The sequence below is a fragment of the Bacillus bingmayongensis genome (assembly GCF_000299035.1).
GTDB lineage: Bacteria > Bacillota > Bacilli > Bacillales > Bacillaceae_G > Bacillus_A > Bacillus_A bingmayongensis.
Genome location: NZ_JH921517.1, coordinates 108,988 through 166,658 on the forward strand (window position 1 = coordinate 108,988; position 57,671 = coordinate 166,658).

Below are 57,671 nucleotides of genomic sequence, written 5' to 3' on the forward strand. Positions count from 1 at the left end.
GTCTTTCAGGACTGAAAATAACATAAATAATAGCAAAAATGATTCCTACGATAGCAGAGCGTAAAACAAGTTTGTAATAAGGAGTTGTTTTCATTCCTTTTTCATTTTCTTCTGCATCAATAGAGATTCCCATTTGTAAATAGGTGAGAAGTATACTTGTTAGCATCAATAATAACCATAATGGAGATTGTGTAATTTGATCTATGCCTTCATTAAAGCCAATATATCCTAAAATACCTATCATACCAAGTGTTTGAAAGAGAAATGCGATTCGAATGTTTTTCAAATTTTGGAGGATTAAACGTTCGTCTTTTATTTTTTTCAATAGACTCACCCCTGTTTACCAGATTTTTCATTATATCCACATTAATTGTAACATATATATTACATTAATCAATTTATAATTTGCTTTTGTGGTGGGGATACATAATAAATAAAAGTCACCTTTCTAGTTTGAATTCAGAAAAGTGGCTGTAGGAATAAATACTGGTGTAAAAAGGTAATAAAATATTTCTATGAGTACCTTGCTTTCTTGTTATATTAATGTTATATTAGCAAAGCGATGAGCTAATTTACGTAAGACGAGAGATATGCTTAAGTGCTAAACACGCGGATGTGGCCGCCTGGTCTCTCGCCGTAAACGCATCAAGACGCCTGCATGACAGGCGTCTTTCTTATTATATAAAGGTTAAGTGAAGTTAGGCATAAGAGAATTGTCGCCCAACTTCACTTTTTTGTGGGTTAAAATATCAGAACATTAGATTAATTTATTTACAAATCCCTTCAATAAGATTAAAATATAAATGGTAATATATTACACAATATAGTGACTATATGAAATGGTAAGGATGAAAAGAATATGGAACATTTTGAATGTAAAAATACAGAGGTTGTTTTGGAGAAATTTAAATTAACAACACCTATATTTCAGGCTTTGGGAGATATAAATCGTCAACAAATTATTATGATGTTACTTGAAAATAAAAGTCTGAATGTAACTCAAATAACAGATAGAATGGGCATTTCAAGGCCTGCTGTTTCTCATCATTTGAAAATTTTAAAACAGGCGGAATTAATTACAGCTGATCGAAATGGAAAAGAGATATTTTATGCTATAAGTGCACGAGAATTTTTAAAGCAAATTAAGGATTTGATTGTAGCAGTAGAATCAAACTACTAATTTTTTTTAGCCTTTAAGTTTACGAGTTTAAACATTTGAACTTGTTTTTGGTGGAAAGGAGCAATAAAGGTGAACAGTAAAAACCGTATGTATGTATTAATGTTACTCGTTCCTTTGTTTTGGGGTGGCTCTTTTGCAACGGCAGAGCATGTTATTACAGAAATTCCTCCGCTCGTTGCAGCGACAATTCGCTTTGCATTAGCTGGAGTTACTTTAGTGGCGATTGTTCTAGTTAAATCTGAGTGGAATATGAGCGTGTTAAGTAGAAACTGGAAAGGTTTATTATTTGTATCCTTAACTGGTATTTTTGGATATAATGCATTTTTCTTTATGGGACTTTATTATACTTCTACGATGAACGGCTCATTAATTATTGCCACAATGCCAGTGTTTGTTACAATGGGAGCGATTTTGTTTTTTAAAGAAACATGGAGTGTGAAAATAGCAATAAGTTTAATCTTATCTCTTATAGGTGTCATTATTGTTATTACGAAAGGCTCATTACATACACTTATATCTTTGTCGTTTAATAAAGGAGATCTATTGTTTATAGCTGCATTAGCTTGTGGCGTGTTATACAGCTTAACTGGAAAGGCAGTGATGAAAGGTGTTTCGCCTTTGTTGACGACTATGAGTATGACTGTAATAGGAGCTGTTTTTCTAGCAGGTCTTTCTGTTTTTGAGGGAGGATGGGAGAAAGTTCCGGCGCTCTCTATACAAGGATGGCTTGAGATGTTGTATATGGTCGTGTGTGGAACGCTAATTGGCTATATAGTATTTAATAAAGGTGTAGAAGAAATTGGAGCAAGTAAAGCAAGTATGTATTTAAATATCACACCTATAGTTGCAACTTTAATTGCAGTTGTTTTATACAAAGCAACAATTACATGGCAACAGTTACTTGGAATGGTAATTGTGCTAGCAGGGGTTTATATTGCGACGGTTCAAACGAGTAAAAATAAAAACATGTCTCTACATGATCAAAGGAATTTGTGATATCAGAAATTTACTCTGATACTATTTGGTGTACAAAATGGCGATTTGTTCGAGAGTTTGCATATTCTATAATTCTCAATAAATGATATCTACTCTTCCTATGGATAAAACTTCTACTTCGGGAAAAACTACAAATAGAAGTTTTATTTTGCTTAGAAGAGGTGAAAATAAATGAAATTCATGATGGTTGCAGTTCAAGTCGTAATCGCTATGTTTTGTTTATATCATGAATCAAGTGTGATTGCTGCGGCTTCTGTACCAGAGGTCACGCAAAAAGAACCTCAAGTTACGATTCTATTAGAGCGTATGTATTTAGATGGAGAAGTAAGTGAGGAAATTTTTACTGAAAAAGTAGCAAACTTAGAACAGTTTCTTCAGCAGTATAAAGAATGGCAACTTGTCGACCGTGATGATACACAAATTGTATTGCAAAAAAAGGTAGATGATATTTCACCACTACTTAAAACGAGTGGGTATTTTGGTGTTTCCGATGAGGGGATACTGCAAATTTTTAATGGTGTGCCAAAAAGTGATAATGCGATTCATTCATTTTTTCAAATTGATATGAAAAAGCTAGAAAGTTATGAACGGGCAGAGCTGAAACGTGGTATTCGTATTAAGTCAAAAGAGCGTTTTTTGAAGACGATTGAGAAAATGAAGCAGTATGCAGTGCAAAATAAGAAAAACAGCAGCAGCTCGGGATGAGCTGCTGCTGTTTTTCTTATTTGTTCTTATCTAAAATTTGTTTTGCAATTTCATCAATTAGCATATCTTTTCCAATTGGGTTGAATGCTTTTGTGTTAAAGACTTCATTGCTTACTTCGTAAACATGATTATTTTTTACAGCTTTGTTATCTTTCCAAACAGTACTGTTTTTGTAGTCATCAAACACTTTATCTGCTTCGCCGCCAAAGTTTACAACAAACATTTGATCAGGCTGGAATGCAACAAGACCTTCTAATGATACTTGTGCCATCGTTTGTTTTAAATCTGTACCTTTCGTTGCAGGAAGTTTTAAGTCGTTAAAGATAATATCACCATATCCGAAGCTGCCGTATACACGGAAGTTTTGCGGTGTTACAGCAAGGAACATGAAGTTTTCATCTTTTGTTTTCTCTTTAATTTTTTTAGATAAGGAAGCTGCTTTTTTATCGTAGTCTGCAATCCATTTATCTGCCTTTTTCTCTTCGTCAAATAGCTTGCCGACTTCTTTAAATTTACCGCGCCAGTTTTCTAAGTTTGTTTCTAAGACAACTGTTGGTGCAACTTTTGCTAATTGATCATAAATTTTCAATTGACGGTTGTTTAAAATGATTAAATCTGGTTTTAAAGCAGTAACCGCTTCTAAATCAACCTTAGGTGCCCAGTACCAACCAACTGCTTTTACACCTTTTAGTTTTTCTTGCAAATGATCTTGAATTTTATCTTTATACGTGTTAGCTGTACCAACAGGTTTATGACCAAGAAGTAATAGTTCTTCAGATGATCCAGATAAATCAACGATTTTCTTTGGATTTGTTGGAATCTCGATTTCTCCTTTAGCGTGTTTTACAACTTTTGTCTTCGGTTGTTCTTTTGCTTGTGTGTCTTCTTTTTTAGCGGAGCAACCAACAATAGCAAGAACAACAAGAATGAGAGTAAATAGAATAGATAAATTGCGTTTCATTTTGATGTAACCCCTTTAATTAATATTGATAATCATTATCGACTTTGTAATATTAATTTGCTTTATATCGTTCTGTCAATATATAAAAAATGGAAAAATGAAACGGAGAACATTTGTTGGGGCAGTCTCGCTTTTCTAACGTTAAGTATGTTAAAATGGAATACATGATTTGAGAGGGAGAGATCGTATTTTGTTTGAATATGTTACAGGTTACGTGGAATATGTAGGACCAGAATATGTCGTTCTTGATCATAATGGAATTGGCTATCAAATTTTTACGCCAAATCCGTATGTATTCCAAAGAAGTAAGCAAGAAATTCGTGTATATACATATCATTATGTGAGAGAAGATATTATGGCGCTTTACGGATTTAAGACACGTGAAGAGCGTTTATTATTTACAAAACTTTTAGGTGTATCAGGCATCGGACCAAAAGGTGCACTTGCCATTTTAGCTTCTGGTCAAACAGGACAGGTTGTTCAAGCGATTGAACATGAGGATGAAAAATTCTTAGTGAAATTCCCAGGTGTCGGCAAGAAAACAGCACGCCAAATGATTTTGGATTTAAAAGGGAAATTAGCTGATGTTGTACCAGATGCATTTGTTGATTTATTCTCAGATGTAGAACGTTTCGACGAGAAGAAAGGTTCATCAGCTGAGCTTGATGAAGCGCTTGAAGCACTTCGTGCACTTGGCTATGCAGAAAGAGAAGTAAATCGCGTTGTACCGGAGTTATTAAAAGAATCACTTACGACGGATCAATATATTAAAAAGGCACTTAGTCTTTTACTAAATGGTAAGAGGTGAGTAGAATGGACGAACGTCTCCTCTCAGGAGAATCGGCACATGAAGATGCGGACTTAGAATATTCGTTACGGCCACAGACGCTCCGTCAGTATATTGGCCAAGATAAGGCAAAGCATAATTTAGAAGTGTTTATTGAAGCGGCGAAAATGCGTGAGGAGACATTGGATCACGTACTATTATATGGGCCGCCAGGACTTGGTAAAACGACGCTTGCAAATATTATCGCTAATGAAATGGGTGTTAATATTCGAACAACGTCAGGTCCAGCAATCGAGCGTCCAGGGGATTTAGCGGCAGTGTTAACAGCGCTTCAACCTGGTGATGTATTATTTATTGATGAAATTCATCGTCTGCACCGATCAATTGAAGAAGTATTATACCCGGCAATGGAGGATTTCTGTCTTGATATCGTCATCGGTAAAGGCCCAACGGCGCGTTCTGTACGTCTTGATTTACCTCCATTTACACTAGTTGGTGCAACAACACGCGCAGGTGCGTTATCAGCGCCGCTTCGTGACCGTTTTGGTGTATTATCACGATTAGAGTATTATACAGTAGACCAACTTTCGGCAATTGTTGAACGTACAGCGGAAGTATTTGAAGTTGAAATAGATTCTTTGGCAGCTTTAGAAATCGCAAGGCGTGCACGCGGTACGCCACGTATCGCAAACCGTTTACTAAGACGTGTACGTGACTTCGCACAAGTTCGAGGCGATGGAACGATTGCGATGGAAATTACACAAATGGCATTAGAGCTCTTACAAGTAGATAAACTAGGTCTTGATCATATTGACCATAAGTTACTGCTTGGAATTATTGAAAAGTTCCGTGGAGGTCCAGTTGGATTAGAAACAGTTTCGGCGACAATTGGAGAAGAGTCTCATACGATTGAAGATGTGTATGAACCATATTTACTCCAAATTGGGTTTTTACAACGAACGCCGAGGGGAAGAATCGTAACGCCACTTGCTTATGAACATTTTGGAATGGAGATGCCACAAATATGACGGATATGCCAAAGCTGCTTATTACAGCTGGTATTCTTCTCATTGTCGTTGGATTAGCTTGGAAGTTCATAGGGAGACTTCCAGGCGATATTTTTGTGAAAAAAGGAAACGTTACCTTTTATTTTCCGATCATTACATGTATTGTGTTAAGTATTGTATTATCTTTTATTATGTATATAATAAATCGATTTAAATAGAAATAGGTGGATACAGTTATGGATATTAATCTGTTTGATTTTCATTTACCAGAAGAACTCATTGCACAAACGCCGCTTGAAGAGCGTGAAACATCAAGATTAATGGTGTTAGACCGTGAAACAGGTGATATCGAGCATAAGCATTTTACTGACATTCTTTCTTATTTACATGAGGGTGATTGTTTAGTTTTAAATGAAACGAAAGTTATGCCTGCTCGTTTGCATGGTGTGAAAGAAGACACAGGTGCACATATTGAAGTGCTTCTTTTAAAACAAGAAGATGGAGATAAGTGGGAAACGCTTGTGAAACCAGCTAAACGTGTAAAAGAAGGAACTGTCATTTCTTTTGGTGAAGGAAAGCTAAAAGCAACTTGCATCGGAACGGCTGATCAAGGTGGTCGTCAGCTTGAGTTTTCGTATGATGGTATCTTTTATGAAATTTTAGATGAACTTGGAGAAATGCCGCTTCCTCCATATATTAAAGAAACGCTAGAAGATCGCGATCGTTATCAAACGGTATATGCGAAGGAAATCGGTTCTGCAGCGGCACCAACAGCGGGGCTGCATTTTACAGAAGAGCTATTAGAAAAATTAAAACAAAAAGGTGTTCAATTAGCGTTTATTACACTTCATGTTGGTCTTGGTACATTTAGACCAGTTTCTGCGGATACAATTGAAGAACATCATATGCATGCGGAGTATTATCATATGTCAGAAGAAACGGCAGAGTTGTTAAATCGTGTGAAAGAGAACGGTGGTCGTATTATTACAGTTGGTACAACGTCAACGCGTACGTTAGAAACGATTGCTACAGATCACGATGGCAAACTATGTGCGGCGTCTGGATGGACGGATATTTTTATGTATCCTGGCTATGAATTTAAAGCAATTGATGGTTTAATTACAAACTTCCATTTGCCAAAGTCAACATTAATTATGCTTGTAAGTGCATTTGCAAATAGAGAAAATGTCCTTCATGCTTATAATGAAGCAGTAAAAGAAAAGTATCGTTTCTTTAGCTTCGGTGATGCGATGTTCGTTGCGTCTCATGCTAAAGTAAGAAACAAATAAAAAGGAGTAAATCTATGACAGCAATTCGTTATGAATTTATTAAAACATGTAAACAAACGGGTGCCCGTTTAGGTCGCGTCCATACACCGCACGGTTCATTTGATACACCGACATTTATGCCAGTTGGTACACTTGCTACAGTTAAAACAATGTCACCAGAAGAGCTAAAAGCAATGGATTCAGGCATTATTTTAAGTAATACGTATCATTTATGGCTTCGTCCAGGTCACGAAATTGTACGTGAAGCAGGCGGTTTACATAAATTTATGAACTGGGATCGCGCAATCTTAACGGATTCCGGTGGTTTCCAAGTATTTAGTTTAAGTGACTTCCGTCGCATTGAGGAAGAGGGCGTTCATTTCCGTAATCACTTAAATGGAGACAAGTTATTTTTATCACCAGAGAAAGCGATGGAAATTCAAAATGCATTAGGTTCAGATATTATGATGGCATTTGATGAGTGTCCTCCTTTCCCAGCTACTTTTGAATATATGAAAAAATCTGTGGAACGTACGAGCCGTTGGGCAGAACGTTGCTTAAAAGCACACGAACGCCCACAAGATCAAGGGTTATTTGGTATTGTACAGGGTGGAGAGTTTGAAGAGCTTCGTCGTCAAAGTGCGAAAGACCTTGTTTCGATGGACTTCCCTGGTTATGCAGTAGGTGGATTATCAGTTGGGGAACCGAAGGATATTATGAACCGTGTGCTTGAATTTACAACACCGCTTCTTCCGGATAATAAACCGCGTTATTTAATGGGAGTAGGATCCCCTGACTCATTAATTGATGGTGCAATTCGTGGTATTGATATGTTTGACTGTGTACTTCCAACTCGTATTGCTCGAAATGGTACATGTATGACAAGTCAAGGTCGCCTCGTTGTGAAAAACGCGAAGTTTGCAAGAGACTTCGGTCCGCTTGATCCAAATTGTGATTGTTACACATGTAAAAACTACTCTCGTGCGTACATTCGTCACTTAATGAAATGTGATGAAACGTTCGGAATTCGTTTAACGTCTTATCACAACCTTCATTTTCTGTTAAACTTAATGGAGCAGGTGAGACAAGCCATTCGTGAAGACCGTCTTGGTGATTTCCGTGAAGAGTTCTTTGAACAATATGGCTTTAATAAACCGAATGCTAAAAACTTCTAATACATAATTTAAAAGGAGGAACAAAAGATGAATCCAGGTATGATGAATATTGTCATGATTGTTGCGATGTTTGCGATTTTCTATTTCTTATTAATTCGCCCACAGCAAAAGCGTCAAAAGGCAGTAGCTCAAATGCAAAGTGAACTACAAAAAGGTGACGCTATCGTAACAATCGGTGGCTTACACGGTACAATTGAATCAGTAGATGACACTACGATTGTAATTAAATCTGGTGGTTCACACTTAACATTCGATCGCAATGCGATTCGTGAAGTTGTGAAGAAGTAATAGTCAAAAGCCCTGCTTAATAGCAGGGCTTTTTTAATTCGAGCGTTTCGTCATGTTAACGCCGAATATACCACCAATTGTACTTGCCCCCATTAACGCAAGTTGATAGAGAAGTTGTGAGTTGGAGAGAGCGTGTGAGAAGCCTAAGTAGCTAACGAGAAAAACAAGAATTGTAAAGGTGAGTCCGGTTGTGAAGCCGACTAACCATCCTCTTCCTTGTGCCTTTTTACCAGCGATAAAACCAGAGATGAGAGCAGAGAGAATCGCAAATATGAAAAGAGTGATTGCTAATGTTCCTTCATTAATGTTTGTGAATTTTAATAAAAGCGCAATCACCATGCTTGTAACAGAGGCAAGTATTAATAAAGTGATAATGCCAAAGCCGATTGCCGTAGATAATTTTTTTGTTCCATCCATGGGACATTCCTCCTTTTTAATACAAACATATTTTCATTTCTTGTAAGTTAGACTAGTTTCTTTTTTGCTGGTTAAACTACACCTTAGAAGAAATGTGTAGAAAGGGGATTAAAGATGGAACTATGGGGAATTGCTCTACGAACAGTGTTACTGTATTTTATTATGCTAATTATTTTTCGTGTTATGGGAAAGCGCGAAATCGGAGAACTAAGTATCTTAGACTTAGTTGTCTTCATTATGTTAGGAGAACTTGCTGTATTAGGGATTATAGATGCTGATCGTCCTATGTGGGATCAAATTGTTCCTATGGTAGTAATTGTAGTGATCCAGATTGTATTAGCATATGCTTCTCTCAAAAGTGGAAGGATACGACATTTAATCGATGGTGAACCAGCCATTATTGTTCGGAAGGGGAAAATTGATGAGAAACAAATGCGAAAGCAACGTTATAACATGGACGATTTATTAATGCAGTTAAGAGAAGGAGGAGTTGGTGATATCCGTGATGTCGAATATGCTATTTTAGAAGCTTCAGGAAAACTGTCTGTATTTCATAAACCAAATAAGGATAATACGTTAGTTTTTTCATTTCCTCTTATTATTGATGGAGAAATTCAACATTCACATTTACAGATGATTGACCAAACAGGTGAATGGCTTGTGGAAAAGTTGAAAAACATAGGGTATAAAGATGTAACGGAGATTTTATATTGTAGCTTTCAAAATGGAGAGTTTTTTGTGGATTTGAAAGATAAGTAAGAAGCTTACCGTTAAAAAAGTAAGCTTCTTATTTGTATAGTTATTTCAAAAATGATAGTTTCCTGATGATCGGGAGACGCCGTAATTCGTCTTTACGAATGAGTTTGAAAATGAGAAGAAGCAGTGTATAAAGGATAGTAGTTAAGGTGATTTCCCATAATGTTTGCATGCCAAGTGAATGTGAAAAAACGATATATTTATGAAGATAGAATCCAAAAGCTCCTGCAACGGCAATCGCAATTCCACCGAAAATATAATCTCTTATATAAATCGTGAACGTAATTTTTTTTAAGATTGTGGCGTAGTGAAGGAACGTTACAGTCACAATATTAGCGGCGATTGCAAGTGCAACCCCCATCATTTGAAATTCCGGACGTGAAGCTAATGCGAAAATAACGAGCAGTTTTACAATGGCTCCGATAAATGTGTTCATCATCGCGGCACGTGCCAAGTTTAAAGCTTGTAAAACAGATGTAAGAGGACTTTGGAAGTAGTGAAATAAAAAGCAAGGTGCAAGTAATTGAATGAATGCAGTTGCACTATCCGAACCGTACATGAGAGTTAAAACAGGTGAGGCAAATACATAAAGAATAACGACTGACCAGCCTCCAGTAATTAAAGAAATACGAAGTGCTTGTTGCAAGCGATGTTCCACTAATTGATGCTGTTTTTTTGCCATTGCTTCACTAATGGATGGTACGAGTGCTGTAGAAAGAGCATATGTAATAAAGGCTGGTAGTGATAAGAGAGGAAACGCATAGCCATTTAATATGCCGTATTGCTGCGTAGCAACTGAAGCAGCGACACCAGCTATCGCTAAGCTTTGCATAACGACAATTGGTTCAAAAAAATAAGAAACCGATCCAATTAAGCGACTCCCTGTAGTTGGAAGTGCAATTTCCATAAGTGAATGAAAAGTGTGTTTACTTTCTTTAACAGTACTTAGAAAATCAGTTCGTATGGAAAGATGTTTTTCACGCTGGAATAAAGTGAGTAAAAATAATAAAGAAGCGACTTCCCCAAGAACAGCTGATAGCATTGCGCCTGCAGCGGCGTATTCAACACCGTAAGGTAAAAATAGACGAATACATATGGCAATAATGGTAATGCGGACAACTTGTTCTAACACTTGTGCATATGCACTCGGTTTCATATTTTGTTTTCCTTGGAAATAACCACGTAAAACAGATGAAACCGCAATAACAGGAACGACAGGTAAAATGGCCATTAGTGGATAGTACGTTCTTTTATCCGTTAGTAATGTTTCAGCTAAAATAGGGGTTAGAAGCATGATTGCGATTGTTAAGATAATACTAATAACGGATGTAACAGCTAATGATACTGTTAATATTTTCTTTACTTTTTGTTTGTCATTTACTGCTTCCGCCTCTGCGACGAATTTTGCAATAGCAACAGGAAGCCCGATTTGTGTTAACGTAATTGCTAAAATAAAGGTGGGGACAGCCATCATATAAAGACCTACGCCTTCTTCTCCTAAAATACGTGCCATTACAATTCGATTTATGAACCCGAGAATTTTTGTAATAAAACCAGCTAGCATTAAAATAAATGCACCTCGTAAAAAGCTTTGTCTCGTCATGGTCTTCTCCTACCTTCTCAAAATCAGTGGAATGATTTACAATAATTTATATGCACGTATGAGACAAGAATGACAAGCATTTAAGAAGAGGCGCTTATAAAGAAAAACTTTTAGGGGAAAGGGCAGAGCGATGAAAACTCTTAAAGGCAGTTATTGCTGTCCATTAGAGCGGGATGAAAAACGACTTTTCGTGCTGAAATAAAAAGGAGATGTGATGTATGATTGAAAAAGAAGATTTGGTAGAAGCTTACCGCGGACAGTTACAAGTCGTTTTAGAAAGCAAAGTAGAAGAATTTCAAATGATTGGCTATGACCGAGTGACGACCGAGGATATTTGGAAATGTTTAAAAAGCAAAAAGTGGAAAAAGGTAGCGAGTGACGTTAGATTGTATGAGCTTGTGAATGATGTGCTAACATTAACAGCAAATGAGTACATGACATACTTAACAGTAGAAGCATATCAAGAACCACTTTGGTCATTTGAAGAATATGAAAATAAATAACCGGCTGTAATTGGTTTGTTCTTCCTTTTGCAGTATAATGATAGGTATTGATAAAGAGGAATGTTATATGTCAGAGATTTTAAGTAAAGGAGGTAGAAAGCAGAAGTCATACTAATTTGTAGTAAGATATAGGGTGTTTGTGCGTCTAAGACGTAGAACTGAGGTTTTACCTATATGACTAGTAGCATACTAGTAACAAAATGCTAAAAATTCACAGAAAGGAAGCCTACTAACTAGACAAACGCATAAATGTAGAGGAATGCCTGTGAATAAACAGAAATGATTGTTACAGGAAATTGTCTAGCGTAAATGAATGATGTGATTTGTTTATGGTTTTAGTAGCAGAAAGAAGGTACATATGGCAAAGCGTAGTACTAGAATCGTCGCGTTCTTTCTCATCGTTTTACTAATCGGTGGAATTATTGGTGCGACGGGCAAGAACATAACAAAAGGAATTAGTCTTGGACTAGACCTTCGTGGTGGCTTTGAAATTTTATATGAAGTAAAGCCAGCGAAAAAGGGTGATAAAATTGATCGAGACGCACTTGTAAGTACAGTAGGTGCTCTTGAAAATCGTGTGAATGTTCTCGGTGTAAGTGAGCCGAACATTCAAATTGAAGGAGAAGATCGAATTCGTGTACAGCTTGCTGGCGTAAAAGATCAGCAAAAAGCACGTGAAATTTTATCTACTCAAGCGAAATTAACATTCCGTGATGTGAATGATAACCTTCTCATGGACGGAACAGATTTAAAAGGCGGGGGAGCGAAGCAAACGTTTGATGATCAAGGTCGACCAAGCGTTGGACTTACATTAAAAAGTGCTGAAAAATTCCGCGAAGTAACTGAAAAAATATCTAAAATGCCGCCACCAACAAATTTAATGGTGATTTGGCTTGATTTTGAAGAAGGTAAAGATTCTTATAAAGCAGAATCTGCAAAACCTAATCCGAAATTTTTATCAGCAGCAACAGTAAACCAAGTATTTAACCAAGCGGAAGTATCCATCGTTGGAGGAAACTTTACTGTTGAAAGTGCGAAGCAGCTTTCAGACTTATTAAACGCTGGTGCGCTTCCTGTTGATTTAAAAGAAATGTATTCAACATCTGTTGGAGCAAAATTTGGTCAACAAGCATTAGAGCAAACGATTTTCGCTAGTGTAATCGGTATTGCTATAATCTTCTTATTTATGCTTGTATTCTACCGCTTGCCAGGACTTGTAGCGGTTATCATGTTAGGTTTATATATTTTCGTAACATTGCTTGTCTTTAACTGGATGCATGCAGTCCTTACGTTACCGGGGATTGCGGCGTTAGTGCTCGGGGTTGGTATCGCGGTTGACGCGAATATTATTACGTATGAGCGACTCAAGGAAGAATTGCGAATTGGTAAGTCCATGATGTCTGCATATCGCGCGGGTAATCACCGTTCGTTAGCAACGATTTTAGATGCGAACATTACAACAATTGCAGCGGCTGGTGTGTTATTCGTTTATGGTAATAGCTCTGTAAAAGGATTTGCGACAAGTTTAATTGTCAGTATTTTAGTCGGTTTTATTACGAACGTATTCGGTACTCGTTTCTTACTTGGATTACTTGTAAAAAGCCGTTACTTCGATAAGAAAATGTCTTACTTTGGTGTGAAACAGAAAGAAATTCTTCCGTTGTCAAAAGGTGTAGAGCATGCACCAACTAGATTTGATCGTATTAACTTTGTGAATATTGGGCATAAGTTCTTCTTATTCTCGATTGTGGTTGTAATCGCTGGAGCGATTATATTACCGATTTTCAAGCTGAATCTTGGAATTGATTTTGAAAGTGGTACACGTATTGACTTGCAATCTAAACAAGCGATTAGTGTTTCACAAGTGCACAAAGATTTACAAGAGCTAAAAATTGATGTAAAAGAAGAAGATATTGTACCAACTGGAGATGACAATAAAGGATTTGCTGTTCGTACGTTAGGCGTTTTATCAAAAGATGAAATTTCGAAAGCAAAAACATTCTTCCACGATAAATATGGGACAGATCCAAATATAAGTACAGTTTCTCCAACAATCGGGAAAGAGATTGCACGAAATGCATTTATCGCAGTTATGATTGCCTCAGCGGTTATCGTTTTATATGTAAGTATTCGTTTCCGTTTCACATATGCGTTATCTGCTGTAATCGCATTGTTACATGATGCATTCGTTATGATTGTTGTGTTCAGTATCTTCCAATTGGAAGTAGATTTAACGTTTATTGCGGCGGTATTAACAATCATTGGTTATTCGATTAATGACTCGATTGTTACATTTGACCGAAACCGTGAGCTATACAAACAGAAAAAACGAATTCGCGACTCGAAAGATTTGGAAGAAATTGTAAACTCGAGTATTCGTCAAACAATTGGTCGTTCTATAAATACAGTTCTAACGGTGTTGTTCCCAGTTATTGCGCTGCTTATTTTCGGTAGTGAATCACTGCGAAACTTCTCACTTGCATTAATGGTTGGACTAGTTGTAGGTACGTACTCTTCTATCTTCGTTGCTTCTCAAATCTGGCTAATGCTTGAAAATCGCCGATTGAAAAAAGGAAAAGGTACGAAAAGAGAAAATACAGAAGTATCTGAACCACAAGTGTAAAAATTAAGACGAAAAGATGATGCCTCTTTAGAGGCATCTCTTTTTTCGTTTGCGGATACACTAAAGTGACACTTTCTTTACTGGTTTTTGCTAAAGGTTAGTAGAGCCAATCTCGAGGAGGACTGGAGGGAAGTGGTAGTTCTACCATTATTTTTGCTACAATAAAAAGGTAGTTTGAGAAAAGAAGGGATTTCGTTTATGGAAAAAAATGAACGTTTTAAACAGGCGGAGTTTGGTGCCATTGTTGGAATCGTTGGTAATATTGTATTAGCGGTTATAAAGGCGGTAATTGGATATATTGGGAACAGTAAGGCGCTTTTGGCAGATGCGGTTCATTCAGGTTCTGATGTGATTGGCTCATTAGCTGTGTTTTTCGGGTTACGTGCAGCAAAGCAACCACCCGATGAGGATCATCCTTATGGACATGGAAAAGCGGAATCGATTTCAGCGATTATTGTCGCAGTTTTGCTATTTATTGTAGGGATTGAAATTGCGATTTCTTCTATAAAGGCTTTTACACAAGAGCTTGAACCACCAAAGGGAATTACGATTTATGCGGTTATTCTTTCTATCGTGGTGAAAGAAGGAATGTTTCGGTATAAGTATCGATTAGGGAAACGGGTAAACAGTGATGCAATTATTGCAAATGCATATGAGCACCGTTCGGATGTATTCTCTTCAATTGCAGCTTTAATCGGGATTTGTGCAGCAATTATTGGAAATAAACTAGGTTTAGAGTGGCTTGTGTATGCCGATCCGGTTGCGGGATTGTTTGTTTCACTTCTTGTTGTGAAGATGGCCTGGAGCATTGGCGGAGAATCAATTCATACCACACTTGATCATGTCCTTCATGAAGAAGATGTCATTCCGTTAAGAGAATCCGTTCTTCAGGTAGAGGGTGTTAAAAAAATTGGTTCCCTATATGCGAGAGAACATGGTCATTATGTCATTGTTGATATTAAAGTGTCTGTTGATCCATATATCACAGTAGAAGAGGGACATCGCATTGGGAAGCATGTAAAAGAGGTGTTGATGCAGCAAGATAACGTACAAAATGTTTTTGTGCATATTAATCCGTATTCTCCGGATTAATATGGTTTTCTTCTATAATTAAATAGATTTTTATTTAATTATAGAGATGTTCAATCGTAGTTTGCAGGATATTGTCACCCCTTAATCTGTCTTGTATAATGGACAGGTTAAGGGGTGATTTCGTGTTACAACCGAAGACGCGTTGGAAAGAAAAGGCATTTAATGAGGAACAAGTAGGTGAGTTAGCAAGCAGATTGCAATTATCACCGCTTGTCACTTCGTTATTCCTCGGTAGAGGTTTAGATACAGAAGATAAGATTGTGGGTTTTTTAAATACAGAAGGGCAAGAATTTCACGATCCATTTTTACTTGAAGGAATGGACCGTACAGTAGAACGTGTAGGGCAAGCCATTCAAAATGGAGAGCAAATTTTAATATTCGGGGACTATGATGCGGACGGTGTAAGTAGCACAACCGTTTTATTTCTTGCTCTTCAAGAACTAGGTGCAGATGTTGAGTTCTATATTCCAAACCGATTTACTGAAGGATATGGACCGAATGAAGAGGCATTTCGCTGGGCACATCGTGCGGGATTTTCTCTTATCATTACTGTTGATACAGGTATCGCAGCAGTTCATGAGGCGCAGGTAGCAAAAGAGCTTGGTATGGATCTTATTATTACAGATCACCATGAGCCGCCACCAGAACTTCCAGAAGCACTTGCGATTATTCATCCGAAGCTAGAAGGCGGCATCTATCCGTTTCATTATTTAGCGGGCGTTGGGGTTGCATTTAAAGTAGCGCATGCACTACTTGGACGTGTACCGGAGCATTTATTAGAAATTGCAGTGATTGGTACGGTAGCCGATTTAGTGTCTCTTCATGGTGAGAATAGATTGCTCGTACAGCGCGGATTGAAACAAATGCGAATGACGAAAAATGTTGGTTTAAAAGCATTATTTAAAGTAGCAAATGTTTCACAAAGCGAGATTACGGAAGAAAGCATTGGCTTCTCAATTGCACCGCGTATTAATGCAATTGGTCGTTTAGAAGATGCGGCTCCGGCAGTTCACCTTCTTTTATCAGAGGATCCAGAAGAAGCGAAAGAGCTTGCTGAAGAAATTGATGAGCTGAACAAGCTTCGAAAAGATATTGTAAAGCAAATTACAGAAGAAGCAATTGCAGAGGTGGAAAACAACTACCCGCCAGAGGACAATAAAGTGCTAGTACTTGCGAAAGAAGGATGGAATCCAGGTGTAATAGGAATTGTTGCTTCTAAACTAGTAGAGCGTTTTTATCGACCAACAATTGTGTTGTGTATTGATCCTGAAAAACAAACAGCAAAAGGGTCTGCTCGTAGTATTGCAGGATTTGATTTGTTTGCAAATTTATCAGATTGTAGGGAATTGTTACCTCACTTTGGTGGGCATCCAATGGCGGCAGGAATGACGCTTCATATGAATGATGTGGATGAACTGCGCCGCCGTTTAAATGAACAAGCAGATACGATTTTAACGCCCGAAGATTTTACTCCGATTACAACAGTTGATGCGATTTGCAAAGTGGAGGATGTGACGCTTTCGGCAATTGAAGAAATGCAAAAGCTAGCGCCATTTGGTGTTGGAAATCCGAAGCCACGTATCGCAATTAGGGATGCGGAGTTAGAAAGTATTCGTGCGATTGGATCTGATGGTTCTCATTTAAAAATGGCACTTCGTGATGGACAGGCGACGTTAGATACGATTGGATTTGGATTTGGAGCCTATGCGAAAGAAATTTCGCCAGTTGCTCACGTTTCTGTTGTTGGTGAGGCATCAATTAATGAATGGAATAATTTCAAAAAACCGCAACTGATGATTCAAGATATTGCGGTAGATGCATGGCAATTATTTGATTGGCGTAGCATGCGTAATGTGGAATCGAACTTAGCAGAACTTTCGCTAGAAAAAATAACAATGGTGTATTTTTCTGAAGAGGTATTAAATAAATTTTCTCTAGAAGAATATAAAGAACAACTTATGCATGCTTCAGAAGTGACTGACCTAGATAGTCGTTATATTGTTTTGTTAGATTTACCAAAGTCAACAGATGAATTACGCGGTTTATTTAAGGCGGGATTTCCAGCGCGAATTTATACGCTGTTTTACCAAGAGAATAATCATTTATTTAGTACGGTTCCAACAAGAGAACATTTTAAATGGTACTATTCCTTTTTACATCAAAAAGCACCATTTTCTTTAAGACAACATGGAGAACAACTATGCCGTCATAAAGGCTGGTCAAAAGATACAGTAAATTTCATGACACAGGTGTTTTTTGAGTTAGAATTTGTTACAATAAAAGACGGTGTCATTTTTATGGCAGACGAAATGAAAAAGCGTGATTTAATTGAATCGAACACATATCGTGAGAAAATGAACCACTTACAATTAGAAAAAGAATTGGTTTATAGCACATATCAACAACTATATACATGGTTTGAAACGATTCGTAATCATAAAGAAGTAGAACAGTTAGGGTAAAGGCCTTGTATTTACAGACCTTTTATATCTGAGGAGGATTCAGAAATATGGATTTCAAGCAACATATCGCAATTGTACCGGATTATCCGAAAGAAGGTATCGTGTTTAAAGACATCACACCTTTAATGAACGATGGGAAAGCATACAAAGCAGCAACAGATGAAATCGTTGCTTATGCGAAAGAAAGAGACATCGATCTTGTAGTAGGACCAGAAGCACGTGGCTTTATTATCGGTTGTCCAGTTTCATACGCGCTAGAAGTAGGGTTTGCACCAGTTCGTAAATTAGGAAAATTACCTCGTGAAGTAATTAAAGTTGACTACGGTAAAGAGTATGGAAAAGATGTTTTAACAATCCATAAAGATGCAATTAAACCAGGTCAACGCGTATTAATTACAGATGACTTATTAGCTACAGGTGGAACAATCGAAGCGACAATTAAGCTAGTTGAAGAACTTGGCGGAATTGTAGCAGGGATTGCATTCTTAGTAGAACTTACTTACTTAGATGGCCGCAAAATGTTAGACGGTTATGATGTATTAGTGTTGGAAAAATACTAATTATTATATAGGTAAAACTACGGCGATAGAAAAAAGTACCCGTGAATCTCTTGGAGAGGAGCGGGTACTTTTGTATAATTGTACAAAAAAGTATGGTGAAATATCTGTAAAATCTTTTCCTTTTCACAATTCACAATCATTAGGTTATAATGATAGAATAAAATTTATTCTAATGATAAGGGAAAAGTCAATTTTCAATAAAAGGTGATTCGATGGCAAATGAGCAAGTACTAACAGCTGAACAGGTACTCGAGAAAGCAGGACAATATTTAGCGGACGATGATATTGAACTAGTGGCACGTGCCTATGAATATGCACGTGATGCACATAGGGAGCAATATAGAAAATCGGGCGAACCATATATTATTCATCCGATTCAAGTTGCAGGTATTTTAGTTGATTTACACATGGATCCATCTACAGTGTCGGCAGGTTTTTTGCATGATGTAGTAGAAGATACCGAAGTTACATTAGAGGATATTGAACGGGAATTTAATAAAGAAATTGCAATGCTTGTTGATGGGGTTACAAAGCTTGGGAAAATTAAATACAAATCTCATGAACAACAGCAAGCAGAGAACCATCGCAAAATGTTTATTGCAATGGCCCAAGATATTCGTGTTATTTTAATCAAATTAGCTGACCGTCTTCATAACATGCGTACGCTGAAGCATTTGCCGCAAGAAAAGCAGCGTCGTATTGCAAATGAAACGTTAGAAATTTTTGCACCTTTAGCTCATAGACTCGGAATTAATACTATTAAATGGGAGCTAGAGGATACAGCGCTTCGCTATTTAAATCCGCAGCAATACTATCGCATTGTTAACTTAATGAAGCGGAAACGTGCAGAGCGTGAAGAATATTTGGATGAAGTAATGACGGGTATTCGTGACAAACTGAAAGAAGTAGCGATTCAACCTGATATTTCAGGACGTCCAAAACATATTTATAGTATTTATCGTAAAATGGCACTTCAAAATAAACAATTTAATGAAATTTATGATTTGTTAGCTGTGCGCGTTGTTGTAAATAGTATTAAAGATTGTTATGCGGTGCTTGGTATTATCCATACATGTTGGAAACCGATGCCAGGTCGTTTTAAAGATTATATTGCCATGCCGAAAGCGAATCTATATCAATCCCTGCATACAACTGTAATTGGTCCAAAGGGTGACCCGCTTGAAGTGCAAATTCGTACGAAAGAAATGCATGAGATTGCGGAGTACGGGATTGCCGCGCACTGGGCATATAAAGAGGGGAAAGCTGCAGAAGCAACAGGTACCCTTGAGAAGAAATTAACATGGTTCCGTCAAATATTAGAATGGCAAAATGAAGCTTCTAATGCGGAAGAATTTATGGAATCATTAAAAATTGATCTGTTCTCCGATATGGTATTCGTCTTTACACCAAAAGGCGATGTCATGGAATTACCACTAGGTTCTGTTCCAATTGACTTTGCTTACCGTGTCCATTCAGAAATCGGGAATAAAACAATTGGTGCAAAAGTAAATGGTAAAATGGTGACACTTGATTATAAGTTAAAAACAGGTGATATCATTGAAATTCTAACGTCTAAACATTCGTATGGACCAAGTCAGGACTGGGTGAAACTTGCCCAAACCTCACATGCGAAAAATAAAATCCGTCAATTTTTCAAAAAGCAACGCCGCGACGAGAATATCGAAAAAGGTCGCGAGCTTGTTGAAAAAGAGGTGCGTGGCTTAGAGTATGAGATGAAAGAGGTATTAGCACCTGACAATTTAAAACGAGTGGCAGAGAAATATAACTTTGCGAACGAAGAAGACATGTTTGCGGCAGTTGGGTATAACGGTATTACAGCTGCACAAATTGTAACGCGTCTAACGGACAAGTTCCGCAAACAGCGTGAAGAAGAACAAGATATCGTTGAAGTGAAAGAAGTTCGTAAGCCGATGAAAATTCGGAAATGGGATTCAGGTGTAAAAGTGAGCGGGGCTGATAATTTATTAATCCGTTTATCGAAATGCTGTAACCCAGTTCCAGGTGATGATATTATCGGATACATTACGAAAGGGCGCGGTGTATCAATTCACCGTCGTGATTGCGTCAATGTGCATACAGAAGAAGCGCAAGAACGTTTACTTGAAGTAGAGTGGGAAGGTAGTCCAGAAAAAGAAATTGAATACAATGTTGATATCGAAATTTCTGGATATGATCGCCGCGGCTTATTGAATGAAGTTCTGCAAGCTGTTACAGAAACGAAAACATATATTTCAGCTGTTTCGGGTAGAAGTGACCGCAATAAAATGGCGACAATCAATATGTCTATTTCCATTCGTAATTTACATCATTTGAAAAAAGTCGTAGAGCGTATTAAACAAGTTCCAGAAATTTACGCGGTACGCCGCATGATGCATTAATAAGGAGTGTATTCGGTATGAGAGTTGTCTTGCAACGATCAAAGGAAGCGTCTGTTACAGTAGATGGTGAAATTGTAGGACAAATTCCGTTCGGTTTAACATTGCTAGTTGGTATTACTCACGAAGATACAGAAAAAGATGCAACATATATTGCTGAAAAGATTGCAAATTTACGTATTTTTGAAGGTGAGAACGGGAAGATGAACCATTCTGTACTAGATATGAAGGGACAAGTTCTTTCTATTTCACAATTTACATTGTACGGAGATTGTCGTAAAGGGAGACGCCCAAACTTTATGGACGCTGCGAAACCAGACTATGCAGAGAACTTGTATGATTTCTTCAATGAAGAACTTCGTAAACAAGGGTTACACGTAGAAACGGGACAATTCGGAGCAATGATGGATGTTTCTTTAATTAATGATGGTCCGGTGACCTTAATTTTGGAAAGTAAATAATGTGATGAAGAGAGGATTAGAGAATCCTCTCTTTTTTGGTCTTTATGGAATAATTCGTAACTTTATACTATGATTGTTTAAAAAAATAAATTTAGAAGTGTTAGTGTGTATATGAAATGAATGTATTCAACTCACTATGGAAGAAGGGGAACTGGAAATAGGGAGATGATGCACAATGCTTCAAGAAATGAATATAGCTTTACGTTTTGTGTTAGAGTTATGTAGCTTTGGCACTATAGGGTATTGGGGATTTCGGATGGGGAAAATGCCTGCTATAAAAATTTCATTTGCGATTATTCTTCCACTTATTGTAGCTATTATATGGGGATTATTTGGAGCGCTAGGAACAACGTGGCGATTACAAGATACATTACATCTAGTGTTAGAAATTATGATTTTTGGATTAGGCGTTGTAGCACTCTATCACTTAAAATATGTTACTTTAGCGACTGTATTAGCCGTCATCATTATTATTAACAGTAGCCTTATGTATATATGGGAGCAGTAGTGTTCTCCTTTTTGATTTCGTGTATAACTGGCGTATCAATATGGAACAATAGAAATAAAAACATCCATATTGATTGTGAGGGATACACGTATGCGCATGAATGAAAAAGGACACTCTGCTACGAATGGTGCAAATCAATTGTTTAACGTGAATTTTCATGAGTTTATTGCAAGAGAACAAAATAATACTTCTATGGAACTCGCTTCTGAATTTGGCATTTCATTACAAGATGTAAAACGCTTAAAGAAGCAGATTGAACGCTCCTAGGACACTTGACAATCGCTCTGAACAAACGTATAGTAATTTTATATTTACATATGAAGAGAACCGATGATAGAGAAGAGTAGATGAGATACACATGAAAAGAGAAGAAATGTCCTAGGCTGAAAACATTTCTACATGATGACTGATCGAATGACACTCTGTAGGTTTCAACTTGAACGGCATCGATGCTTAGTAGAGGTGAACGCAAGTTTAAGCGTTATTAAAAAAGTGGAAGCATACGTGCTTCAATTAGGGTGGCACCACGGGTATAATACTCTCGTCCCTACTGGATAATCAGTAGAGGCGGGAGTTTTTTTATTTTTAATAAGATTAAAACAATTTGAGGAGGAACTGAATATGTCTATTCAAATCCCACGCGGAACGCAAGATATTCTTCCAGGTAGTGTTGAGTTATGGCAGTATATCGAAGGGCAAGCACGCGAAATTTGCCGTCGTTACAACTATAAAGAAATTCGTACACCAATTTTCGAGCACACAGAATTATTTTTACGTGGTGTTGGTGATACAACAGATATCGTTCAAAAAGAAATGTACTCATTCCAAGATCGTGGCGAGCGTAGCTTAACACTTCGTCCAGAAGGAACAGCTCCTGTTGTACGTTCTTACGTTGAAAACAAAATGTACGGTGATGCAACGCAGCCAACGAAATTATATTACATTGGTCAAATGTTCCGTTATGAAAGACCACAAGCAGGTCGCTATCGTCAATTCGTACAATTCGGTATCGAAGCAATCGGTAGTAATGACCCAGCAATCGATGCAGAAGTAATTGCGCTTGCTGTAGAATTCTACCGCGGCATGGGCTTAAAAAATATTAAAGTTGTTCTAAATAGTTTAGGTGATCCAGCGAGCCGTCAAGCGCACCGTGAGGCGCTAATCGCTCACTTTGAACCTCGCATCGGTGAGTTCTGTTCTGATTGCCAATCTCGTTTAGAAAAAAATCCACTTCGCATTTTAGACTGTAAGAAGGATCGTGATCATGAATTAATGAGCACAGCACCATCTATTACAGAATACTTAAACGAAGAATCAACAGCGTACTATGAAAAAGTACAAGAGCTATTAACAATGATGGGTGTTCCATTTGAAAAAGATCCAAATCTAGTACGTGGTTTAGATTACTATCAGCACACTGTATTTGAAATTATGAGTGAAGCAGACGGTTTCGGTGCAATCACGACATTAAGCGGTGGTGGTCGCTATAACGGTCTTGTACAAGAAATCGGCGGTCCAGAAATGCCTGGTATCGGTTTTGCAATGAGTATCGAGCGTTTAATTATGGCGCTAAAAGCTGAAAATATCGAATTGCCAATTGAACATAACATTGATTGCTATGTTGTAGCACTTGGAGACAAAGCGAAAGATCACGCTGCAAAAGTTGCGTTTGATCTTCGTAAGGCTGGGTTATCAGTTGAAAAAGATTATTTAGATCGCAAAATGAAAGCGCAATTTAAATCAGCAGATCGTCTAAATGCGAAATATGTAGCTGTATTAGGAGAAGATGAGTTAGATAAAGGCATCATTAACTTAAAAGATATGGCAACAGGTGAGCAAGAAGAAGTAGCATTAGACGTATTTGCTTCATATGTAGCAGAAAGATTAATATAGGGGGAACTTATAGTGGCTGAAAGAACACATGTATGTGGAAAAGTAACAGTAGAAGCAGTTGGACAAACAGTTCAATTAAAAGGTTGGGTACAAAAGCGCCGTGACTTAGGTGGATTAATTTTCATCGACTTACGTGACCGCACAGGTATCGTACAAGTTGTATTTAACCCAGAAACATCTAAAGAAGCACTAGAAGTAGCAGAAACAATTCGTAGCGAATACGTACTGCACGTAGAAGGTACAGTTGTAGAACGCGGCGCTGGTGCAATCAATGAAAACATGGCAACAGGACGCATTGAAGTACACGGGGCGAAAGTAAATGTATTAAATGCAGCAAAAACAACGCCAATTATTATCGCAGATGACACAGATGCATCAGAAGATGTTCGTTTAAAATATCGTTATTTAGATTTACGTCGCCCCGTTATGTATAACACATTCAAAATGCGTCACGACGTAACAAAAACAATTCGTAATTTCTTAGATTCAGAAGAGTTCTTAGAAGTTGAAACACCAATCTTAACAAAGAGTACACCAGAAGGAGCACGTGACTATTTAGTACCAAGCCGTGTGCATGAAGGTGAATTTTATGCATTACCTCAATCTCCGCAGCTATTTAAACAGCTTCTTATGGTCGGCGGATTTGAACGTTATTATCAAGTAGCTCGTTGTTTCCGTGATGAAGATTTACGTGCGGATCGCCAACCAGAATTCACACAAATTGATATCGAGGCATCATTCTTAACGCAAGAAGAAATTCTAGAAATGATGGAACGCATGATGACGAAAGTTATGAAAGATGCAAAAGGTGTAGAGGTTAACGCGCCATTCCCTCGTATGACATATGCTGATGCAATGGCTCGCTATGGTTCTGATAAACCGGATACACGCTTTGCGATGGAGCTTACTGACCTATCTGAATTCGCAGCAGGTTGCGGCTTTAAAGTATTCACAAGCGCTGTAGAAAGCGGTGGACAAGTAAAAGCACTTAATGCAAAAGGTGCAGCGAGCAAATATTCTCGTAAAGATATCGATGCATTAACTGAATTTGTAAAAGTATACGGTGCAAAAGGTCTAGCTTGGTTAAAAGTTGAAGAAGATGGCTTAAAAGGACCAATTGCGAAATTCTTCGGTGAAGAAGATGCAAACGTACTAATGCGTACATTAGAAGCGAATGCTGGTGACTTATTACTATTCGTTGCTGATAAGAAGAGTGTTGTTGCAGATAGCTTAGGCGCACTTCGTTTACGTTTAGGTAAAGAGCTTGAGTTAATTGACGAAAGCAAATTTAACTTCCTATGGGTAACTGACTGGCCACTTCTTGAGTACGATGAAGATGCAGATCGTTACTTCGCAGCTCATCACCCATTCACAATGCCATTCCGTGAAGATGTTGAGCTATTAGAAACAGCACCAGAAAAAGCACGTGCGCAAGCATATGACCTTGTATTAAACGGCTATGAGCTTGGTGGTGGATCACTTCGTATTTACGAGCGTGATGTACAAGAAAAAATGTTCAAAGCACTTGGATTCTCACAAGAAGAAGCGCAAGAACAATTCGGTTTCTTATTGGAAGCATTCGAATATGGTACACCACCACATGGCGGGATTGCACTAGGTTTAGACCGTCTTGTAATGTTACTTGCAGGTCGTACAAACCTTCGCGATACAATTGCATTCCCGAAAACAGCAAGCGCAAGCTGCTTATTAACAGATGCGCCAAGCCCAGTTGCAGGAGCGCAGCTTGAAGAGCTTAACTTGCAATTAAATATAAAAGAAGAGAAGTAAGAAGGAGTCCTAGATGGTTATACTAAAGCCATCTAGGATTTTTTTAGAGGACGTTCAAAAAATCCGGTGAAGATAGCAACCAGATTTCTTCGCTAGTCTGGTTACTTGTGTAGTCCATCTACACTCCGTATCCTTCAGGCTTCTGCCTCTCAAACAACTCGGATCTCTATATTCTTTTTTGAAACAAGTATTTTTAGGATTTGTATAACTTTTTCTATACAAATAGTCGGAAAAACGCTAGAATACATGGTAGACCATTTTTGTAATAGGGGTGTAGAGCTGAATGTTACATCAATTTTCACGTAATGAATTAGCCTTCGGAAAAGAAGGTCTTGAAATATTAAAAAATAGTACGGTAGGTATTTTAGGAATTGGCGGTGTAGGTTCGTTTGCAGCAGAAGCGTTAGCACGTTCTGGTGTAGGACGTCTTGTATTAGTTGATAAAGACGTTGTTGATATTACAAACGTTAACCGTCAAATCCATGCATTACTTTCTACTGTAGGACGTTCAAAAGTAGAATTAATGAAAGAGCGTATTGCCGATATTAATCCAGACTGTGAAGTCATTGGATTAGAAATGTTCTATACAGATGAGACATACGAAGAGTTCTTTAAACATGGTTTAGACTTCGTAGTTGATGCATCAGATACAATTACGTTCAAGATTCATTTAATTAAACAATGCTTACGACGCAAAATTAAAATCATCTCAAGTATGGGTGCAGCAAACAAAATGGACCCAACTCGTTTCCGTATTGCGGATATTTCAAAAACACATACAGATCCAATTGCGAAAGTGATTCGTACGAAGCTTCGTAAAGAAGGTATTAAAAAAGGTGTGAAAGTGGTATTCTCTGACGAAAACCCAATTGTAATTCGCGAAGAGGTTCGTAAAGAAATCGTTCCAGACGAAAACGCAAAAATTCGTAAAGCGAAATTACCACCTTCCTCAAATGCGTTCGTACCATCTGTGGCCGGCTTGATTATGGCAAGCCACGTTGTACGTGAACGTTTGAAACATGTAGAAGTGAAGCGTGTGGGGCAAGAATAAGAGATAAAAAGCGTATGTTCCAGTAGGGGCATACGCTTTTTTGTGACAGTAAAAATAAAAAAGGGAAAATCGAGTGAAGCAAATCCTGTTGTCTTAATAGGAGTAAGTAAATTGCATAAGAATATTATTATAAAAGATACTGATGAAATAAATATGTTCCGCTGTTTTAAATATATGGTAATTTATGTTGAATTTTAATATAAACACTTACATTCAGTAGTAGAGCTTGTAATACATATCAATTGCTATTAAGCAGTTATATTTCTTTTGACGGTTTTATTTATAATGATGGTAATAAGCGGTGTGCCGATAATGGTTGGAAGGAACCAAATAAGCAGTGTTGGAAACTCTTTTAATAGTGGTATTTTTGCTGCGTTTGTAATGAGTGTGGCGGTAATGATGCCGATATAAGAGCCTAACATCCCAGAAATGTGTGTAATAATCCAATTGTTCCATTTTATTTTAACAGCTGTATAGCCAAGTAATGCTAAACCGTAGGAGAAAAGGGCGATATAAAATAAATAGGCACTTTGTTCCCAGTGGAGGATCGCCAGAATAATAGCTGTTACAAATACAATTACATAAAAGCCATGATAAAGCTCACCAAAAATCGTATGAATACCTCGCCGTTTTAGAGCGAAACTAGAAATTAGGCCGATTAGTAAAAAGATAAAGCCTGCGATAATATGAATGACTAAAAAGAACGGGAATAGGGGATGCAACTCCTTTCGTATTCGTTATATATGGTTGTAAAACAAAGAGAATGAAATATGTTTAAAAATAGTAATAATTTACAAAAACAATAAATTGTTTGAGGATTTTCTGAGGAAGAATGTAAAAGAGGGGGACAGAAATAGAAATGAGAATAGCCTAGCTACCCTCATTTCTACTTCAGTTTTCTGCTGTATATATAATATCTAAATTCCCGTTCTGATCTGTTTTAAAGATAGGGGCAATTTGATCTTCTTGTTCATCTACTAGCACAAGTTTTCGAGCGCGGTCCATAATTCTAACAAGCATTGCATAATCTTCTTCGATTGCTTGTTGTTTTTTCGTTAAAGCTGCTAGTTTGACTTCTAGTTCGTCATTTCTTTTTTGTAAGGAGGCAAGCTTTGTATGCAAGTCTTCATTTTCAATTTGTATCTTTTCTAAGTGAGGATTATTGCTTCCTAAGTTTTGCAAGAATGAGATTACATCTTGCATTGTAAGAGAAGGTTTATTAGCAACAAGTTCTTCGGAAAATTCAGCATCAATTACGATTTTCTTTTTTTGTTTTCGTTGTAATAGTTGCTCTTTTTCTACATTTGCTTCAGAACGCTTTAACTCTTTTCTTTGCTTCTTAGCAAGTTGTACAGCATCTTCATAATTTTGTCTAACTTCAGCATTCCAACGGAACCCACAAGCGGCAGAAGTACGGTTTAATTTGTCTCCAACTTCATCAAACGCTTTTAGTTGTGTGCTTCCTTGGCGAATATGTCGTAAAATGGTTTCTGCTAAAAGGAGATCGTCTTCTCCTGTCCATGCATCTTGGCGTGTTTTCATAAGCGAAACCTCCCGTAATCATGTCGTTTTCGCTTAGATTACCCCTTTGGTTTACTTTTATGCGAACTTTGCAATCTTTCATATACAGTTGAAAGTGCCTGCTCAAATTTCCCAGTCGTTTTCGGTTTATAATATTGTTTGTTTTTTATTTTGTCTGGTAAGTATTGCTGCTGTACCCAACCGTTTGGATAATCGTGTGGATACAAGTATCCGATGCCTCTACCCAGTGCTTCAGCACCTTTATAGTGACTATCTTTTAAATGACTTGGTACATCACCTGTTTGCCCGTTTCGTAAGTCGTGAAGTGCTGCATCAAGCGCCTTGTATGCTGAATTCGACTTTGGAGAAAGGCAAAGCTCAATAACTGCATTGGCAAGCGGAATGCGAGCTTCTGGAAACCCAACGCGTTCAGCCGATTCAATCGCAGCGAGTGTACGCGGTCCAGCTTGTGGGCTAGCAAGTCCAATATCTTCATATGCCATAATGAGCAGTCTTCTTCCGATACTTTGCAAATCGCCAGCTTCAATAAGGCGCGCTAAATAATGAAGTGCAGCATTCACATCACTTCCGCGCACTGACTTTTGAAAAGCAGATAGGACGTCATAATGAGCATCTCCGCCCTTATCATGAACAAAGCTTTTTTTCTGTAAACATTCTTCAGCAATTTCTAATGTGATTTCAGCGGTTTGATCGTCTGTTGTAAAGCTAGATAAAACAGCAAGTTCAAGCGCATTATAAGCAGAGCGCATATCTCCACCAGAGGCATTTGCAAAGTGACGCAGTGCTTCATCTGTAACAGTTACATGATATTCACCTAAACCTTTTTCTTTATCTTCAAGCGCTCGTTTTAAGCCAATTAAAATATCATCTTCTGTTAGTGCGTGTAGTTCAAAGATTTGGCATCGGCTCCGAATAGCAGAGTTAATCGCATGGAATGGATTGCTCGTTGTTGCTCCAATTAATGTAAGAAGTCCGCTCTCTAAATGTGGTAAAAGGAAGTCTTGTTTTGCTTTATCTAAGCGATGGACCTCATCTAAAATTAAAACAAGGTGGCGATGCATTTTTGCTTCTTGCACGACAACTTCCATATCCTTTTTATTATGAGTAACAGCATTTAATAGACGAAAGGGCGTTCCTGTACTGCCAGCAATTGCACTAGCGATTGATGTTTTTCCAGTTCCGGGTGGACCGTACAAAATCATCGATTGGAAATGGTTCGCCTGGACCATTCGCCATAAAATTTTCCCTTCACCAACTAAATGCTCTTGCCCAATTATTTCTTTAATGTTTGTCGGACGCATTCGGTGTGCGAGTGGTTGTTTCATTGTAACCGTCTCCCTTAATATATAATCTCATTCTATGGTAACATCTTTTGGATGGAAAATTGAAATATGATGCTGTGCAATTATAAAGAATCTGAGATAATATTTTCAATTTTCTTTTAATTGTAATAATTTCCGAGTTTTTCAATACGAATTTGTGTTATCATTTTGATACACAAGTTGAAATTTCTTATAATACTATATTATGCTATAATTTCATAGGATTTTGATTTTTACATTGTGTTCTTCTTACGAATAAAGATTTAACTAATAGAAGTGAAATTTTGAAAAGAGGTGCGAAATAGATGAAAATTTCAACGAAAGGCCGTTACGGCTTAACAATTATGATTGATCTTGCGAAAAAGTTTGGTGAAGGTCCGATTTCTTTAAAATCAATTGCGCAGGCACATGATCTATCTGAACATTACTTAGAGCAATTAATCTCTCCACTTCGTAACGCTCGTCTTGTAAAAAGTACGCGTGGTGCATATGGTGGTTACGTATTATCTGACCAACCAGCTAACATTACAGCTGGCGATGTAATCCGTGTTTTAGAAGGTCCGATTAGCGTTGTTGAAATGATAGAAGAGGAAGAACCAGCGCAACGCCAGTTATGGATGCGTGTTCGTGATGCAGTACAAGAAGTATTAGATAGTACAACTTTAGAAGATTTAGTACGCTATGAGGAAGAAAATCATGGGGGTTATATGTTTTACATTTAATTCCTTGTGAAACGATTTGGAAAGAAGGAGATCTTATGGAACGCATTTACTTAGATCATGCTGCGACATCTCCGGCTCACCCAGAAGTGGTCGAAAAGATGATTCCATATATGACAGAAATATTTGGTAATCCGTCTAGTATTCATTTTTATGGACGTCAAACACGTCATGCGGTAGATGAAGCAAGACGTGTTTGTGCACGCAGCATCAATGCAAATCCAAATGAAATTATTTTTACAAGCGGTGGTACGGAGGCTGATAATTTAGCGCTTTTAGGTGTGGCACGTGCAAACCGTAATAAAGGAAATCATATTATTACGACGCAAATTGAACATCACGCTATTTTGCATACATGTGAAGTGCTAGAGCGAGAAGGCTTCGAAGTGACGTATTTACCTGTTGATGAAACGGGCCGTGTTCGAGTTTCTGATGTGAAAGAGGCGTTAACACATGAAACGATTCTCGTATCTGTTATGTTTGGAAATAACGAAGTTGGTACGGTTCAACCGATTGCAGAAATTGGAGCACTGTTAAAAGAACACCAAGCGTATTTCCACACGGATGCTGTACAAGCCTATGGTTTAACGGCAATTGATGTGAAAGAATTAGGTATTGATTTATTATCAATTTCTGCTCATAAAATTAATGGTCCAAAGGGTGTTGGTTTTTTATATGCTAGCACGCAATTGAAATTTGAACCGTTATTAACGGGCGGAGAGCAGGAGCGAAAACGCCGTGCAGGTACTGAAAATGTGCCTAGTATTGCTGGACTTCAGCACGCTATTATGCTTGCTGAAGAAACACGTGAGCAAAAAAATGTCCAATATGAAGAATTTAAAGATATAATGGTATCTGTCTTTAAAAAAGAAGACATTACTTTCGAGGTAAACGGAAACTTAGAACATCGCTTACCGCATGTGTTTAATGTAAGTTTTACAGGAATGGATATTGAGCCGTTTCTTGTAAATCTAGACTTAGCAGGCATTGCAGTATCGAGTGGTTCTGCATGCACAGCTGGCTCTATTGATCCATCACATGTATTAGTGGCGATGTTTGGAAAAGACTCCGATCAAATACGTTCATCCGTACGTTTTAGCTTTGGTCTTGGGAATACGAAAGAACAAGTGGAAAAAGCGGCGTACGAAACTGTGAGAATCGTGAAGCGATTAACACAAAACTAGCATGGGAGGTGACAAGATGAACAAACTACCTCACGAAACACGCGTTGTCATCGGGATGTCCGGTGGCGTCGATTCATCTGTAGCAGCTCTTCTATTAAAAGAGCAAGGTTATGATGTAATCGGGATTTTTATGAAAAACTGGGATGATACAGACGAGAACGGTGTTTGTACAGCAACGGAAGATTACAATGATGTAATCGAAGTGTGCAACCAAATCGGTATCCCATATTATGCAGTAAACTTTGAAAAACAATATTGGGATAAAGTATTTACGTACTTTTTAGACGAGTACCGAGCTGGTCGTACACCAAACCCAGATGTAATGTGTAATAAAGAAATCAAGTTTAAAGCCTTTTTAGAGCATGCGATTGCACTTGGTGCGGATTATGTAGCGACAGGTCATTATGCACGTGTTGCTTATATCGATGGCGAATATAAAATGCTACGTGGTGTTGATGATAATAAGGATCAAACATATTTCTTAAATCAACTAAGCCAAGAGCAATTATCAAAAACGATGTTCCCACTTGGTGAGCTAAAGAAACCGCAAATTCGTGAAATGGCAAAAGAAGCTGGTTTAGCAACAGCGACGAAAAAAGATAGCACAGGTATTTGCTTTATCGGAGAGCGTAACTTTAAAGATTTCTTAAGTAACTACTTACCAGCTCAACCAGGTGTGATGCAAACGTTATCTGGTGAAGTGAAAGGGAAACATGACGGTTTAATGTACTATACAATTGGACAACGTCATGGCCTTGGCATTGGTGGTAATGGTGACCCATGGTTTGCCGTTGGGAAAAACTTGAAAGAAAACATTTTATATGTTGATCAAGGATTCCACAATGAGCTGTTATACGGTGATGAAGTTATTGCTACAAATGTAGGCTGGGTAAGCAACAAAGCGAAAGAAAAAGAATTTAAGTGCACAGCGAAATTCCGTTATCGTCAAGAAGATAACGGTGTAACGGTTCAAATTGTTGATGAGAATACGGTTCGTATTCTTTGTGATGAACCAATTCGTGCAATTACGCCAGGACAAGCAGTTGTTTTCTATGATGGAGACGAATGTTTAGGTGGTGCTACAATTGATGAAGTATATCGTAGTGGTAAGAAATTAGATTATTTAGGATAAAAATGAGGAGCCTCTGCCGATTAGCGGTCAGAGGTTTCTTTTTTAAAAGAGCGAATTTTTGTTCGCTCGGAAAATAGATTCTTTGTTATAATTTGTTGTAGAGGTGAAGAACATGTCAAATAAGCTTGAAGCAGGCATTCAATATATGCAAGAAGGAAACTGGGAAGAAGCAACTAAAAATTTTACAGAGGCAATTGAAGAAAATCCGAAAGATGCACTTGGATACATTAACTTCGCGAATTTATTAGATGTGTTAGGCGATAGCGAGCGTGCGATTTTATTTTATAAACGCGCATTAGAACTAGATGAAAAATCAGCTACCGCCTATTATGGTCTTGGAAGCATATATTATGGACAAGAGCAATTTACAGAAGCAAAAGCTGCATTTGAGCAAGCAATGCAAGCTGGATTACAATCAGCTGATGTGACATTTATGCTTGGGATTACGTATGTACAGCTTGGAAATGATCGTCTTGCACTACCATTTTTACAAAGAGCAACTGAATTAGATAGGGCAGATGTAGAAGCTGTATTCCAATGCGGATTATGTTTTGCGCGATTAGAACATATTCAGGAAGCGAAACCTTATTTTGAAAAGGTTTTACAAATGGATGAAGAACATGCAGATGCGTATTATAATTTAGGTGTTGCATACGTATTTGAGGAAAATAATGAGAAAGCACTTGCTCTATTTAAGAAGGCGACTGAAATTCAACCAGATCACTTTTTAGCAGGGAATGGCATTCGTTTATTAGAGCAAGAAGGTGAATAAAAATTTATGCTTTAACGCGCAGTTACCCTCCATCTAATATTCAGTAGAGAGGTGGGGGCTGTACTGCTCGTTAGAGTGAGAAAAACCGGAAAGGAGAGGAACGATGGGGAATCAACATGCAATGGATTTGTTTGAGGAAGAGCAAAAATTTATAAAAGCACAAGTTCTTCATACCATTTTCCACAACGAAGAAAACCTCTATTCCGTTGTCAGTATGAAAATCATTGAAACAAATGAAACATATGACGAAAAAAAAGTGATGATAAATGGTCACTTTCCCCGTATGCATGAAGATGAAGTATTTACATTAACAGGGCATTTTAAAGACCACCCAAAGTATGGAAAGCAATATTTAGTTGAAACATTTAAAAAAGAACTGCCCCAAACCAAAACAGGTATGGTGCAATATTTAGCAAGTGATTTATTTAAAGGAATCGGGAAGAGAACAGCAGAAAAGATTGTTGATCATCTCGGGGAACATGCGATTTCTAAAATTATGGACGACCCAGCTGCATTAGAAGGTATTGTAAACAAGCAGAAAGCGCAAGAAATTTATGACACAATTATTGAACACCAAGGTCTTGAAAAAGTCATGAGCTTTTTAAATGGTTATGGTTTTGGGACGAAGCTCTCGATTAAGATTTATCAGCAGTATAAAGAAATGACGCTAGAAGTCATTCGAAACAATCCTTATCAGCTTATTGAGGAAGTAGATGGTATTGGGTTTGGAAGAGCGGATGATATAGGAAGGGCGCTTGGGATATCAGGGAATCATAATGACCGTGTGCGGGCCGGATGTTTCTATACGCTAGAAAACGTTTCGCTGCAAGAGGGGCATGTTTATATGGAAAAGGGGCAGCTTGTTCGAGAAACCGTGTCGCTTTTAAATAATCAAGAGGGCGCTGTGACGGAAGAAGATATTTTGCAATGCGTTGAAATGATGCAAGGTGAAGGGAAAGTTATTATCGAAGAGGAGCGCGTTTATTTAGCTTCATTATTTTATTCTGAAAAGGGTGTTGTTAAATCGATTCGTCGTTTGATGAATCAAGAAGAGACGCCTTCATTCCCTGAAGCAGAAGTGCTATTAACATTAGGGAAAATTGAAGAGCAATTGAAAGTACAGTATGCGCCGCTTCAGCAAGAGGCGATTCAAACTGCGCTTCATAAACCGATGATGCTATTAACCGGTGGACCTGGTACAGGGAAGACAACCGTTATTAAAGGAATCGTCGAAATGTATGCTTCATTGCATGGTTTATCATTAAATCCGAAAGATTATAGTGACGATAACCCGTTTCCGATTCTATTAACAGCTCCGACAGGTCGAGCTGCGAAGCGAATGAGTGAGTCAACAGGGCTTCCTGCTTGTACAATTCATCGTTTACTTGGCTGGACGCCAGAAGGGTCTTTCCAGCGGAATGAAACAGATCCTGTACAAGGGAAATTACTTATTATCGATGAGTTTTCAATGGTTGATATTTGGCTAGCGAATCAATTGTTTAAATCGTTACCAACAAACATTCAAGTTATTGTTGTAGGTGATGAAGATCAATTGCCGTCTGTAGGACCTGGACAAGTATTGAAAGATTTATTAGATGCTGGCGCTATTCCGACAGTGAAGTTAACAGAAATTTATCGTCAAGCAGAAGGGTCATCCGTTATTCAACTTGCCCATGCGATAAAAAAAGGTACGTTGCCACCAGACTTAGCGCAAAATAAAAAAGACCGTTCGTTTATTGGTTGTTCAAGCGCTCAAATTGTTGAGGTTGTAAAGCAAGTGTGTGAAAACGCAAAAACGAAAGGGTTTAGCGCAAGAGATGTACAAGTGTTAGCGCCTATGTATCGAGGTCCGGCAGGAATTAATGTGTTAAATGAGGCACTCCAAGAAGTGTTTAATCCAAAAAAAGAAAAGAGTAGAGAAATTGCCTACGGTGATGTTGTGTATCGAACAGGTGATAAAGTGCTGCAACTCGTAAACCAACCAGAAAGCCAAGTGTTTAATGGCGATATTGGAGAAATTGTTTCTGTATTTTATGCAAAGGAAAATGTGGAAAAACAGGATATGGTTGTTGTTTCATTTGATGGGATTGAAGTAACGTATATAAAGCCGGATTTAAATCAAATTACACATGCGTATTGCTGCTCGATTCATAAGTCACAGGGAAGTGAATTCCCAATTGTAATTATGCCGATTGTAAAGAGCTATTACCGCATGCTTCGCCGTAATTTAATTTATACAGGTATTACGAGAAGTAAAAAGTTTTTAATTATTTGCGGGGAAGAAGTCGCTTTTCAATCGGGTGTGAACCGTCTTGATGATTCAATGCGGCAAACGACGTTAGCTAGTCGCCTACAGGAGTCGCAAGGAGAAGTGCAAATGGTTACGATTGATGGCCAGGAGATGGATGTGGAAAATATTTCACCGTATGATTTTATGTAGCAAGGTGAGATTATATAGTGAACCTTTCAACGCATATAACGTTATTTTGAAAGTGTAAGGCAGTTCTAGTATGTATAAATGAATGCAGTTTGGACATAATGGCGAATAGAATCTGGGAGACTGTAAGGAGATGAAAGCCATATGTTCAGTTGTCCAAATTGCAAAGGGAAAGACATTGGAAAAATAGGTGTCAACCAATTTTATTGTTGGAATTGTTACATTGAATTATCGGTTTCAAAGGGGAAAATCCATACGCATCAAGTAGAAGAAGATGGTTCGCTTAGTTCTCTTGATGATTTATTTGATGAGAATGAAAGAACCATCGGATAATCAAAAGGGGGATTTACTTTGAACGTACGCAATTCATTAATCGCATTAGGTATTGGAGCTGCGGCTTATCAATATGCACGTAAACAAGATATGTTTTCAAAGCGCAATATGAAAAGAGCGCGTAAAATGATGAGGTCCTATTTATAATCGTTTCTATAAAGTGTTGTTAAAATGTAAAAACTCCCTTATTATTAGGGAGTTTTTTTATGTGCTTGTATATAGATAAAAAAGTCCAATCTCAGAAAAAAGATAAGAAAGTCCATAACATCCGATTCCGAGAACCCCGTAATACCACAGCTGTTTCGCACGTTCTTTTCGCGAAGAACGAATGAAGAATCCTTTCCAAATACCAAACCCGATACAGATCCATTCTAGTATCATGAAAAACGCTGAAAGAATTAACATGAACCCAACCATTTTATTCCTCCTCACTTATGTGCGAGCTGGCTTACATGCTTGTCCGTATGATGTTAAATATATGTAAGTTTTTTAAAAACAGTATGGTCTGCATGAAAATATTTTAGTCCAGTAATTTTTTTTAAAGTTTTACACATAACCTTCTCTATTTCTTTTCAAAATAAGGGCAGAGGAGGTTTTTCGTTTGAAGAATCTTAAAATTATTTGGATCTATCGATTAGGGTTATTGTTATTAGTGTTTCTGTGTTTGTTCGTCTTCTTAAAAATCCAACCATTATGGGCGCCGATTATATTTGTTTTTAAAGTAGCAGTTACCCCATTTTTTATTGCTTGTTTCATTGCGTATTTACTGCATCCCTTAATTGAAAAATTACATAAAGAAGGGATGCCACGTACACTTGCTATTTTGCTTATTTATATTCTCTTTTTTGGTGGTCTCGGATATGGGGTCTATAAAGGAACACCGGTTGTTATTGCGCAGCTGCAAGAAATCAATAAGCAATTCCCTCAGTTTATGAAAATGTATGATTCGTGGATGGATGGTGTGACAGAACAGACGGACAATTTTCCATCGTTTATTCATGAGAAAGTAAAGCAAATTTTTGTCGGTATTGAAATGAAGATACAAGCACTTTTAAATAAAGTGATGAGTACAGCGCGTGGTGTACTGGATTCATTGCTCATCATTTTCTTAATTCCGTTCATTGTATTTTACATATTAAAAGACTATGGAGAGTTTTATGATATTTTTTGGAAGCTTATTCCGAGTAAATGGCGTAGTACAGGGCAAGTATTAGCGAAGGAGATTGACAAGTCACTTGGAAGTTATATTCGAGGGCAACTATTTGTTTGTTTAGTTTTAGGTGGAGTGTCCGCTCTTTCATTTTGGTTTATCGGTATGAAGTATCCGCTATTACTAGGCATCATTGTTGGAGTTACTGATATAATCCCGTACTTTGGCCCTATTTTAGGAGCGATTCCGACATTGATGATTGCAGCAACGGTATCCACAAATCTTTTTATTAAAGCGAGTATTGCACTTGCCATTTTACAATTTGTTGAAAGTAACATTTTATCTCCGTACATCGTTGGGAAATCGCTACGTATGCACCCGGTTGTTATTATGCTTGCATTACTTGTTGGAGGGGAAGTAGGTGGAATTGTAGGTCTTTTAATATCGGTGCCTATTTTAGCAGTGATTCGAACAGTAGTTGCTCATATAAAGCCACTCTGGAAACATTGACAAATGGAAACGGATTCGCTACAATTTTGGCATATAGTATAAACTCATATAAGTTTATAGAGTACAATATAATATATAAGATTTGAAATTGATGACGGAACGAGTATGTTACAGCCCATTTCCAGAGAGAAGCTTCCATCGGCTGAAAGAGGCTTTAAATGAAGGGTGACAGAACGCTAATCCTGAGAGCAGCTAATCCCTGCCGTCTTGCCACGTTACGGCGCCATGAGGTGATGAACCGATATGTAGACCGGTTCATAATTAGGGTGGTATCGCGAGTTAACTCTCGTCCCTTTTATAGGGACGGGAGTTTTTTATATTTAAGGAGGGAAATATGATGAAACAATTAACAGGCGCACAAATTCGTCAAATGTTTTTAGACTTTTTCCAGGAAAAAGGGCATGCAATTGAACCAAGTGCATCATTAGTTCCACATGAGGATCCATCTCTTTTATGGATCAATAGTGGTGTAGCGACATTAAAGAAATACTTTGATGGCCGCGTAATCCCGCAAAACCCACGTATTACGAATGCACAAAAATCAATTCGTACAAATGATATTGAGAACGTCGGGAAAACAGCTCGTCACCATACATTCTTTGAAATGCTAGGAAACTTCTCAATTGGTGACTACTTTAAAGAAGAAGCAATTACATGGGCTTGGGAGTTCTTGACAAGCGACAAGTGGATTGGATTCGATAAAGAGTTATTATCTGTAACAATTCATCCAGAAGATGAAGAAGCATTTACAATTTGGAATGAGAAAATGGGTGTTCCGAAAGAGCGCATCATTCGTTTAGAAGAAAACTTCTGGGATATTGGTGAAGGACCAAGTGGACCGAATACAGAAATATTCTATGACCGCGGTGAAGCTTACGGTAACGATTTTAGCGACCCAGAATTATATCCAGGCGGCGAAAATGAGCGTTACTTAGAAGTGTGGAACCTTGTATTCTCTCAATTTAACCATAATCCAGATGGCTCATATACGCCACTTCCTAAGAAAAACATCGATACAGGGATGGGTCTAGAACGTATGACATCTATCGTTCAAGATGTGCCTACAAACTTTGATACAGACCTATTCATGCCAATGATTGGTGCAACAGAATCAATCTCTGGTGAGAAGTATCGTGATGGCGATGTGGAGAAAGATATGGCATTTAAAGTAATCGCTGACCATATTCGTACTGTAACATTTGCTGTTGGTGATGGAGCTCTTCCTTCTAACGAAGGCCGTGGTTATGTATTACGTCGTTTATTACGCCGCGCTGTTCGTTATGCGAAGAAATTAAACATTAACCGTCCATTCATGTATGAATTAGTACCAGTTGTTGGAGAAGTAATGAAAGACTTCTATCCAGAAGTTCTTGAAAAGAAAGACTTCATCGCACGTGTTGTGAAAAATGAAGAAGAGCGTTTCCATGAAACACTTCATGATGGCGAAGCAATTTTAGCGGAAGTGATTACAAAAGCGAAAGAAGAGAAAACAACTGTTATTTCTGGTGTGGATGCGTTCCGTCTATATGACACATACGGCTTCCCAATTGAATTAACAGAAGAATATGCAGAAGAAGCTGGTATGACAGTTGATCATGTTGGTTTTGAAGCAGAGATGGAAAAACAACGTGAACGTGCACGCGCTGCTCGTCAAGACGTTGATTCTATGCAAGTTCAAGGCGGTGTACTTGGAGAAGTTAAAGTAGCGAGTGAATTTGTTGGCTATGGTACAGTTGCGACAGAAAGTAATGTTGTTGCACTTGTGAAGAATGGTGAGTACACAGATAGCTTACAAGCAGGAGAAGAAGGACAATTAATGCTTGATGTAACACCATTCTACGCTGAGAGCGGTGGACAAATTGCAGACCGCGGTTACCTTCTTGCTGACGGTGTGAAAGTTCTTGTAAAAGACGTTCAAAAAGCACCAAATGGTCAAAACTTACACAAAGTGGTTGTAGAAGAAGGTACATTAACGAAAGAAGCAGCTGTAAAAGCTGTTATTGATACGAAAAACCGCAGCAGTGTTGTGAAAAACCATACAGCAACGCACATTTTACACCAAGCATTAAAAGATGTACTTGGAACACATGTTAACCAAGCTGGTTCTCTTGTAACATCAGAACGTCTACGCTTTGACTTCTCTCACTTCGGTCAAGTACAAGCTGACGAATTAGAAAAAATTGAGCGTATTGTAAACGAAAAAATTTGGGAAAGTATTGATGTTGAGATTTCTCAAAAAGCAATTGAAGAAGCAAAAGAAATGGGTGCAATGGCATTATTCGGTGAAAAATACGGAGATGTTGTACGTGTTGTTCAAGTAGGCGATTACAGCTTAGAACTTTGTGGTGGTTGTCACGTTGATAACACAGCATCTATCGGTATTTTCAAAATTGTTGCTGAGTCTGGTATCGGAGCAGGAACACGCCGCATTGAGGCAGTAACTGGAAAATCGGCATACGAATTAATGAATGATCAAGTAGGTTTATTAAAAGAAGCTGCGGGTAAAATGAAAACAAATCCAAAAGATATTTTAACAAGAGTAGACGGTCTATTTGCTGAAGTGAAACAACTTCAAAAAGAGAACGAATCTCTTGCTGCTAAATTAAGCAACATTGAAGCTGGCAACTTAACAGATTCGGTTGTTACAATTGATGGAGTGAATGTATTAGCAACAAAAGTAAATGTTGCAGATATGAATAACTTACGTACAATGATGGATGACCTAAAGAATAAACTTGAGTCTGCGGTTGTTGTATTAGCAGCTGTAAACGATGATAAAGTGAATATTCTAGCAGGTGTAACGAAAGATTTAATCAGCCAAGGATACCATGCAGGTAAACTTGTGAAAGAAGTTGCTTCTCGTTGCGGTGGTGGCGGTGGTGGCCGTCCTGACATGGCTCAAGCAGGCGGTAAAAACCCAGCACAAGTGGATGAAGCTTTAGCATTTGTAGAAGAGTATGTTAAATCTGTTTCAAAATAAAGAGAGAGTAGTGTACAATAGTAGGGAGAGGAGAAATTCTTCTCCCTATACTTACTACTTATAAGTGAGGTGCTTAAAATGGACGGTTTTGATAAAACAATGAAGTTTAACTTTCAAGATGAAAAACAGAGTGTCCATGTAAATGATGTACTTTTAACTGTGTATGATGCACTTCAAGAAAAAGGCTATAATCCGATTAACCAAATTGTCGGTTATTTATTAAGTGGAGACCCAGCATACATACCTCGTCATAAAGATGCACGAAACATTATCCGTAAGCTAGAACGTGATGAACTGATTGAAGAGCTTGTGAAGTCTTATTTGAAACAACATCGTGAGGAGTAGTTTATGCGGATATTAGGTTTAGATGTTGGTACAAAAACAGTCGGTGTTGCGATTAGCGACGAAATGGGCTGGACAGCACAAGGCTTAGAAACGATTAAAATCAATGAAGAACGAGAAATTTTTGGTTTTGATCGGGTTTCTGAGTTAGTAAAACAGTACAATGTGGACAAGATAGTAGTAGGATTGCCGAAGAACATGAATGGTACGATTGGTCCACGTGGCGAAGCGTGTCAGCAATATGCAGAGAGCTTACGAGAACTTCTGCAACTAGAAGTTATACTGTGGGACGAGCGTCTGTCAACAATGGCAGCCGAACGTCTTCTCATTTCGGCTGATGTAAGTCGAAAGAAGCGAAAGCAAGTTATCGATAAGATGGCTGCAGTCGTGATTTTACAAGGATATTTAGATAGTAAATAAGAGGTGACCAAAATGGAAGAAAATCAAATTACAATTGTAGACGAAAAAGGAAACGAACATTTATGTGAAATTATTTTCACTTTTGATGCTGAAAAATTTGGCAAAAAATCTTATGTAGTCTTCTCTCCAATCGGTGAAGTTGACGAAGATGGTGACCAAATTTATGACGCAATGGCATATGAGCAAAACGAAGAAGAGTCAGGTGGAACATTACTTCCAATCGAATCTGAAGAAGAGTGGGAAATGGTACAAGAAATGTTTAACACGCTTGCTGAAGAAGAAGAGGACGAAGAGTAATTTAGGTGAAAAAGATGGGCTGTACATGCAGTCCATCTTTTTTTGTATTCTTGTGCAAAATGACAGATTTTTTGTCGAAACTACATAATTATTTATAGTATAATGAGACGGATTATATAAAGTGAAACTTCCATCAGTGGGGTTTTCTGCATCCCACACTGATGGTTAGTTGAACCAATCGGGCTTTTACGGGCAGTTATCCCCCACCTATCTTCCTCGTTTTTCTCTGAATCTTGAGGTGGGGGGCTTACTACCCGTTAATGCGGGATAAAATAAAAAAACTATCTGCAAATGAATGAGTTTTGCTTTGGGTTTGTAGGGCATTGTATAGAGGAAGTACATATGGTCTACAATGGAATAAGGAGGAAGAATTTTGATAGAGAATCAAGTAAAGAAGAAGCGTAGACGTGGTTTCCTAATTGCAGTTATTGCGCTACTCGTAGTATGCGGGTCAGTCTATGTGTACATTTCATCTGCGTTACAGCCAGTTGATAGCGGGAATAAAAAAGAGATTGAAGTAGAGATTCCAAAAGGTTCATCTACAAGTAAAATCGGAGAAATTTTAGAAGAAAAAGGCGCTATTAAAAACGGTACAGTATTTAGCTTCTATGCAAAAGCTAAATCGGAAAAATTGCAAGCAGGTACATATTTATTGAATTCGTCAATGAATGTGGATGATGTAATGGAACAAATGTCATCAGGTAAAGTACATCGCCCAGTTGCTTATAAACTGACGATTAAAGAAGGTTCGCAAGTTGTTGAAATTGCCGATATCATTGCGAAAGAACTGAAATGGAATAAAGATGATGTAGTGCGTCAATTAAACGATAAGGCATTTATTCAAAAGATGCAGCAAAAGTACCCAGTATTACTAACAAATAAAATTTTCGATGGCAATATTAAATATCCATTAGAAGGCTATTTATATCCAGCGACGTACTCTTTCTATAAAAAAGATACAACTTTGGAGGAAATTGTAACGCCGATGCTTGAGAAAACAAATGCACTCATTGTTCAAAATGAGGCGACAATGAAAGAAAAACAACTGGACGTCCATCAGTTGCTAACATTATCTTCTTTAATTGAGGAAGAGGCGACTGGGTTTACAGATCGTCAAAAAATATCCAGCGTGTTCTATAATCGTTTAGCGAAAGGGATGCCGTTGCAAACAGATCCGACAGTATTATATGCACTTGGAAAGCATAAACAACGTGTGTTATATGAGGATTTAAAAGTAAATTCGCCTTATAATACGTATGTTGTAAAAGGATTACCTGTTGGACCGATTGCAAATTCTGGAAAACACTCTGTGCAAGCAGCATTAGAACCTTCCAAAACAGATTATTACTATTTCCTAGCAGCACCAAGCGGTGAAGTGTATTATGCGAAAACGTTAGAAGAACATAATGCATTAAAACAAAAATATATTACACAAAAGAAATGAAAATAGGAGGGAGAGCGAAAAGGGTCGCATATCCCTCTTTTTTGTGGTAAAATATATCGGGTTAAAAACTGGCAGAAGAATCGTTTTTAATATCAAAACGGGACGTACAAGCTAAGGGGGAAGCTGGCTTGTATTTTTATTGCATTCTATGTGTGAAAAGACAAAGACTGACACGTCATAGAGGCACTTCTCCATGTAAATAAGGAGGACCATTTATGGAGGATGCAGTTAACGAGTACCTATTATCATTTATTGATCCAAAAGATGAACTTATTCTTGAAATGGAAAAGTATGCAAGCGAAAATCATGTGCCAATTATGGATCGCCTTGGAATGGAATTTATGTTGCAATTTTTACGTTTAATTGAACCGACAAGCATATTAGAGCTTGGAACAGCAATTGGTTATTCTAGTATTCGTATGATGCAGGCTATTCCAAATTCACGAATTGTGACAGTAGAACGCAATAGCGATCGATATGAAAAAGCACTTGAATATATAGAGCGTTCTCCTGTAAAAGAACGTATTTCCGTTATTTATGGTGATGCATTAGAAACAGGCGAACAAGTGAAAGAACATGGAACATTTGATGTTATTTTTATTGATGCTGCAAAAGGACAATATCGTCGCTTTTTTGACTTATATGAGCCGTTATTAAATCCGGGTGGTGTCATTATTTCAGATAATGTTATGTATCACGGACTTGTAACGACGAAAGAGAAAATCGAAAATAGACGTACGCGTGGTTTGATTCGTCGTATTAAGACGTACAATGAATGGCTTATGAACCATGAAGGATATGATACAACCATTTTCCCAATTGGTGACGGAGTAGCCGTGAGTAAAAAGAGAGGGTGACAAAGGTATGAAAAAACCTGAATTGTTAGTAACGCCAAGAGCGGTGGTGGATATTGAACCTCTTGCAAAGGCAGGGGCAAGTGCAGTAATGATCGGTGAACAAAAGTTTGGTTTACGTTTAGCAGGGGAATTCTCACGTGATGATGTGAAACAAGCTGTGAACATTGCGCATGAAAATGGTATGAAAGTATACGTAGCGATGAACGCTATGTTCCATAATGACAAAGTAGAAGAATTAAAAGACTACGTTGCATTCCTGCAAGAAGTACATGTAGATGCAGTTGTCTTTGGAGATCCAGCAGTATTAATGACTGTACGTGAAGTAGCACCAAACATGCAAATGCACTGGAATACAGAAACAACAGCAACAAACTGGTTCACATGTAACTATTGGGGCCGAAAAGGCGCAAAACGTGCTGTGCTTGCACGTGAATTGAGCTTAGATGAAGTTGTTGAATTAAAAGAAAACGCTGAAGTTGAAGTAGAAGTACAAATTCACGGTATGACATGTATGTTCCAATCAAAACGTTCATTAGTAGGAAACTACTTTGAGTATCAAGATCGTAATCTGGAGATTGAGAAGAAAAAGCATGAAGAGAATATGTTCTTACATGATCCAGAGCGTAATAACAAATATCCAATTTATGAGGATGAAAATGGTACCCATATTATGAGCCCAAATGATATTTGTTTCATTGATGAGTTAGATGAACTGATCGATGCTGAAATTGATAGCTTGAAAATTGACGGTGTGTTAAAAAGCTCTGAATACATTATTGAAGTGACAAAGAAATATCGTAAAGCTATTGATTTATGTGCAGAAGATCGCGATGCGTATTATGACGTGAAAGACGATTTATATAAAGAGATAGAAGAAATACAACCAGTAAATCGTCCGTTAGATACAGGATTTTTCTTTAAAGAAACGGTTTACTAAACGAGGAGGGTGTAGGATATGACTGTACAAGAAATTTCACGAGTAATCGATGGAAAACGCGTTATTGTGAAAAAACCTGAACTGTTAATCCCTGCAGGTAATTTAGAGAAATTAAAAGTAGCTATTCATTACGGTGCAGATGCTGTATATTTAGGTGGACAAGAATTCGGCCTTCGTTCAAATGCAGGGAACTTTACGCTAGAAGAAATGGCAGAAGGCGTAGAATTTGCAAAGAAATATGGTGCGAAAATATATGTAACAACAAATATTTTTGCACATAACGAAAACATGGATGGATTAGAAGATTATTTAAGAGGGATTGAAAAAGCTGGTGTAACAGGTATTATTGTTGCAGACCCGCTTATTATTGAGACGTGTAAACGTGTAGCACCTTCTGTTGAAGTACATTTAAGTACACAGCAGTCTCTATCTAACTGGAAAGCAGCGCAGTATTGGAAAGAAGAAGGTTTACATCGTCTTGTATTAGCCCGTGAAGTCGGCTATGAAGAAATGAAGGAAATTAAAGAAAACGTTGATATTGAAATTGAAGCGTTCGTCCATGGGGCAATGTGTATTGCATACTCTGGAAGATGTACATTAAGTAACCATATGACAGCACGTGACTCAAACCGTGGTGGTTGTTGTCAGTCTTGTCGTTGGGATTATGACTTAGTTCAAACAGTATCACAACATAAAGAAGCAGAAGAACTTCCTTTATTCCAAGAAGGCGATGCACACTTTGCAATGAGTCCAAAAGACTTAAACTTGATCCTTTCGATTCCGAAAATGATCGAAATTGGAATTGACAGCTTGAAGGTTGAAGGACGCATGAAATCTATCCATTACGTAGCAACAGTAGCAACTGTATACCGCAAAGTAATTGATGCGTATTGCGCGGATCCTGATAACTTTGAGTTTAAACAAGAATGGTTAGACGAGCTTGATAAATGTGCAAATCGTGATACAGCTCCTGCATTCTTTGAAGGAGTTCCAGGATATCAAGAACAAATGTATGGAAATCATAGTAAGAAAACAACGTATGATTTTGCTGGTTTAGTGTTAGATTATAATGAAGAAACAGGCATTGTCACAATCGAACAACGTAACTACTTCAAACCAGGACATGAAGTTGAGTTCTTTGGACCAGAAATAGAAAACTTTACACAAACGGTGGAGAAAATTTGGGATGAGGATGGAAACGAATTAGATGCAGCGAGACATCCGTTGCAAATCGTGAAATTCAAAGTGGATCAACCAGTGTATGTGAATAATATGATGCGCAAAAGCATACATCAATAAGAAAGAGTGGTAGTTGAATGGGGACGAATAAGCCTGTTGTAATTGGAATTGCTGGTGGTTCAGGATCAGGTAAAACAAGTGTAACAAAAGCAATTTTTGATCAATTTCAAGGTCATTCCATTTTAATTTTGGAGCAAGATTATTATTATAAAGATCAAAGCCATTTGCCAATGGACGAGCGTTTAAAAACAAATTACGATCATCCGTTAGCATTTGATAATGACTTACTAATTGAGCATTTACATCAGTTGCTTGCATATAAGGCGGTCGAGAAACCTGTATATGATTACACATTGCATACGCGCTCAGAAGAAATTATTCCAGTAGAACCGAAAGATGTAATTATTTTAGAAGGGATTCTAATCTTAGAAGACCCACGTCTTTGCGAGTTAATGGATATTAAAGTGTTTGTTGATACGGACGCGGACCTTCGTATTTTACGTCGCATGCAACGTGATATTAAAGAGCGCGGTCGTACAATGGATTCCGTTATTGACCAATATGTAAATGTTGTACGCCCGATGCATAATCAATTTATTGAGCCTTCTAAGAAATTTGCGGATATTATTATCCCAGAAGGTGGACAAAATCATGTTGCAATTGATATTATGGTTACAAAAATTGCAACAATTCTTGAAGAAAAAGTGAATTTGTAATAGCATAGTAAAAGATATACGATAGGAAGGGATTTTTTCCCTTCCTATCGAATACAATGAAACATCCAACCTCATCTATGAATAGGTGAGGGCATATTTATATCAACTTTCCATACATATATTTTTTATATAGGGAAGAATTGGAAGACACGGGGTTGTATGTGACAACTCCGCTAGTGCATGTGTACTAGAAACCTCCGCTACAAAGATAAAGCGGAGGAGTTTTCATATTGAACTCCTCTTTTTTTCGGGGGATTGGTATATAAAAGGAGTGGAAAACATGGCAACAGAAAAAACATACCCTATGACGCAAGAGGGTAAACAAAAATTAGAAAACGAACTTGAGCAATTAAAAACAGTAAGACGTAAAGAAGTTGTAGAACGTATTAAAATCGCGCGTAGCTTCGGTGATCTTTCTGAGAACTCGGAGTACGATGCAGCGAAAGATGAACAAGCATTCGTAGAAGGACGTATTACACAATTAGAAAATATGATTCGTAACGCGGTAATCATTGAAGACAATGGCGAAGAGTCTACAGTTGTAACATTAGGTAAAACAGTAACATTTAAAGAATTACCAGATGGAGATGAAGAAGCTTATACAATCGTTGGTAGCGCAGAAGCGGATCCATTTGAAGGAAGAATTTCTAACGATTCTCCAATCGCAAAAAGCTTATTAGGTAAGCAAATTGGTGAAAAAGTAGCAATCCAGACACCAGGCGGAGAAATGCAAGTAGAAATTATCTCTGTAAAATAATAAAAAAGGTTCACTCATATGAGTGAACCTTTTTTATTGGTCTTTCCCTTTTATTATCTCTTTACTCTCAAGATTCTGAGTGAACAGATGTGGTAAAACCGTTATAGTTTTGTTTGATTGATGAGCGAGAATGAAAACTATCCTTAATGGAATTTTGTCTTTGTTCGGCAAAATACAACAGTGTAAGAGTTTTAATTCTGATATCATGATTGAGGAATTTCTATATTTTGAAATGTGAAGAGATTTTTCAGATTTAAATGTAGAAACTTAGAAATCAATTTTTGCAAAATATGTACACCAGCCGGTCAATAAATAAAAATAATTACATAATATACGCTTCGATAATATTTCGTTTTGTATAAAAGGAACAACACTTCGTCTAAACTGAAAAGACGAGGTGTTTTTATGAAAATGAAGCGGAGAATTATCATCACCTTACTATGTTTTACATGTATTATGCTTTTATTACTTGGTAGGTTAGCACAAATACAACTTATAGCTACGGAATCATTTACAAATAGGCATATAAATTTAATTGAAAAAAGTGTCGCCCAGCGTACACAAGCAGTCACAGTGGATGATGGTAGGGGGCGTTTTATTGCTCGGAATGGAGAAGACCTTGGAGAAAAAAGATACCCAGTTTTAGTTATTTTTCCATTTTTGCAAATAAAAAATGACATGTTAGAGAAAGTAGCGCATATTATTGGTGTGCCAGGGCAAGACATAAGGATGCAAATGAAAGGTAGAAACAAGCCGTTTATATTTCAAAGAGGTGATCGGCCGTTTCAATTAACAAAAGAACAAATGGAAAAGGTGAACCGCACTGATATGTTAGGTATGTTGGCAACTGAAGTAAGAATGAAGCAACCATCTGAAGCAGAGCATCTTATCGGTGTAGTCGGGGAAAACGAAAAGGAATTTAAAAAACGATATGAGAAACTAAATCAATTATCTAGCCAAACACCTATTGGTATTTCTGGATTACAGCAATCGTTTGATGAATTTTTAATGACTGATGGTGAAACGAAAGTGCTGTATCAAGTAGACAGGCAGGGAGAACCGATTTTTGGAAAACATGCGAAATATACATCTCCTGGAAATCCCTTTTATCCCGTTACGATTCAAACAACGATAGAAAAATCGTTGCAACAAAAAGCAGAAGAGCTCGTGCAGAAACATGGGCTCAAAAAGGGTGGATTAGTATTACTTGATGTAAAGACGAGTGAAATTGTAGCAATGGTGAGTAAACCGTCCTTACAGATGAACAATCGAAACACATATAAACAAAGAATGGAAAACCAAATGCTAACGCCGCATTTTCCTGGTTCTGTCTTTAAAACAGTTATTGCGGTTGCAGCAATTGATAATGATATGATTCAATCGCATCGTAAGTTTAATTGTGATACAGACCCGTATGGCGAAAATCCTCCCCAGGTTATGATGGGAAAGTTAAGTTTTACAGAGAGCTTTGCTAGAAGTTGTAACAGGACATTTGCGGTGCTTGGTAATGAATTGATGCAAAAGGATAAGAATGTAATGGAAACGTATTTAGAGGCACTAGGAGCGAGTGAGACGGTAGGATGGAAAGGGCAAGTGTTTCATACGCCTAGGTTTAAACAATTGATAGAAGAGAAAAAAGCAACTGTTTGGAATGGCGAAGAAAATAAGGTGAGTCACAAAGCAATCGTCCAAACGGCAATTGGACAAAAGGATGTAAGAATATCCCCTTTAGCTGTTGCAAATATGATGGCGACGATTGCAAGAAATGGAGAGAAGAAAGAAGTAAAAGCTGTAAAAGAAATACAGTATAAAAATGGAACAAGATTTTTTTATTTTGAAGATCATAAACTGGAGGGAAGGCAACTCTCTTATAGTGCAGTGAAACAAGTGCAATCCTTATTAAGAAAAGTAGTAACGATGGAGAAAGGAACAGGAGCTTCTTTTCAATCATTACCCCTATCTGTTGCTGGAAAATCTGGGACGGCACAAACAGGAAAAGGAGATCGTGTAAATCGTTGGTTTGCGGGTTATTTCCCGTACGAAAACCCAAGATATGCGTTAGTAGTTGTTGATTTAGAAACGAATAATAAAGAAAATATTGTAACACCGATTTTTAAAGAATTTGTAGAAGAGATTGCCCAATTGGGAAGCAGAAGGTAATCTTGCAATTTATTATCAAATGTTTTCATTTCGTGAAAATATCACTGTAGTTGTTCAACCTTTTTAGATTTAATGTTACAATAGCAAGTAGGAAAAACTGCATGGAGGTTTGAAGAATGGCAGGAGGATCTAGATTTCAAAAGAAACAACAAAAACGTCGTCAAAACGGTGTTTTAAATATTGCGATTGCTATCGTGTTGTTAGCCGTACTTGTTGTAGCATACCAAGTATTCTTTACTTCTGATACAACAGAACAAGCGTCTTCTCCAGAAAAGAAAGTATCTCAGCAAACAACGAAAGATAATAAAACTGAGAAAAAGAAAGATGAAGAAGAACAAGCAAAAATAGAAGAGGAGAAGAAGAAAGAGGAAGAAGAGAAGCAAAAGGCTGAAGAAGAGAAACAAAAAGCTGAGGAAGAAGCAAAAGCAAAAGCAAATGAAAAGGTTCCAGCTGAAAAAACACAGTCAAACGCAACAGATGCGTACACAAAGCCTTCTTGGAAGCCAATTGGTACAACGCAAGGTGCAACACCAGCAATGACATTTAAAACAGGTACAGCAGATTGGAATGAAATGAAGCAAGCCATTTCCTCTGCAATTGAAGTTCCAGTGGAACAATTAATCATTCACCGCATTGGAAATAACGGTCAGCAAAAAGCGTACGGTAATGTCCAAGATAAACAAACTGGTAAAAAATATTATGTAAATATTGATTGGGTAGAAAATGAGGGCTGGAAACCAGTACTTGTTCAAACTCTAAACTAAAAAAGAGAAAGGTTCTTAAGAACCTTTCTCTTTTTTAGTTAGCGTAATTTTTTTAATTTGAAATGAACAACTGCACTGTAATAAGGTCTTTTGCTTTCGGGATCCATAACCATTTGATGAGAAATATGATGAACTTCTAACATAAGTGCTTTGTTATTGTCAATTTGTTCGTTAATTTTCTTTTCTAAAGAAATTAAGTTTGATGCTTCAAAAAATTCTACTTTATCCTCCAGCATTTCAAAGGTAAATGACACAAAAAACCGCTCCTCTCCATATAATCAAGTTAAGTGTAACAAAGAAAAGAAGGAAATACCATTTCCGTTTTAATTGACATTTTCGTAAAGAAAGCATATCATACTGATAAAACCGATAAGAAAAAGGGGAATTTTATATGGGTACAGAATTTAACGGTTTATTTGATGAATGGGCTCATACGTACGATTCATTCGTACAAGGCGAAGATATACAATATAAAGAAGTTTTCGCTCGTTATGAGGAGATTTTAGAGGATGTAGTAAACAAATCATTTGGAAATGTATTAGAATTTGGTGTTGGTACTGGCAATTTAACAAATAAATTATTACTTGCTGGTCGCACTGTTTACGGCATAGAGCCGTCACGTGAAATGCGTACTATCGCAAAGCAGAAGTTACCAGAAGAATTTTCAATTACAGAAGGAGATTTTCTTTCTTTTGATGTTCCGGGTTCTATTGATACAATTGTAAGCACCTATGCGTTTCATCATCTAACAGATGAAGAAAAAGATGTAGCAATTGCGAAATATAGTCAATTGCTTAATAAAGGTGGTAAAATAGTGTTTGCTGATACGATATTTGCAGATCAAGAAGCGTATGATAAAACTGTTGAAACTGCAAAACAAAGAGGGTTTCATCAGTTAGCAAACGATTTGCAAACTGAATACTACACACGTATTCCAATCATGCAATCTATTTTTGAAAACAATGGCTTCCATGTAACATTCACGAGATTAAATCATTTCGTTTGGGTAATGGAGGCAACTAAGCAATAGAAAGAGGGATTAGATTGAGAATTGCTGTAATTGGAGCAATGGAAGAAGAAGTACGTATTTTACGTGACAAATTAGAACAGGCAGAAACAGAAACCGTAGCAGGCTGTGAATTTACGAAAGGGACATTAGCGGGACATGAAGTAATCTTGTTAAAGTCTGGTATTGGTAAAGTAAATGCAGCTATGTCAACGACAATTTTATTAGAAAGATATCAACCTGAAAAAGTAATTAATACAGGTTCAGCTGGTGGGTTCCACCAATCTTTAAATGTTGGTGATGTTGTTATCTCAACAGAAGTTCGCCATCATGATGTGGATGTAACTGCATTTGATTATGAATATGGTCAAGTGCCAGGGATGCCACCGGGATTTAAAGCTGATGAAGAACTAGTTGCATTAGCTGAGAAATGTATGAAGGCAGAAGAGGATATTCAAGTTGTTAAAGGGATGATTGCAACAGGTGATTCATTTATGAGTGATCCAAACCGTGTTGCAGCAATCCGTGATAAATTCGAAAACCTTTACGCAGTAGAAATGGAAGCAGCAGCGGTTGCGCAAGTTTGCCATCAATATAAAGTTCCATTTGTAATTATTCGTGCACTTTCTGATATTGCTGGTAAAGAATCAAACGTTTCATTTGATCAATTTTTAGATCAAGCAGCTCTTCATTCTACAAACTTCATTGTAAAAGTGTTAGAAGAGTTAAAGTAATGTAACAAAAAGGCAACTGTTTTATATAAAGAAGATACATACAGTTGCCTTTTCTTTATTGGCAAATAAGGAGGAGAACACGATGAAGGTGTATCGCGGGATTCATGAATTAATCGGTCATACACCGATTGTAGAAATTACTCGTTTTTCACTTCCAGAGGGCGTTCGTTTATTTGCAAAGCTTGAATTTTATAATCCAGGTGGAAGTGTAAAAGATCGCTTAGGAAGAGAATTGATTGAAGATGCACTAGCAAAAGGGCTTGTAACGCCAGGGGGAACGATTATTGAACCAACGGCAGGGAATACTGGCATTGGACTGGCACTCGCCGCACTAGAGCATGATTTACATGTAATTGTTTGTGTTCCAGAAAAATTCAGTATTGAAAAACAAGAGCTAATGAAGGCACTCGGTGCAACGGTTGTGCATACACCAACTGAACAAGGGATGACTGGTGCAATTGCGAAGGCAAAAGAATTAGTAAAAGAAATTCCAAACTCATACTCTCCAAGTCAATTCGCAAATGAAGCAAATCCGCGTGCTTATTTTAAAACATTAGGCCCTGAACTATGGGAAGCATTGGATGGAGAGATTAACATATTTGTAGCAGGTGCAGGTACTGGTGGTACATTTATGGGAACTGCGTCCTATTTAAAAGAGCAAAATCGTGGAATTAAAACGGTAATTGTAGAACCGGAAGGATCTATTTTAAATGGTGGTGAAGCTGGTTCGCATGAAACAGAAGGAATTGGTCTGGAATTTATTCCACCATTTTTAAAACCATCTTATTTCGATGAAATTCATACAATTTCGGATCGAAATGCATTTCTGCGTGTGAAAGAGTTAGCGCAGAAGGAAGGACTTCTTGTTGGTAGTTCTTCAGGAGCGGCATTTCATGCGAGTTTGATAGAGGCAGAAAAAGCAAAACCAGGTACAAACATCGTAACGATTTTTCCAGATAGTAGTGAGCGTTATTTAAGTAAAGATATATACAAAGGATGGGAATAAAAAATGAGAGCAAAAACAAAATTAATTCATGGTATTCGCATAGGAGAACCTTCAACTGGGTCTGTAAATGTACCAATTTATCAAACAAGTACGTACAAACAAGAGGCAGTTGGTAAACATAAAGGATATGAGTATTCACGTACAGGAAATCCAACGCGTGCAGCATTAGAAGAAATGATTGCAGTGCTAGAAAACGGTCATGCAGGATTTGCTTTTGGTTCAGGAATGGCTGCTATTACAGCAATTATTATGTTATTCTCAAAAGGGGACCATGTCATATTAACAGATGATGTATATGGTGGAACGTATCGTGTGATAACGAAAGTATTAAATCGTTTCGGTATTGAACATACATTTGTAGATACGACAAACTTAGAAATAGTAGCCGAAGCAGTTCGTCCAAATACGAAAGCAATTTATGTAGAAACACCAACAAACCCACTATTAAAAATTACAGATATTAAGCAAATTTCTACATTTGCAAAAGAAAAAGGTTTACTAACAATTATTGATAATACATTTATGACGCCGTACTGGCAGTCGCCGATTTCTTTAGGAGCAGATATTGTACTTCATAGCGCAACGAAATATTTAGGTGGACACAGCGATGTTGTCGCTGGGTTAGTTGTTGTAAATAGTGCAGAGCTAGCAGAAGAACTTCATTTCATTCAAAACTCAACAGGTGGTATCCTTGGACCACAAGACAGCTTTTTATTATTACGTGGTTTAAGAACATTAGGAATACGCATGGAAGAAAATGAAGCAAATGCGCGTGCGATTGCTGAGTTTTTAAACAATCATCCAAAAGTAAACAAAGTGTACTATCCAGGTCTTGAAACGCATCCAAATCATGCATTAGCAACAGAACAAGCAAATGGATATGGTGCGATTATCTCATTCGATGTGGATAGTGAAGAAACGCTAAATCAAGTACTTGAGAAGGTGCAGTACTTTATACTTGCTGAAAGTTTAGGAGCTGTAGAAAGCTTAATTTCAATTCCAGCTCAAATGACACATGCATCTATCCCAGCGGACCGTCGTAAAGAGTTAGGAATTACAGATACATTAATTCGTATTTCTGTCGGTATTGAAGACGGAGAAGACTTAATTGAAGATTTAGCACAAGCGTTATCATAATGGAAAAAGCACTGCTAAATAAAGCGGTGCTTTCCTTAAAATTAATTTGTGAATGTTTTCACAAATCAGACACACACAAATAAAAATATTTCGTGTATAGTAAAAGCAAGAAATGACGATTCACACATAAACTTGTGAAATGTTTCACAATCAATAAGATTCATGTAGGAAAAGTAACTCTATTTTTTTACGCTAATAGGGACTTATTTAGACCCTAAGGGACTTTTTAAGACCAAATAGCAGAATAGGAGGGATTTACATGGTATTCAAAGAGAAATTTGTAAATGAAATGCAAGAAGTAACAGAGATGATTGATACGTTGGTGAAGAACGGTCAAGAAGCTTTACGAGCATTAGAGGATTTTACACAAGAGCAAATTGACAACATTGTACATGAAATGGCACTTGCGGGTGTAGACCAACATATGCCACTTGCAAAAATGGCTATTGAGGAAACAGGGCGTGGTGTATATGAAGATAAATGCATCAAAAATATTTTTGCCACTGAATATATTTGGCACAGTATGAAAAAAGATAAAACAGTAGGAATCATTCATGAGGATCCTCATGAAGAAATTATAGAAATTGCAGAACCAGTCGGTGTAGTTGCTGGAGTAACACCAGTAACGAATCCAACTTCGACAACGATGTTTAAAGCGTTAATCGCAATGAAAACAAGAAATCCAATTATTTTCGCATTTCATCCTTCTGCACAAAATTGTTCGATTGCAGCGGCTAAAACGTTATATGATGCGGCAGTGAAGGCAGGTGCGCCAGATGGCTGTATTCAATGGATTGAGAAACCTTCTGTTGAGGCGACAAAGAAATTAATGAATCATGAAGGTGTCGCGCTTGTTCTGGCAACTGGAGGCGCAGGAATGGTGAAATCAGCGTATTCTACTGGTAAACCAGCCTTAGGCGTAGGACCGGGAAATGTGCCTTGTTATATAGAAAAATCAGCACATGTAAAACGTGCTGTAAATGATTTGATTTTATCAAAAACATTTGATAACGGTATGATTTGTGCTTCTGAACAAGCAATCATTGTAGAAAAAGAAATTTACAATGACGTGAAAGAAGAAATGATAGCGAATAATTGTTATTTTGTAACAGAAGAAGAACGAAGAAAATTAGAGAAGCTTGTTATTAATGAAAATACATGTGCAGTAAATAGTGATATTGTTGGGAAATCGGCTTATTATATTGCTGCATTAGTGGGAATTACTGTACCAGAAGATACAAAAATGCTGGTTGCTGAAATTAAAGGCGTAGGTGCTGATTATCCACTATCTCGTGAAAAATTAAGTCCGGTATTAGCTTGTGTAAAAGCAAATTCACTTGAAGAAGGCTTTACATATTGTGAAGGAATGTTAGACCTTGGTGGTTTAGGACATTCAGCAGTTATCCATTCGACAAATAAAGAAGTACAAAAACAATTTGGTTTACGTATGAAAGCTTGTCGTCTTATCGTAAATGCTCCGTCATCACAAGGTGGAATTGGTGATATATATAATGCATTTATCCCATCACTCACACTTGGATGCGGTTCATATGGAAAGAACTCTGTTTCTCAAAACGTAACGGCAACACATCTATTAAATATAAAAAGACTTGCAAGTAGAAAAAAGAATATGCAGTGGTTCAAACTACCACCCAAAATCTATTTTGAAAAACATGCGACAGGATATTTAGCAAATATGCCGAATATTTCACGAGCATTTATTGTAACGGATTCTGGAATGGTTGAGCATGGTTATGTGGATACAGTAACGCACTATTTACGTAGACATACAAATGATGTAAAGGTGGAAGTGTTCTTTGAAGTAGAGCCAGATCCATCTGATGAAACGGTTTTTAAAGGTGCTGAAATGATGAAAAGTTTCCAGCCGGATGTGATTATTGCACTTGGCGGTGGATCAGCGATGGATGCAGCGAAAGGAATGTGGCTTTTCTATGAGCATCCAGAAACAACATTCTTTGGAATAAAGCAAAAGTTTCTAGATATAAGAAAACGGACATGTAAATATCCGAAACTAGGGAACAAAGCTCAGTTTGTTGCAATTCCAACAACATCAGGAACAGGATCAGAAGTGACACCATTTGCGGTTATTACAGATAAAAAGAACAATATAAAATACCCGCTAGCTGATTATGAATTAACGCCAGATGTAGCGATTGTTGATCCGCAATTTGTAATGACAGTACCGCCGCATGTAACAGCAGATACTGGAATGGACGTGTTAACGCATGCAATTGAGGCATACGTGTCTATTATGTCAAATGATTATACAGATGGTTTAGCATTAAAAGCAATTGACCTCGTATTCAAATATTTACCGAGAGCATATAAAGATGGAAATGATGGAGAGGCACGTGAGAAAATGCATAACGCTTCTGCGATTGCTGGAATGGCATTTGCCAATGCATTTCTTGGTATTAATCATAGTTTGGCGCACAAAATTGGTCCGGAATTCCATATTCCGCACGGGCGTGCAAATGCAATCTTAATGCCTCATGTCATTCGCTATAATGCGATTAAACCAAGAAAACATGCATTGTTCCCCAAATATGAGCACTTTGTTGCTGATGAACGTTACGCGCATATTGCGAGAATGCTTGGACTTCCAGGGGGAACAATTGAAGAAAGTGTGGAATCATTAGTACAAGCAATTATTGCTCTTGGAAAAGAATTAAATATTAACATGAGCATCGCTGGACAAGGTGTGGAACAAGAAATATTTGAAGAGGTTGTTGGTACATTAGCAGAAAGAGCATTTGAAGATCAGTGTACAACAGCGAATCCGAAATTACCGCTTATTTCAGAGCTGAAAGAAGTGTATAAGCAAGCTTATAAAGGTGTATAGAAAATTTAAAAGAGCCGTTTAGTAGCGGCTCTTTTTCCTTTAGAAAACTTCTCCCTCATTGGTTATATTTACTTGCCTCAGATACGATTAGAATATGATAGAGTGAGAGGGAGGAGTGGTAGAGGTATGAAAGAATTACAACAGAAAATAGCAGATTATATTCGCTTCGGCCAAGTTCTTCTTGCACTAGCCACATTTTTAATGATTGGTTTATTGATCCCAAATGGAGGAAGAGAAACTGTACAAACCTTTGCGATGATGAGTGTTATTGTTTTATTTTTAGGGATGTCATTTTTCTTTTTCAAGCGTGTCAAAGCGCTGCGTGACAAGTTAGAGGAGAACGAATATGAATCAAATTGATAGATGAAACGCTACGAAAAGAGAGTATCTTTTTGTAGCGTTTTTTATATAAGTAAAATTTTGTAGCAAAT

At 37.6% G+C, this 57,671-nt stretch carries 57 protein-coding genes and 1 other annotated feature (1 of these 58 running past the window's edge); of the genes, 48 read left to right on the plus strand and 9 right to left on the minus strand.

Annotated features, from left to right (window positions below; all coding sequences use genetic code 11):
* On the minus strand, nucleotides 1-325 hold the 5' portion of the coding sequence (locus Y7E_RS0107510) for a hypothetical protein (protein WP_017150668.1). Its footprint begins 110 nt before the window's first position; the window shows 325 of its 435 coding nt (coding positions 1-325); the start codon lies at nucleotides 323-325; the stop codon falls past the left edge of the window.
* Nucleotides 326-859: 534 nt separating this feature from the next.
* Here Y7E_RS0107510 and Y7E_RS0107515 point away from each other — a divergent pair.
* The 3 genes from Y7E_RS0107515 to Y7E_RS0107525 all read left to right on the plus strand — a co-directional run bounded on the left by Y7E_RS0107515 (nucleotide 860) and on the right by Y7E_RS0107525 (nucleotide 2,881).
* Nucleotides 860-1,180, plus strand: a complete 321-nt coding sequence (locus tag Y7E_RS0107515; RefSeq protein ID WP_017150669.1) for an ArsR/SmtB family transcription factor — start codon at nucleotides 860-862, stop codon at nucleotides 1,178-1,180.
* A 69-nt stretch (nucleotides 1,181-1,249) separates the two neighbouring features.
* Nucleotides 1,250-2,176, plus strand: coding sequence for a DMT family transporter (locus Y7E_RS0107520; RefSeq protein WP_017150670.1), 927 nt, complete (start codon nucleotides 1,250-1,252; stop codon nucleotides 2,174-2,176).
* Between the two features lie 171 nt (nucleotides 2,177-2,347).
* Complete coding sequence (locus Y7E_RS0107525) at nucleotides 2,348-2,881, plus strand: BofC C-terminal domain-containing protein (RefSeq protein ID WP_017150671.1); 534 nt, start codon at nucleotides 2,348-2,350, stop codon at nucleotides 2,879-2,881.
* A 16-nt stretch (nucleotides 2,882-2,897) separates the two neighbouring features.
* Here the strand turns inward: Y7E_RS0107525 and Y7E_RS0107530 are convergent, their stop codons facing one another.
* Nucleotides 2,898-3,842, minus strand: coding sequence for an iron-hydroxamate ABC transporter substrate-binding protein (locus Y7E_RS0107530; protein WP_017150672.1), 945 nt, complete (start codon nucleotides 3,840-3,842; stop codon nucleotides 2,898-2,900).
* A 190-nt stretch (nucleotides 3,843-4,032) separates the two neighbouring features.
* Between Y7E_RS0107530 and ruvA the strand changes: the two genes are divergently transcribed.
* The 6 genes from ruvA to yajC are packed head-to-tail and all read left to right on the plus strand — an operon-like array spanning nucleotide 4,033 to nucleotide 8,367.
* Nucleotides 4,033-4,650 carry a Holliday junction DNA helicase RuvA gene (gene ruvA / locus Y7E_RS0107535; protein ID WP_017150673.1) on the plus strand — a complete coding sequence of 206 codons (618 nt, stop codon included), beginning with the start codon at nucleotides 4,033-4,035 and terminating at the stop codon, nucleotides 4,648-4,650.
* A gap of 5 nt (nucleotides 4,651-4,655) precedes the next feature.
* The gene (gene ruvB, locus Y7E_RS0107540; RefSeq protein WP_017150674.1) at nucleotides 4,656-5,657 is read left to right on the plus strand and encodes a Holliday junction branch migration DNA helicase RuvB; all 1,002 of its coding nucleotides are present in this window, start codon (nucleotides 4,656-4,658) and stop codon (nucleotides 5,655-5,657) included.
* Nucleotides 5,654-5,854 (plus strand): DUF2905 domain-containing protein, encoded by a 201-nt coding sequence (locus tag Y7E_RS0107545; RefSeq protein WP_017150675.1) that lies wholly within the window; start codon nucleotides 5,654-5,656, stop codon nucleotides 5,852-5,854. Before ruvB ends, Y7E_RS0107545 begins: the two co-directional genes overlap by 4 nt.
* An 18-nt stretch (nucleotides 5,855-5,872) precedes the next feature.
* Nucleotides 5,873-6,925 (plus strand): tRNA preQ1(34) S-adenosylmethionine ribosyltransferase-isomerase QueA, encoded by a 1,053-nt coding sequence (gene queA / locus Y7E_RS0107550; protein ID WP_017150676.1) that lies wholly within the window; start codon nucleotides 5,873-5,875, stop codon nucleotides 6,923-6,925.
* A 14-nt stretch (nucleotides 6,926-6,939) separates the two neighbouring features.
* Nucleotides 6,940-8,079 (plus strand): tRNA guanosine(34) transglycosylase Tgt, encoded by a 1,140-nt coding sequence (tgt, locus tag Y7E_RS0107555; protein WP_000125373.1) that lies wholly within the window; start codon nucleotides 6,940-6,942, stop codon nucleotides 8,077-8,079.
* 27 nt (nucleotides 8,080-8,106) lie between these two features.
* Nucleotides 8,107-8,367: a preprotein translocase subunit YajC gene (gene yajC / locus Y7E_RS0107560; RefSeq protein WP_017150677.1), complete on the plus strand. Its 261-nt coding sequence runs from the start codon at nucleotides 8,107-8,109 to the stop codon at nucleotides 8,365-8,367.
* Nucleotides 8,368-8,400: 33 nt separating this feature from the next.
* On the opposite strand, the gene Y7E_RS0107565 is transcribed toward yajC, so the two are convergent.
* Nucleotides 8,401-8,784 carry a TIGR04086 family membrane protein gene (locus Y7E_RS0107565; protein ID WP_017150678.1) on the minus strand — a complete coding sequence of 128 codons (384 nt, stop codon included), beginning with the start codon at nucleotides 8,782-8,784 and terminating at the stop codon, nucleotides 8,401-8,403.
* Nucleotides 8,785-8,898: 114 nt separating this feature from the next.
* On the opposite strand from Y7E_RS0107565, the gene Y7E_RS0107570 reads away from it, so the two are divergent.
* Nucleotides 8,899-9,543 (plus strand): DUF421 domain-containing protein, encoded by a 645-nt coding sequence (locus Y7E_RS0107570; protein WP_017150679.1) that lies wholly within the window; start codon nucleotides 8,899-8,901, stop codon nucleotides 9,541-9,543.
* A 40-nt stretch (nucleotides 9,544-9,583) separates the two neighbouring features.
* Here the strand turns inward: Y7E_RS0107570 and spoVB are convergent, their stop codons facing one another.
* Nucleotides 9,584-11,143, minus strand: coding sequence for a stage V sporulation protein B (gene spoVB, locus Y7E_RS0107575; protein WP_017150680.1), 1,560 nt, complete (start codon nucleotides 11,141-11,143; stop codon nucleotides 9,584-9,586).
* A gap of 218 nt (nucleotides 11,144-11,361) precedes the next feature.
* Between spoVB and Y7E_RS0107580 the strand changes: the two genes are divergently transcribed.
* The 12 genes from Y7E_RS0107580 to Y7E_RS0107635 all read left to right on the plus strand — a co-directional run bounded on the left by Y7E_RS0107580 (nucleotide 11,362) and on the right by Y7E_RS0107635 (nucleotide 26,480).
* Nucleotides 11,362-11,646 (plus strand): post-transcriptional regulator, encoded by a 285-nt coding sequence (locus Y7E_RS0107580; RefSeq protein WP_017150681.1) that lies wholly within the window; start codon nucleotides 11,362-11,364, stop codon nucleotides 11,644-11,646.
* Between the two features lie 358 nt (nucleotides 11,647-12,004).
* On the plus strand, nucleotides 12,005-14,269 hold the full coding sequence (gene secDF / locus Y7E_RS0107585; protein ID WP_017150682.1) for a protein translocase subunit SecDF: 2,265 nt from the start codon (nucleotides 12,005-12,007) through the stop codon (nucleotides 14,267-14,269).
* 198 nt (nucleotides 14,270-14,467) lie between these two features.
* Nucleotides 14,468-15,361: a cation diffusion facilitator family transporter gene (locus Y7E_RS0107590; RefSeq protein WP_017150683.1), complete on the plus strand. Its 894-nt coding sequence runs from the start codon at nucleotides 14,468-14,470 to the stop codon at nucleotides 15,359-15,361.
* Nucleotides 15,362-15,483: 122 nt separating this feature from the next.
* Complete coding sequence (gene recJ / locus Y7E_RS0107595; protein ID WP_017150684.1) at nucleotides 15,484-17,823, plus strand: single-stranded-DNA-specific exonuclease RecJ; 2,340 nt, start codon at nucleotides 15,484-15,486, stop codon at nucleotides 17,821-17,823.
* 47 nt (nucleotides 17,824-17,870) lie between these two features.
* Entirely contained in the window at nucleotides 17,871-18,383 is a 513-nt protein-coding gene (locus Y7E_RS0107600; protein WP_017150685.1) for an adenine phosphoribosyltransferase, read from the plus strand.
* A gap of 212 nt (nucleotides 18,384-18,595) precedes the next feature.
* A complete protein-coding gene (relA, locus tag Y7E_RS0107605; protein WP_017150686.1) occupies nucleotides 18,596-20,782 on the plus strand; it encodes a GTP diphosphokinase in 2,187 nt (728 codons plus the stop codon).
* A gap of 17 nt (nucleotides 20,783-20,799) precedes the next feature.
* Nucleotides 20,800-21,240 carry a D-tyrosyl-tRNA(Tyr) deacylase gene (locus tag Y7E_RS0107610; protein WP_017150687.1) on the plus strand — a complete coding sequence of 147 codons (441 nt, stop codon included), beginning with the start codon at nucleotides 20,800-20,802 and terminating at the stop codon, nucleotides 21,238-21,240.
* A 175-nt stretch (nucleotides 21,241-21,415) separates the two neighbouring features.
* Entirely contained in the window at nucleotides 21,416-21,748 is a 333-nt protein-coding gene (locus Y7E_RS0107615) for a YrdB family protein (RefSeq protein ID WP_017150688.1), read from the plus strand.
* A gap of 75 nt (nucleotides 21,749-21,823) precedes the next feature.
* A complete protein-coding gene (locus Y7E_RS33580; protein ID WP_237741389.1) occupies nucleotides 21,824-22,015 on the plus strand; it encodes a hypothetical protein in 192 nt (63 codons plus the stop codon).
* A 54-nt stretch (nucleotides 22,016-22,069) separates the two neighbouring features.
* Nucleotides 22,070-22,300, plus strand: a binding site (T-box leader).
* 69 nt (nucleotides 22,301-22,369) lie between these two features.
* Nucleotides 22,370-23,641 carry a histidine--tRNA ligase gene (hisS, locus tag Y7E_RS0107625; protein WP_017150690.1) on the plus strand — a complete coding sequence of 424 codons (1,272 nt, stop codon included), beginning with the start codon at nucleotides 22,370-22,372 and terminating at the stop codon, nucleotides 23,639-23,641.
* Nucleotides 23,642-23,653: 12 nt separating this feature from the next.
* Nucleotides 23,654-25,429 carry an aspartate--tRNA ligase gene (gene aspS / locus Y7E_RS0107630; protein WP_017150691.1) on the plus strand — a complete coding sequence of 592 codons (1,776 nt, stop codon included), beginning with the start codon at nucleotides 23,654-23,656 and terminating at the stop codon, nucleotides 25,427-25,429.
* A gap of 283 nt (nucleotides 25,430-25,712) precedes the next feature.
* Nucleotides 25,713-26,480 (plus strand): tRNA threonylcarbamoyladenosine dehydratase, encoded by a 768-nt coding sequence (locus Y7E_RS0107635; RefSeq protein WP_017150692.1) that lies wholly within the window; start codon nucleotides 25,713-25,715, stop codon nucleotides 26,478-26,480.
* A gap of 248 nt (nucleotides 26,481-26,728) precedes the next feature.
* On the opposite strand, the gene Y7E_RS0107645 is transcribed toward Y7E_RS0107635, so the two are convergent.
* The 3 genes from Y7E_RS0107645 to Y7E_RS0107655 form a co-directional block, all read right to left on the minus strand.
* Complete coding sequence (locus Y7E_RS0107645) at nucleotides 26,729-27,202, minus strand: hypothetical protein (RefSeq protein ID WP_017150694.1); 474 nt, start codon at nucleotides 27,200-27,202, stop codon at nucleotides 26,729-26,731.
* 169 nt (nucleotides 27,203-27,371) lie between these two features.
* Complete coding sequence (locus tag Y7E_RS0107650; RefSeq protein ID WP_017150695.1) at nucleotides 27,372-28,022, minus strand: RsfA family transcriptional regulator; 651 nt, start codon at nucleotides 28,020-28,022, stop codon at nucleotides 27,372-27,374.
* A gap of 38 nt (nucleotides 28,023-28,060) precedes the next feature.
* Nucleotides 28,061-29,347 (minus strand): replication-associated recombination protein A, encoded by a 1,287-nt coding sequence (locus tag Y7E_RS0107655; RefSeq protein WP_017150696.1) that lies wholly within the window; start codon nucleotides 29,345-29,347, stop codon nucleotides 28,061-28,063.
* 302 nt (nucleotides 29,348-29,649) lie between these two features.
* Between Y7E_RS0107655 and cymR the strand changes: the two genes are divergently transcribed.
* The 7 genes from cymR (at nucleotide 29,650) to Y7E_RS0107690 (ending at nucleotide 36,068) form a co-directional block, all read left to right on the plus strand.
* Nucleotides 29,650-30,066, plus strand: coding sequence for a cysteine metabolism transcriptional regulator CymR (cymR, locus tag Y7E_RS0107660; RefSeq protein WP_000704116.1), 417 nt, complete (start codon nucleotides 29,650-29,652; stop codon nucleotides 30,064-30,066).
* 35 nt (nucleotides 30,067-30,101) lie between these two features.
* Nucleotides 30,102-31,247 carry a cysteine desulfurase family protein gene (locus Y7E_RS0107665; RefSeq protein WP_017150697.1) on the plus strand — a complete coding sequence of 382 codons (1,146 nt, stop codon included), beginning with the start codon at nucleotides 30,102-30,104 and terminating at the stop codon, nucleotides 31,245-31,247.
* 16 nt (nucleotides 31,248-31,263) lie between these two features.
* Complete coding sequence (mnmA, locus tag Y7E_RS0107670) at nucleotides 31,264-32,379, plus strand: tRNA 2-thiouridine(34) synthase MnmA (protein WP_017150698.1); 1,116 nt, start codon at nucleotides 31,264-31,266, stop codon at nucleotides 32,377-32,379.
* A 112-nt stretch (nucleotides 32,380-32,491) separates the two neighbouring features.
* On the plus strand, nucleotides 32,492-33,151 hold the full coding sequence (locus Y7E_RS0107675) for a tetratricopeptide repeat protein (protein WP_017150699.1): 660 nt from the start codon (nucleotides 32,492-32,494) through the stop codon (nucleotides 33,149-33,151).
* Nucleotides 33,152-33,254: 103 nt separating this feature from the next.
* Nucleotides 33,255-35,591 (plus strand): SF1B family DNA helicase RecD2, encoded by a 2,337-nt coding sequence (gene recD2 / locus Y7E_RS0107680; RefSeq protein ID WP_017150700.1) that lies wholly within the window; start codon nucleotides 33,255-33,257, stop codon nucleotides 35,589-35,591.
* Between the two features lie 141 nt (nucleotides 35,592-35,732).
* Complete coding sequence (locus Y7E_RS0107685) at nucleotides 35,733-35,921, plus strand: hypothetical protein (RefSeq protein WP_000490499.1); 189 nt, start codon at nucleotides 35,733-35,735, stop codon at nucleotides 35,919-35,921.
* 18 nt (nucleotides 35,922-35,939) lie between these two features.
* Nucleotides 35,940-36,068 carry a YrzQ family protein gene (locus Y7E_RS0107690; RefSeq protein ID WP_017150701.1) on the plus strand — a complete coding sequence of 43 codons (129 nt, stop codon included), beginning with the start codon at nucleotides 35,940-35,942 and terminating at the stop codon, nucleotides 36,066-36,068.
* A 57-nt stretch (nucleotides 36,069-36,125) separates the two neighbouring features.
* Here Y7E_RS0107690 and Y7E_RS0107695 read toward each other — a convergent pair whose 3' ends face one another.
* Nucleotides 36,126-36,338, minus strand: coding sequence for a hypothetical protein (locus tag Y7E_RS0107695; protein ID WP_017150702.1), 213 nt, complete (start codon nucleotides 36,336-36,338; stop codon nucleotides 36,126-36,128).
* A gap of 184 nt (nucleotides 36,339-36,522) precedes the next feature.
* On the opposite strand from Y7E_RS0107695, the gene Y7E_RS0107700 reads away from it, so the two are divergent.
* From Y7E_RS0107700 to Y7E_RS0107760, 13 genes are all read left to right on the plus strand, one after another.
* On the plus strand, nucleotides 36,523-37,581 hold the full coding sequence (locus tag Y7E_RS0107700; RefSeq protein WP_017150703.1) for an AI-2E family transporter: 1,059 nt from the start codon (nucleotides 36,523-36,525) through the stop codon (nucleotides 37,579-37,581).
* A gap of 337 nt (nucleotides 37,582-37,918) precedes the next feature.
* Nucleotides 37,919-40,561: an alanine--tRNA ligase gene (gene alaS / locus Y7E_RS0107705; RefSeq protein ID WP_017150704.1), complete on the plus strand. Its 2,643-nt coding sequence runs from the start codon at nucleotides 37,919-37,921 to the stop codon at nucleotides 40,559-40,561.
* A 78-nt stretch (nucleotides 40,562-40,639) separates the two neighbouring features.
* Nucleotides 40,640-40,906 (plus strand): IreB family regulatory phosphoprotein, encoded by a 267-nt coding sequence (locus Y7E_RS0107710; protein WP_017150705.1) that lies wholly within the window; start codon nucleotides 40,640-40,642, stop codon nucleotides 40,904-40,906.
* Between the two features lie 3 nt (nucleotides 40,907-40,909).
* Nucleotides 40,910-41,323, plus strand: a complete 414-nt coding sequence (gene ruvX / locus Y7E_RS0107715; protein WP_017150706.1) for a Holliday junction resolvase RuvX — start codon at nucleotides 40,910-40,912, stop codon at nucleotides 41,321-41,323.
* 12 nt (nucleotides 41,324-41,335) lie between these two features.
* Nucleotides 41,336-41,620 (plus strand): DUF1292 domain-containing protein, encoded by a 285-nt coding sequence (locus Y7E_RS0107720; protein WP_017150707.1) that lies wholly within the window; start codon nucleotides 41,336-41,338, stop codon nucleotides 41,618-41,620.
* 373 nt (nucleotides 41,621-41,993) lie between these two features.
* Nucleotides 41,994-43,064 carry an endolytic transglycosylase MltG gene (gene mltG / locus Y7E_RS0107725; RefSeq protein WP_017150708.1) on the plus strand — a complete coding sequence of 357 codons (1,071 nt, stop codon included), beginning with the start codon at nucleotides 41,994-41,996 and terminating at the stop codon, nucleotides 43,062-43,064.
* 215 nt (nucleotides 43,065-43,279) lie between these two features.
* Nucleotides 43,280-43,921, plus strand: coding sequence for an O-methyltransferase (locus tag Y7E_RS0107730; protein ID WP_017150709.1), 642 nt, complete (start codon nucleotides 43,280-43,282; stop codon nucleotides 43,919-43,921).
* Nucleotides 43,922-43,928: 7 nt separating this feature from the next.
* A complete protein-coding gene (locus Y7E_RS0107735; protein ID WP_017150710.1) occupies nucleotides 43,929-44,858 on the plus strand; it encodes a peptidase U32 family protein in 930 nt (309 codons plus the stop codon).
* A gap of 18 nt (nucleotides 44,859-44,876) precedes the next feature.
* Nucleotides 44,877-46,157: a peptidase U32 family protein gene (locus Y7E_RS0107740; RefSeq protein WP_017150711.1), complete on the plus strand. Its 1,281-nt coding sequence runs from the start codon at nucleotides 44,877-44,879 to the stop codon at nucleotides 46,155-46,157.
* A 17-nt stretch (nucleotides 46,158-46,174) separates the two neighbouring features.
* Nucleotides 46,175-46,813: a uridine kinase gene (gene udk, locus Y7E_RS0107745; protein ID WP_017150712.1), complete on the plus strand. Its 639-nt coding sequence runs from the start codon at nucleotides 46,175-46,177 to the stop codon at nucleotides 46,811-46,813.
* Nucleotides 46,814-47,093: 280 nt separating this feature from the next.
* A complete protein-coding gene (gene greA, locus Y7E_RS0107750) occupies nucleotides 47,094-47,570 on the plus strand; it encodes a transcription elongation factor GreA (RefSeq protein ID WP_017150713.1) in 477 nt (158 codons plus the stop codon).
* Between the two features lie 405 nt (nucleotides 47,571-47,975).
* Nucleotides 47,976-49,730: a peptidoglycan D,D-transpeptidase FtsI family protein gene (locus Y7E_RS0107755; protein WP_026049136.1), complete on the plus strand. Its 1,755-nt coding sequence runs from the start codon at nucleotides 47,976-47,978 to the stop codon at nucleotides 49,728-49,730.
* 116 nt (nucleotides 49,731-49,846) lie between these two features.
* Complete coding sequence (locus Y7E_RS0107760; protein ID WP_017150715.1) at nucleotides 49,847-50,494, plus strand: YrrS family protein; 648 nt, start codon at nucleotides 49,847-49,849, stop codon at nucleotides 50,492-50,494.
* A gap of 38 nt (nucleotides 50,495-50,532) precedes the next feature.
* Here the strand turns inward: Y7E_RS0107760 and Y7E_RS0107765 are convergent, their stop codons facing one another.
* Complete coding sequence (locus Y7E_RS0107765; protein WP_017150716.1) at nucleotides 50,533-50,748, minus strand: YrzA family protein; 216 nt, start codon at nucleotides 50,746-50,748, stop codon at nucleotides 50,533-50,535.
* Between the two features lie 137 nt (nucleotides 50,749-50,885).
* Here Y7E_RS0107765 and Y7E_RS0107770 point away from each other — a divergent pair, with 137 nt between their 5' ends.
* The 6 genes from Y7E_RS0107770 (at nucleotide 50,886) to Y7E_RS0107795 (ending at nucleotide 57,600) form a co-directional block, all read left to right on the plus strand.
* Entirely contained in the window at nucleotides 50,886-51,524 is a 639-nt protein-coding gene (locus tag Y7E_RS0107770; RefSeq protein WP_017150717.1) for a class I SAM-dependent methyltransferase, read from the plus strand.
* A 14-nt stretch (nucleotides 51,525-51,538) separates the two neighbouring features.
* Nucleotides 51,539-52,234, plus strand: coding sequence for a 5'-methylthioadenosine/S-adenosylhomocysteine nucleosidase (gene mtnN, locus Y7E_RS0107775; RefSeq protein WP_017150718.1), 696 nt, complete (start codon nucleotides 51,539-51,541; stop codon nucleotides 52,232-52,234).
* Nucleotides 52,235-52,316: 82 nt separating this feature from the next.
* The gene (locus Y7E_RS0107780; RefSeq protein WP_017150719.1) at nucleotides 52,317-53,240 is read left to right on the plus strand and encodes an O-acetylserine dependent cystathionine beta-synthase; all 924 of its coding nucleotides are present in this window, start codon (nucleotides 52,317-52,319) and stop codon (nucleotides 53,238-53,240) included.
* A gap of 3 nt (nucleotides 53,241-53,243) precedes the next feature.
* Nucleotides 53,244-54,377, plus strand: a complete 1,134-nt coding sequence (locus Y7E_RS0107785; protein WP_017150720.1) for a bifunctional cystathionine gamma-lyase/homocysteine desulfhydrase — start codon at nucleotides 53,244-53,246, stop codon at nucleotides 54,375-54,377.
* 259 nt (nucleotides 54,378-54,636) lie between these two features.
* Nucleotides 54,637-57,240 carry a bifunctional acetaldehyde-CoA/alcohol dehydrogenase gene (adhE, locus tag Y7E_RS0107790; RefSeq protein WP_017150721.1) on the plus strand — a complete coding sequence of 868 codons (2,604 nt, stop codon included), beginning with the start codon at nucleotides 54,637-54,639 and terminating at the stop codon, nucleotides 57,238-57,240.
* Nucleotides 57,241-57,366: 126 nt separating this feature from the next.
* On the plus strand, nucleotides 57,367-57,600 hold the full coding sequence (locus Y7E_RS0107795; RefSeq protein ID WP_017150722.1) for a YrhC family protein: 234 nt from the start codon (nucleotides 57,367-57,369) through the stop codon (nucleotides 57,598-57,600).
* The last annotated feature ends 71 nt before the right edge of the window (nucleotides 57,601-57,671 follow it).

Coding starts and splice junctions, on each gene's coding strand:
- Y7E_RS0107515 (WP_017150669.1), top strand. CDS start 860: ATGGAACATTTTGAATGTAAAAATACAGAGGTTGTTTTGGAGAAATTT.
- Y7E_RS0107525 (WP_017150671.1), top strand. CDS start 2,348: ATGAAATTCATGATGGTTGCAGTTCAAGTCGTAATCGCTATGTTTTGT.
- Y7E_RS0107530 (WP_017150672.1), bottom strand. CDS start 3,842: ATGAAACGCAATTTATCTATTCTATTTACTCTCATTCTTGTTGTTCTT.
- ruvB (WP_017150674.1), top strand. CDS start 4,656: ATGGACGAACGTCTCCTCTCAGGAGAATCGGCACATGAAGATGCGGAC.
- Y7E_RS0107545 (WP_017150675.1), top strand. CDS start 5,654: ATGACGGATATGCCAAAGCTGCTTATTACAGCTGGTATTCTTCTCATT.
- queA (WP_017150676.1), top strand. CDS start 5,873: ATGGATATTAATCTGTTTGATTTTCATTTACCAGAAGAACTCATTGCA.
- tgt (WP_000125373.1), top strand. CDS start 6,940: ATGACAGCAATTCGTTATGAATTTATTAAAACATGTAAACAAACGGGT.
- yajC (WP_017150677.1), top strand. CDS start 8,107: ATGAATCCAGGTATGATGAATATTGTCATGATTGTTGCGATGTTTGCG.
- Y7E_RS0107565 (WP_017150678.1), bottom strand. CDS start 8,784: ATGGATGGAACAAAAAAATTATCTACGGCAATCGGCTTTGGCATTATC.
- Y7E_RS0107570 (WP_017150679.1), top strand. CDS start 8,899: ATGGAACTATGGGGAATTGCTCTACGAACAGTGTTACTGTATTTTATT.
- spoVB (WP_017150680.1), bottom strand. CDS start 11,143: ATGACGAGACAAAGCTTTTTACGAGGTGCATTTATTTTAATGCTAGCT.
- Y7E_RS0107580 (WP_017150681.1), top strand. CDS start 11,362: ATGATTGAAAAAGAAGATTTGGTAGAAGCTTACCGCGGACAGTTACAA.
- secDF (WP_017150682.1), top strand. CDS start 12,005: ATGGCAAAGCGTAGTACTAGAATCGTCGCGTTCTTTCTCATCGTTTTA.
- Y7E_RS0107590 (WP_017150683.1), top strand. CDS start 14,468: ATGGAAAAAAATGAACGTTTTAAACAGGCGGAGTTTGGTGCCATTGTT.
- Y7E_RS0107600 (WP_017150685.1), top strand. CDS start 17,871: ATGGATTTCAAGCAACATATCGCAATTGTACCGGATTATCCGAAAGAA.
- relA (WP_017150686.1), top strand. CDS start 18,596: ATGGCAAATGAGCAAGTACTAACAGCTGAACAGGTACTCGAGAAAGCA.
- Y7E_RS0107610 (WP_017150687.1), top strand. CDS start 20,800: ATGAGAGTTGTCTTGCAACGATCAAAGGAAGCGTCTGTTACAGTAGAT.
- Y7E_RS0107615 (WP_017150688.1), top strand. CDS start 21,416: ATGCTTCAAGAAATGAATATAGCTTTACGTTTTGTGTTAGAGTTATGT.
- hisS (WP_017150690.1), top strand. CDS start 22,370: ATGTCTATTCAAATCCCACGCGGAACGCAAGATATTCTTCCAGGTAGT.
- Y7E_RS0107635 (WP_017150692.1), top strand. CDS start 25,713: ATGTTACATCAATTTTCACGTAATGAATTAGCCTTCGGAAAAGAAGGT.
- Y7E_RS0107650 (WP_017150695.1), bottom strand. CDS start 28,022: ATGAAAACACGCCAAGATGCATGGACAGGAGAAGACGATCTCCTTTTA.
- Y7E_RS0107655 (WP_017150696.1), bottom strand. CDS start 29,347: ATGAAACAACCACTCGCACACCGAATGCGTCCGACAAACATTAAAGAA.
- cymR (WP_000704116.1), top strand. CDS start 29,650: ATGAAAATTTCAACGAAAGGCCGTTACGGCTTAACAATTATGATTGAT.
- Y7E_RS0107665 (WP_017150697.1), top strand. CDS start 30,102: ATGGAACGCATTTACTTAGATCATGCTGCGACATCTCCGGCTCACCCA.
- mnmA (WP_017150698.1), top strand. CDS start 31,264: ATGAACAAACTACCTCACGAAACACGCGTTGTCATCGGGATGTCCGGT.
- Y7E_RS0107675 (WP_017150699.1), top strand. CDS start 32,492: ATGTCAAATAAGCTTGAAGCAGGCATTCAATATATGCAAGAAGGAAAC.
- recD2 (WP_017150700.1), top strand. CDS start 33,255: ATGGGGAATCAACATGCAATGGATTTGTTTGAGGAAGAGCAAAAATTT.
- Y7E_RS0107685 (WP_000490499.1), top strand. CDS start 35,733: ATGTTCAGTTGTCCAAATTGCAAAGGGAAAGACATTGGAAAAATAGGT.
- Y7E_RS0107695 (WP_017150702.1), bottom strand. CDS start 36,338: ATGGTTGGGTTCATGTTAATTCTTTCAGCGTTTTTCATGATACTAGAA.
- alaS (WP_017150704.1), top strand. CDS start 37,919: ATGAAACAATTAACAGGCGCACAAATTCGTCAAATGTTTTTAGACTTT.
- Y7E_RS0107710 (WP_017150705.1), top strand. CDS start 40,640: ATGGACGGTTTTGATAAAACAATGAAGTTTAACTTTCAAGATGAAAAA.
- ruvX (WP_017150706.1), top strand. CDS start 40,910: ATGCGGATATTAGGTTTAGATGTTGGTACAAAAACAGTCGGTGTTGCG.
- Y7E_RS0107720 (WP_017150707.1), top strand. CDS start 41,336: ATGGAAGAAAATCAAATTACAATTGTAGACGAAAAAGGAAACGAACAT.
- Y7E_RS0107730 (WP_017150709.1), top strand. CDS start 43,280: ATGGAGGATGCAGTTAACGAGTACCTATTATCATTTATTGATCCAAAA.
- Y7E_RS0107735 (WP_017150710.1), top strand. CDS start 43,929: ATGAAAAAACCTGAATTGTTAGTAACGCCAAGAGCGGTGGTGGATATT.
- Y7E_RS0107740 (WP_017150711.1), top strand. CDS start 44,877: ATGACTGTACAAGAAATTTCACGAGTAATCGATGGAAAACGCGTTATT.
- udk (WP_017150712.1), top strand. CDS start 46,175: ATGGGGACGAATAAGCCTGTTGTAATTGGAATTGCTGGTGGTTCAGGA.
- greA (WP_017150713.1), top strand. CDS start 47,094: ATGGCAACAGAAAAAACATACCCTATGACGCAAGAGGGTAAACAAAAA.
- Y7E_RS0107755 (WP_026049136.1), top strand. CDS start 47,976: ATGAAAATGAAGCGGAGAATTATCATCACCTTACTATGTTTTACATGT.
- Y7E_RS0107760 (WP_017150715.1), top strand. CDS start 49,847: ATGGCAGGAGGATCTAGATTTCAAAAGAAACAACAAAAACGTCGTCAA.
- Y7E_RS0107770 (WP_017150717.1), top strand. CDS start 50,886: ATGGGTACAGAATTTAACGGTTTATTTGATGAATGGGCTCATACGTAC.
- Y7E_RS0107780 (WP_017150719.1), top strand. CDS start 52,317: ATGAAGGTGTATCGCGGGATTCATGAATTAATCGGTCATACACCGATT.
- Y7E_RS0107785 (WP_017150720.1), top strand. CDS start 53,244: ATGAGAGCAAAAACAAAATTAATTCATGGTATTCGCATAGGAGAACCT.
- adhE (WP_017150721.1), top strand. CDS start 54,637: ATGGTATTCAAAGAGAAATTTGTAAATGAAATGCAAGAAGTAACAGAG.
- Y7E_RS0107795 (WP_017150722.1), top strand. CDS start 57,367: ATGAAAGAATTACAACAGAAAATAGCAGATTATATTCGCTTCGGCCAA.